Below are 56,680 nucleotides of genomic sequence, written 5' to 3'. Positions count from 1 at the left end.
TGAACAGCGGGTAGAGCCGGGCCACCGCGTACACCCCGGCGGCGACCATCGTCGCGGCGTGGATCAACGCGGAGATCGGGGTCGGGCCGGCCATCGCGTCCGGCAGCCAGGTGTGCAGCGGGAACTGCGCGCTCTTGCCGGCCACGCCGGCGAGCAGCAGCAGGCCGGCGGCGGTCAACGTGGCGCTGGAGTGTTCGTGGGCGAGCACGTCGGCGATCCGGAAGCTGCCCGTCGACACACCCAGCAGCGCGATGCCGAGCAGGAAACCGACGTCACCGACCCGGGTCACCAGGAACGCCTTCATGGCGGCGGCGGGGGCGCCGGCCAGTCGGCGGTCGTGGGCGATGAGCAGGTACGAGCAGAGGCCCATCACCTCCCAGCCGACCAACAGCATGATCAGGTCGCCGGCGACCACCACCAGCAGCATGGCACCTGTGAAGAGGCTGATCTGGGCGGCGTAGGGCGGGTAGCGGTGGTCCACGTCGACGTCGTCGTGGGGACCGCGTCGCAGGTAACCGATCGAGTAGACCTGCACGGCCAGGGCGACAGCGGTGACCGCCACCGCTACCAGCGCGGCGGCGCCGTCCAGCCGTACGCCGAGGGTCACCGCCAGGCCCCCGAAATCGACCCAGGTGGCCGACGTCTCCGTCGGCCCGTCGACGGTGAACAGCAGCGCCACGGCCAGCGCCAGCGCGCCGGCCGCACCGAGGACGCCGAGCGTCACCGCGGCCGTCCGACCCCGGTCGCCGCCGGTCGCGCCGTCCCGCCGAGGGGCCGGTGGCAGCAGCAGACCGAGCAGCCCGGCGGCCAGCGGTACGGCGGGCAGCAGCGCCCCGAGCAGCCCGGTCACCGGCCCGCCTCCGAGTCTCCGACGGCCGGCTCGCGCCCACCGACGGGATCCGGCGACTCGGTCAACGGCACGTCATCCACGGCGACTGTCGCCCGCAGCCGGTAGAGCTGAAGGACGATCGCCAGCCCCACCCCGATCTCGGCGGCGGCGAGGACGATGACGAACAGCGCGAAGACCTGCCCCGAGTGCGGGAGCACGGCGCGGGCGGTGGTGTCAGCGGTGACCAGGATCAGGTTGACAGCGTTGAGCATCAACTCGACCGACATCAGCACCAGCACCGCGTTGCGTCGGCGCAGTACGCCGTACACGCCGAGGCCGAACAGCAGCGCGGCGGTGACGTACGGGATGACCGGCCTCACCGGCGCCCCCCGGGCTCGCTGTCGACCAGGTCGGCTGCCGTGCCGTCGCGTTGCGGGGCGGCTCGGCCGATGTCCGGCCGGGACAGCACGATCGCGCCCACCAACGCGGAGAGCAGCAGCACCGAGAGCACCTCGAACGGCAGCACCCAGGATTGGAAGATCTGCTCACCCAGCCGCTCGGCGGTGCCGGCGTCAGGCAGGGTGACGGTGCTCCAGCGGTACGCGTCGACCAGCAGGGCGGTCAGCCCCAGCCCCGCGCCGCCACCGATCAGCGCGGCCGGCCAGCCGGGCCGGTCCAGATCGTCGGAGGCCCCGATCGGGGCCCGGGTCAGCATCACCGCGAACAGCAGCAGGACCACCACCGCGCCCACGTAGATCAGCACCTGCACCCAGGCCACCAGCTCGGCGCTGAGCACCAGGAAGTCACCTGCCAACGCGCCCAGGCACACCACCAGGTAGAGCCCGGCCCGGACCAGGTGTTTCGTGGTCACCACCAACACGCCGGCACCGACCGCCACCGCGCCGAGGGCGAGCAGCAGCACGTCCGCCCCGGTCACCGGGGCGCCCTTCCGGCTCGGGCGCTCACGACGCCGGGTCCTGGTCGCTGTCGGGACGTACCGCTGCCGGAGCGGGACGTGCGGCGGCTGCCTTGCGCGCGGCGGAGGTCTCCTCCTTGGCCGGCTCGCCGTTCGGGTCGTGCGCGGGCGGCGGCGGAACGGTGGCCATCCACTGACCGAGGTGGTCCTTGTCGTGCAGCAGGTCCTTGATGTCGTACTCGGCGTACTCGAACTCCGGCGACCAGTAGAGCGCGTCGAACGGGCAGACCTCGATGCAGATGCCGCAGTACATGCAGAGCGAGAAGTCGATGTCGAACTTGTCGAGCACGTTGCGCTGGCGGGGGCGGGCGGCGCCGGGCACCACCACCTCCTCCTTGTGCGAGTCGATGTAGATGCACCAGTCCGGACACTCCCGGGCGCAGAGCATGCAGACCGTGCAGTTCTCCTCGGACAGGGCGATCACGCCGCGCGAGCGGGGCGGCAGGTCGGGGGCCGTGTCCGGGTACTGCTGGGTGGTCGAACGGCTGGTCATCGTCTTGAGGGTGACCGCAAGCCCTTTCACCAGGCCCGCGCCGGGAAGGCCGCGTTCGCTGGTGTCGCCGCGCTCGCCGGGGTCGCTCATGTCGACCATCCTGCCCTGTGGCCACGGCGCGCGCGACCACCACCCACAGGTCCAGGGCGGTACCGTGGTCGCGGGGAGAACGAACGCACCTGGAAGGACCTGCCATGACCGCCGCGCTGCAGAGCGACCACCCGCCCGAGAGCGAGTGGACGACTGACGACCTGGATGCGCTGCCCGAGGATGGTCGCCGCCGGGAACTGCTCGATGGAGTGCTGCTGATGTCCCCCTCCCCCACCCGTACCCACCAGACCATCGCCGGCCGGCTGATGGTTGCGCTCGACGAAGAATGCCCCGACGGCTACGACGTGACCCAGGCGGTCGAGGTGCGGATCAACCGCACCCGGTCCTTCATCCCCGACGTGCTGGTCACCACGGCCGCCGCGGCGGCCCGCGAGCCGGCGAGGTACGAGCCGCACGAGGTGGTCGTCGCCATCGAGATCGTCTCGCCGAGCACCCGCTCGATCGACCGGGTGTTGAAGCCGGCGCTGTACGCCCAGGCCGGCATCCCCTACTACTGGCGGATCGAGACGGAGGGTGGCGCGCTGGAGGTCGTGACCTACCGGATCGACGCGGTGAACGAGGTCTACACCGAGACCGGGCGGTGGACGAAGTTCGTCGACACCGGCGAGCCCTTCCCGATCAATCTGCCCATCAGCCGGATCACGCCCCGGGCCCGTTGACCACGACCGGTGGGAGCATCTCGACGCCGAGTTGTTGCAGCAACTGGAACAGCTCGTTGCAGCTCCACACCTCGACGATCCGGCCCGCCGCGTCGAAGCGCAGGAACGTCGCCCCGGAGTAGCTGACCACCTGCCCGGTCGGCGGCACCGGCCCGAACTGGCCGGCGTGGGTGCCGGCGGCCCGCCAGTGCACTGCCACCCGCTCGCCGGCCGCGACCACGTCGACGATCTTGTAGCGGAGGTCCGGGAAGGCCGCCCGGCGCTCACGGTGCCAGGCCAACGTCGCCTCCGGCCCGGTGCCGCCCAGCCCCGGGCACTCGTCGGCGACCAGCTCGTACGCCGACTCCTCCCGGCGGGCATTCCACACGTCGGCGATGAACCGCCGTGCCGCCGCCTCCACATCCGTCATGTCGGCAGGGTATCCGGGACCACAGTGCGCCGTAGATCCGCGAGGATTGGGTAGAGACACGGACCAGACCGGGAGGGCGACGTGGGCGAGGAACAAGGCGGCAAGTACGTCGAGCCGGGCGGCGAGTTCACCCGCGACCAGCGGTACATCGCCACCCGGATCACCGAGGACGGGCGCGACGGATACCCGGTCGAGCCGGGCCGGTACCGGCTGGCGGTCAGCCGGGCCTGCCCGTGGGCCAACCGACTGATCATCGTGCGGCGGTTGCTCGGTCTGGAGGACGCCATCTCGATGGCGGTGGCCGGCCCGACCCACGACGCGCGGAGCTGGACCTTCGACCTCGACCCGGACGGCCGGGACCCGGTGCTTGGCATCGAGCGCATCCAGGAGGCGTACTTCAAGCGTTTCCCCGGCTACGAGCGCGGCATCACTGTGCCGGCGATCGTGGACGTGCCGACCGGGCAGGTGGTGACCAACGGCTACGCGCAGATGAGCCTGGACCTGTCCACGCAGTGGAGGGCCTACCACCGCGAGGGCGCCCCGCAGCTCTACCCCGAACACCTGCGGGAGCAGATCGACGAGGTCAACGCCGTGGTGTTCTCCGACGTCAACAACGGCGTCTACCGGTGCGGTTTCGCGGGCAACCAGGAGGCGTACGACAAGGCGTACCACCAGCTCTTCGACCGGCTGGACTGGCTCACCGAGCGGTTGACCGACCAGCGCTACCTGGTCGGCGACACCGTCACCGAGGCCGACGTGCGGCTGTTCACCACGCTGGTCCGCTTCGATCCGGTCTACCACGGCCACTTCAAGTGCAACAGGCAGAAGCTGAGCGAGATGCCGGTGCTGTGGGCGTACGCCCGGGACCTGTTCCAGACTCCCGGCTTCGGCGACACCATCGACTTCGACCACATCAAGCGGCACTACTACGAGGTGCACCGCGACATCAACCCGACCGGGATCGTGCCGCTCGGCCCCGACCTGTCCAACTGGCTCACCCCGCACGGCCGGGAAGCGCTGGGTGGCCGCCCCTTCGGCGACGGCACCCCGCCCCCACCCCCGGCCGAGCCGGTAGACCCCGCACACACCCCGCTGCGCTGACCCGCCCCCTTGCGCGCGTCGATCTTGCACTTTCGGACGCCGAAATGCCTCACTTGGTAGCTTTTGCCGGGACAGGAAGTGCAAGATCGACGCGCGCCAGGGAGCGGGGTTTACAGGGCTATGCGGACGGCTGCGGTCAGGACGAGTTGGGCCAGGGAGGCGGGGACCAGGACCAGCCAGCAGAGGCGTTGGAGTTGGTCCTCGCGTAGCCGGGGGTAGGACACCCGGAGCCAGATGATCACGAAGGACACCGCGGAGATCTTGAGCAGCGTCCAGAGCCAGCCCAGCTGGTCGTCGGCGAACGGGCCCTGCCAACCACCCAGGAACAGCACAGTGGTCAGCGCGGCGATCACCACGATGCCGACGTACTCGGCGAGCAGGAAGAACGCGAACCGCAGACCGGTGTACTCGGTCATGTAGCCGAAGACCAGCTCCGAGTCGGCCACCGGCATGTCGAACGGTGGCCGACGGATCTCGGCCAGCCCGGCGACGAAGAAAATGATCATCGCGGGTGCCTGCCAGAGCAGCCACCACGGCTGCCACGCCTCCACGATGCCCGACAGGCTGAGCGTGCCGGCCGCCATCGCCACCGACGCGGCGGCCAGCACCAGCGGCAGCTCGTAACCGAGCAACTGGGCCGCCCCGCGCAACCCGCCCAGCAGGCTGTACTTGTTGGCCGACGCCCACGCCGACATCAGCACCGCCACCACCCCGACGCCGACAACGGCCAGCACGAAGAAGAGGCCGATGTCCAACGGTTGCCCGACCAGGTCGTTCGGACCGAGCGGAATGACCAGCAGCACCAGCAGGTAGGGCACCAGGGCCACCGCCGGCGCCAACCGGAACACCGCCCGGTCCGCCTCGCGCGGCGTGATGTCCTCCTTCTGCACGAACTTGACCCCGTCGGCGACCAGCTGCGCCCAACCGTGGAAGCCGCCCGCGTACATCGGGCCGAGCCGGCCCTGCATGTGCGCCATCACCTTGTGCTCGGCCTGGCCGACAAGCAACGGCAGGGTGAGGAACGCGACCACCACGCCGCCGATCCGGAGCACCAACTCCACCCAGAGCGGCATCAGGTCGTACCCCCGTCGTGGTCGCCCCGGCCAGCGCGGCCCGGCGGGTCCGCGATCGGCTCGCCACCCGGTGCGGCCGAGCCCTCGCCAGGCGCGCCCGATGCGGCCGCGCCGGGCGCGGCCTGGTCGGCCGGGCCAACGCCGGGCGCGGTCTTGTCGGCCGGGCCAACGCCGGGCACGGCCTGGTCGGCCGGGCCAACGCCGGGCACGGTCTCAGCAGCCGGGCCGGCGTCGGGCTGGTCAGGTGCGGCCGCGCCGGGCACGGTCTCGGCGACCGGGGCCGGGCCGTCGGCGGTGCCGACAGGCCGGGGAGTACGCGCCGGACGGGCCCCCGGGGCGGGCCGCGCCGGACGCTCACGGGCCGGCCTGGCCGGGGTGCCGCCACGCGGGCCCTCCCCCACCCCACCGGCGCCCGCCGGGGTGGGCGTGGGCCCCCACTCGCCCGGAGCGGGGACGCCCGGCGGGCGGATCGGTCGACGCCCGCCGCCGGCCTCGGACTCGCCCGGCTCCTTCGCGCCCGGCCAGGGCTTCGCCACCCGGGAAGCCAGCACGAACTCCTTGCGCAGCGGGTGGCCCTCGAACTCCGGAGGCAGCAGCAGCGGCAGCAACTCTCCATGCCCGGCGAAGTCGATGCCGAACATCTCGTGCGTCTCCCGCTCGTGCCAGGCGGCACCGGGGTAGACGTCGACCACCGAGGCGACAGTGGGCGTGCCGCGCGGCAACCGGGTACGCACCAGCAGGCCGTGCCGTAGTCGCGTCGACCAGAGGTGCGCCACCACGTCGAAGCCCTCGGCCAACTCGTCGACGGCGGACAGCCAGTCGAAGAAGTCGCAGGCCAGCTCGGCGTCGTCACGGGCGGCGGAGACCGCTGTCAGCCAACTCGCGGGCGGCACGTCGACTGTGGCCCGGGCGAACCGTTGCCCGCCGGAAACCGACGGGGTCGCCTCAACCGGCGCGAGCAGCGCGACCAGTCGAGCGCCGAGGGCTTCGGGAGTCATGCCGCTGATCCTAGTGCCGGCCGGGCCCGCGCCTGGCCGCCGCCGATGCCCAGCGATCTGCCGGCTTTGGACGCGGCGCACGCCTCGGCGGGGAAAGATGAGGGTGTGCGCGCTGTGACGGTGAGACCTGGGGTAGCCAACTCGCTGAGCCTCGTCGAGGATCAGCCCGAGCCGACTGCCGAGGAGGGCTCTGTCCTGGTCGAGGCGCTGGCGGTGGGGATCTGCGGCACCGACCACGAGATCATCGCCGGCGAGTACGGCGAGGCGCCGCCGGGTGCCGACCGCCTGGTCATCGGGCACGAGTCACTGGGCCGGGTGATCGAGGATTCCAGCGGCACCCTGCAACCCGGTGACCTGGTGGCCGGGATCGTCCGGTACCCCGACCCGGTGCCCTGCTCGAACTGCGCGGTCGGCGAGTGGGACATGTGCCGCAACGGTCGGTACACCGAACACGGCATCAAGGGCCTGGCCGGGTTCGCCCGGGACCGCTGGCGGGTCGAGCCGCAATTCGCGGTCGGGCTCGACCCGGCGCTGGCCCAGGTGGGCGTGCTGCTGGAGCCGACGAGTGTGGTGGCGAAGGCCTGGGACCACATCGAGCGGATCGGGCACCGGGCCGAGTGGCAGCCGCAGACCGTCCTGGTGACCGGGGCCGGACCGATCGGGCTGCTGGCCGCGTTGCTCGGCACCCAACGCGGGCTCACCGTCCACGTGCTGGACCGGAACACCGAGGGACCGAAGCCGGAGCTGGTCGCCGGGCTCGGCGCCACCTACCACACGGTGCCGGTCAACGACCTGCCCTTCGAGCCGGACGTGGTGATCGAGTGCACCGGCGCTCCCACTGTGGTCCTCGACGTGATGTGCAAGGCGGCGCCGACCGGGATCGTCTGCCTGGCCGGGGTGTCCAGCGGTGGCCGGAGCATCGACTTCGACGCCGGGGCTCTCAACCGGGCGCTGGTGCTGGAGAACAACGTGGTGTTCGGGTCGGTGAACGCCAACCGGCGGCACTGGAACATGGCCGCGCAGGCACTCGCCCGCGCCGACCAGGTCTGGCTCGAGTCGCTGATCACACGGCGGGTGCCGGTGAACCGGTACACCGACGCGTACACCCCCGGGCCGGACGACATCAAGGTGGTGCTGGAGTTCGCGTCCTGAGCGACTTCGCGCCCGCTCAGATGCCCGGCAGTCGACCGTTGCGGAACAGGTCGACGAAGAGCTGGTGGTCCTGGCGGGCGCGCACCCCGTACGCGTGCGCGAAATCCACCAGGTGCGCGACGAAGCCCGCCTCGTCGGCGTCCACCGCCGCGACTATCGCCTCCTCGGTGGAGTAGTCCACCAGGTCGTGACTGGATTCGTCGTCGGCGACCGAGTGCATCCGGGCCACCGCCCGGCCGAGGTCGACGAGAACACCGGTCAGCTCCTCCGGCTCGTTCACGTCCGACCAGTCCAGATCGGCGGCGTACGGGGAGACCTCGGCGACCAGCTGACCGGTCCCGTTCAGCTCGGTGAAGCCCAGCCACGGGTCGGCGTGCGCCTGCAACGCCCGCTGCGACTCGGCGGTCCGGTGCCCCTGGTGCTGGAAGTAGCCGCGGACCGACTCGTCGGTGACGTACCGCGCGACGGCCGGCACCTGCGCCTGCTTCATGTAGATGACGACGTCGTTCTCCAGCGCCTGGGTGTGCCCCTCCAGCAGCAGGTTGTACGACGGCAGCCCGGCCGAGCCGATGCCCACGCCCTTGCGCAGCACCACGTCCTTGATCCGTGCCGCCACCGGGCGGAGCTGCGTCGAGGCGGTCGGCAGCGTGCCGAGGTAGTCCTGGAAGGCGGCGCTGACCAGGTCACGGGTGGCGTCGTCGATCTCGAAGACCCCGTCGCCGACGGAGAAGCGTCGCTCGTAGTTGTCGATGGTGGTCTGCGCGGCGAGCAGGTCGACGCGGGTGTTGAGCCGGGCCCGTTGGAGCACCCGGCGCAGCACCCCGTCGGCGTTGTCCAGGGTGATCGAACCGATCGCGTCGTCACCACCGGCGGCGATGGCCCGCAGCTCGGTCAGGTACGAACGGGCGAACCCGGCCACCAGCTCCCCGATCGCCGTGTCGGAGAGCGCCTTGCCGTAGCCGAGCAGCGCCACGCTGGCCGCGAGCCGGCGCAGGTCCCAGGTGAACGGCCCGACGTACGCCTCGTCGAAGTCGTTGACGTTGAACACCAGCTGCCCGGAGGCGTTCATGTAGGTGCCGAAGTTCTCCGCGTGCAGGTCACCGTGGATCCACACCCTGCTGGTCTGCTCGTCGGAGAACCGGTCGTCGGCGAAGTCGCCGAGCTGGTCGGCGTAGAACAGCGCGGCGCTGCCCCGGTAGAAGGCGAACGGCGACGCTGCCATCTTGCGGAACTTGCGGCGGAAGGCGGCCGGGTCGATCGCCATCGACGCGCCGAACTCCTCGGTGAGCACGTCGACGATGTGGGTGGACCGCTGGTCCGCTGAGCTGCTCATAGTGCGCAGGCTAGTGCGGCGCGTCCAGAACAGGGTGGCGAATGCCTCATCCATCGATCATGCTGTCTGGGTCACGGCGCGGGGGCCCGGACACCACTGTCAGATTGGTCGATCGCTGCGCTGCCACCAGCGGGCGAGAGGTTCCCCGCCGGGCGTCGACCATGGAGGATCAGCACCATATGTTTCGCAAAACGGGGACCCTGCTCACCGCCGCACTGCTCGGCCTGACCGCGACGATCGGCGGGGCCGGACCGGCCGCCGCCGCACCGGCGGCCACCACCAGCGCCACCGTATCGCTGGGGAAGCTGATCCTGGAGCCGACCGAGCGTGGCTACCACGGCAGCATCCCACTGACCGTCACCAACACCGGCAGCGAAACCGACTACTTCGGCATCACGCTGCGCGAACCGGTGCCGGGCTCCTTTCCGCAGGGTGTTTTCGGCTGCGACGCCGCCCGACTGACCCCCGGGGACGACCGCCGGGTGCTCGATTGCGCCCTGACGGCCAACGGGTCGCAGCTGGCCCCGGGTGAGACCGTCCAGGTGGCGCTTTCCTTCGACGTGCTGACCAACCCCCGGACGTACCCGATGAGGATGGGTGGGGGTTGGGTCGAGGTCCACTCCGGCCAGGGCGGTCTGCTGGCGCGCGAGTCGTTCAACGCCCGGTTCCGCTCCACCACGGGGTCGCTGACCAATCCCCGCCTGTACGTGCAGGACACTCAGCCGGACGCCGCCATCACGGCGTTGGGCCGGGCGACCATCAACCCGGACGGCTACGGCCACCTTCGGGTGCCGGTGACCGTGCGATACCAGGGTGACGCGCCGCACCTGGGCCTGTACCTCAAGGCCAGCCCGTTGCCCGCCGGATCGGTGATCCAGTACACGATTCCCGGCGACGGCCCGGCGATGTCGGACACGACGTCGGTGCCCGGAGGGCGGATGATGCGCGGCGAGGAGCGCAGCTTCGATGTGATCATCAGCCCGCCGACCGACCCGGCCGACGCCGAGGACCTCATCACCTTTGAGGTGTCCACCTTCTGGTACGGGGATGTGGACGCCGACCCGAGCGACAACACCGCCCAGACCACGCTGGCCGTCGCGACCAACAGCTGACGCGTGCGCGGCCGACCGTCGCCCGGATTCCGTCCGGGGCGGTCGGCCGTCGCGCGGGCTCGATCGCCGTCAGGTCGCCGCGGGTGGGCGTACCGGCTTGGCCGTGAGCGAGTCGACGGAGCGGGGGGCGGGGGCTTCGCGGGGCGGAGCGTCCAGCGGCGCGGCCAGCACGTCCCGCTGGGGCACACCGCCGATGCCGGACTGCTCGGCGGCGATCTTCTCCTGTAGGCGCAGGATGCCGTGCAGCAGGGCCTCCGGCCGGGGCGGGCAGCCGGGCACGTACACGTCGACCGGGATGAGCTGGTCGACACCCTTGGTCACCGAGTACGAGTCCCAGTAGGGGCCGCCGCAGTTGGAGCAGGCGCCGAACGAGATGACGTACTTCGGCTCGGGCATCTGGTCGTAGAGCCGCTTGATCGCCGGGGCCATCTTGTCGGTCACCGTGCCGGAGACCACCATCAGGTCGGCCTGGCGGGGGCCGTGGGCGAACGGGATCACACCGAGCCGGATGAAATCGTGCCGACCCATGCTGGTGGCGATGAACTCGATGGCACAGCAGGCCAGACCGAAGTTGAAAACCCAGAGCGAGTAGCGGCGCCCCCAGTTCAGCACGAACCGGATCGGCTCACCGAGCACTGCCGGCAGCTGCACGACCGCCTCCCTCCTGCCCCCTGCCAGACAGTCAACCACAGGGCTCAGCTGCAACTCCGAGGCCCGTTCGGGACTTCTGTCGGGGTACGGCGCGCCGAGGACGGCCGCCGGCAACGGGGACCACGACAGGACTTCGCCATGAACACACGTACCAGGCTCCGGGCAGGGGCGCGCTCACCCTGACCGGACAATCGCCCGGACGGTGCAACCGGATCGGGCTCCCCCACGTGTGAGCAGTGTCGCCCCCGGTCGGGGCGGGTGGCGCAGACGGGGAGGACTCAGGTGACGGTGAGCGCCGAATCGAGGCTCGGCAAGCCTCCGCCAGGGAACATGATCCGGCAGGCCGGGCGTACCTCAGTCGACGCCGCCGACTTCGATCAGCTTTATCATGCCCACTTCCGGTCGCTGACCATTCAGCTCGCTGCCTACTCCGGCGACCTGAACCAGGCGCAGGACCTGGTTCAGGAGGCGTTCTGCCGGGCCTTCGCGCGGTGGGCGAAGGTCTCCCGCTACGACGACCCGGTCGCCTGGGTGCGACGGGTCGCCTGGAACCTGGCCACCAGCCGCTGGCGCCGCTTACGGACCGCTCAGTCGTACCTGCAGCGTCAGCGCGAGGAATACGTGCCCGGCCCCGACCCGGACCGGGTGGCGCTGACGCGAGCGCTCGCGGCACTGCCGCCGAACCATCGCCGCGTAGTGGTGTTGCACCACCTCGCGGACCTGTCTGTCAGCGAGATAGCCCAGCAGGAGGACGTGCCGGAGGGCACCGTCAAGTCCTGGTTGCACCGGGGCCGTGCTGCGCTGGCGGCACAGTTAACTCCCCAGAACGAGGTGACCGACCATGCCTGAGTTCGACGACGCTCGGCTCGACACGGCGTTCCTCACCTACCGGGAGACGATGCTCCCGGCCGTCGCACCGGACGGCCCGACCGCGGTCCGACAGACGGTCCGTCGCCGACGGCGGCGCACGGCGGTGTCCTTGGCCGCGGCGCTGCTGATGGCGGTGACCGTACCGGTGGCCGGCCAGGCCGGGCTGCGCCGGGACCCCGGACCGCCGGCGGCGACGGCTCTACCGACACCGTCCGACTCGCCATCGCCCATCGCTTCCTCCCCGCCCCCGGTCCCGGACGGCAGGATGAGCCGGGCCGAACTGCTCGCCGCCACCGTCGACCTGCCCGCCTGGGACGATCTGCCGGACCGCCCGAACGACAAAGTCTGCCCTTCCCGTGGGGTCCGGCTCAGTGGCGACCCGGTACGCACCGACACCAATCTGCTCGTGGATCTCGATTACGGGGACGTCGATCGTGACGGTCTGACGGAAACCGTCGTCCTGGTGCGCTGTCTGTTCGGCAGCCGGGGGCCGGCGCAGGTGGTGGCCTTCGACCGGGACGCCGCAGGTCGGGTCGTCACGCTTGGCCGGGTGGCCGCCACCGCCGAACCGACCCCTGAGTGGCTGATCGGGCTGGAGGTACGGGCCGACGGGGTGACCCGGGTGGCGATGGCCGACCGGGCACCGGGGGTCGGCTGGCCGCTGGAGCAGTCGCAGCGCCAGTGGCGCGGGTACAAGTGGGACGGGCAGCGGTTCCGGCAGACCGAGGGACCGACCGCCTTCGGGCCCAACCCGTACGCCGTCGATGTGTCGGTCAGTTCCTCGAACCTTGCCCTCGCCAGAGAGCCCGGCGACAGCTTCGCGGGCACGATCGAGGTCCGGGTACGCAACGCCAGCGCAGGCGAGGTGCCCAAGGCAGTGCTGTCGTTCGACCTGCCGTGGCAGTTGCGGCCGGTCGGGGATGGCTGGAAACGGTGTCGCGAGAACATGCGCGAGGCGCTGGTGCCGTACCAGTGCACGTTGGGCCGGCTGGCCCCGCACGCGGATATCCGGCTCACCCTCCGGCTCCAGCGGGGGCAGGGGATGCCGTTGCCCTCGGGCAAGGCAACCATCGAACTGTTCGGCACCGACGCGGATGGGAACGGCTTGCGGGAACGCGAGCGGGACGACAACGTCGCCACTTTCACCCACTACTACCGCTCCTGACGAAGTGCCGTAAGCCTGCCGGCGCCTCGCCCGTGCGGGCGAGGCGCCGGCGATTCACGCGCCGTTCGACCAGGCGGGGCGCTGCAGCAGTCCGACGAACTCCACCAGCAGGCGCTCCCGCAACGCTGCCGGAGCGGCGTCCAGCAGGGTGTTCACCACGGCCATCCGGTTCGGCGTGGGCCTGTTGCCGGCACCGTCCAAGCCGAGCATCCCGGCCAGCCCGGCAACCATCTCGGGCGTGAGCGACTCCGGGGACAGCGAGGTGGCCAGCGCCCGCAGTTCGGCGGGCAGCGGGACCGGGCCGGCCGCCTGGGCCGCAGCGACAGCGTCTGTCAGGTCCGGCCCGAACTCGGCGACCCGGGGCGCGACCGCGGCGGTCACCGTGAGGTGCACGCTGGCGGGCAGACCGTCGTACGACAACTGGGGTTGGGTGTGCCAGCCCCGCGCGGTCAGCTCGTCGACCAGGACGAACAGGTCGGGGCCACCCTCGGTGGCGGTGAAGCAGACGACTGTCGACTCCGGTTCGGCCATCAGCCGCAGCCCGTCGACGGCGCGGACCGCGTCGGCCAGCCCGTTCACCGCGTCCCGGGTGATCGCGGCGAGCCGCAGGTAACCGTCGTCGCCGAGGTGCCGCACCGTGGCGTACGCGGCGGCGATCGGGCCGCCCGAGCGGGTGGACGCGATCACCGGGTTGATCATCGTGTAGCCGGGCCAGTCGGCGTACGCGAAGTACTGCGGGGCGCGCAGCGTGGCGTCGCGGTGCAGCAGCACCGACACCCCCTTCGGCGCGTACGCGTACTTGTGCAGGTCGACCGAGATGGAGGTGACCCCGGGCACCGCGAAGTCGAACGGCGGCACCGGCTCCCCGAGTCGGCGCAGGTACGGCAGGGTCCAGCCGCCGAAGCAGGCGTCCACGTGGCAGCGCACCCCGGCCTCGGCGGCGGCGGCCGCGATCTGCGTGACCGGGTCCACCACCCCGTGCGCGTACGACGGCGCGGAGCAGGCGACCAGCACCGTCTCCGGGCGGATCGCGGCGGCCATCGCGGCCGGGTCGGGACGCAGCGTCTCCGGGGAGACCGGCACGACGTCCAGCGCCACCCGCAGGTAGTGCGCCGCCTTGGCGAATGCCGCGTGCGCGCTCGACGGCACCACGATCCGGGGTGCGGCGATCTCCGGGTGGGCGTCCCGTGCGGTCTTGACGGCGAGGATCAGTGACTCGGTGCCGCCGCTGGTGACGCTGCCGACGACGTCCGGGGCGGTGGTCCCGGGGCCGGCGCCCAGCACCCGGGCGGCGGCACCGACAAGCGCGTTCTCCATGGCCAGCAGGGACGGGAACGCGGTCGGGTCCAACCCGTTGACGTGTGCGCTCTCCCGGTGGGCGGCGGCGGCCAGCTCGTCCAGCCCCGGCACCGCCGGGTCGTAGACGTACGCGAACAGCCGTCCCCCGTGGGTGGGCGCGTCACTCGCCCGCAGCTCCCGCACCTCTTCAAGAACCCGTTCCGCCGGAACCCCGGTGGCGGAAAGCGCCCCAGCCTCAACCCTGTTCTCGTCGATCATGGAGTTACGGTGCCCTTCTCGTGACGGTCAACGGCTTTCGTCCCCCACCACAACTCCATGATCGACCAGGTCGCTGTGGGCGGTGAGGGTGTACTGGCGGAGCAGGAGGATCGGAGGGGCGATCAGCAGGGCCGGGATCAGCGTGAAGCCGAGCAGCACGCCCAGCCTCGCCGTGTCGGACTGGGCCGCCGCCGAGCCGGTGTCGGAGGACACGTAGCCGGTGAGCTGAAGCACCAGTCCGTAGATTCCCGGGCCGAGCGCCAGGCCGAAGGTCTCCCCGGCGGTCCACAGCCCGGTGAAGACGCCCGCCTGTCGTCGACCGGTGCGCGCCGTCTCGTGCGCGATGCAGTCCGGCAACATCGCCAGCGCGAAGACCTGCTGCCCGGCGTACCCGACGCCGATCAACGCGACCACGAGATAGACGGCGACCGGCGGCAGCACCGGTGCGGCGACCAGGGCGAACGCACCGACGGCGAGGATCAGCGAGGCGACCACCAGCGCGGTCCGCTTGCCCAGCCGGGCACCGATCCGGCTCCAGATCGGCATCACCAGCAGCGCCGGCCCGACGAAGCAGACGAAGAGCAGTGTCGGCCCGCTCTCCTCGTCGCGCAGGATCTGCCCCGCGAAGTAGTTGACCCCGGCCAGGATCGTCGCCACCCCGGCGGACTGCACCACGAAGCAGATCAGCAGCGCCCGGAACGGGCGGTTGGCACCGGCCACGGCGAGCTGGGCGCGCAGCGTCGGCTCGCTCTCGCCCACCGTGCCGGTCGGCGCGGACCGGGTGCCCAAAAACGCGCCAAGGGCGCCGAGGGCGATCAGCACCGCCACGAACAGGCCCATCCAGCGGTGCCCGGCCACACCGTCGCCACCAGCGGTAACCACCAGCGGCGCGACAGCGCCGGAGGCCAGGATGGCGAGCGCCAGCACCGCGATCCGCCAGGTCATCAACCGGGTGCGCTCGGCGTAGTCGCCGGTCAGCTCCGCCGGCATCGCCACGTACGGCACCTGGAAGAAGGCGAACGCGGTGGCGGTGGCGAAGAAGGCGATCGCGACGTACGCCACTGCGGCCGGACCGTTACCGAAGGGCGCGGCGAAGATCGACGCGAACAGGACGGCGAGCGCGAGGCCGGCGACGAGCAGGTACGGCCGGCGGGCGCCCCACCGCGACCGGGTGCGGTCGGAGATCCGCCCGGCGACCGGGTTGACCAGCACGTCCCAAGCCTTGGGCAGCAACACCAGCAGTGCGGCCAGCCCGGCGGCCACGCCCAGCGTGTCGGTCAGGTACGGCAGCAACAGCAGGCCGGGCACTGTGCCGAACGCTCCGGTCGCCAGTGAGCCGAGCGCGTAGCCGGCATGCACCGATCGGGGCAGCGGGCCGTTGGCTGACGAGCCGGCGCCCGGCGGCGTTTTCATGGGCCCGAATGTTACTCACGTTATGTCGAAGGCTGACCAACCTGCCGGCCCTGGTGCGCACAGCCGAACAGTCAGGTTGGCGGCAGCGCTCGCCCGCAACCGCCGTCACTGTGTCGGAGTGTTACCGGTGCCCAGGGCAGACCAGCCCGGCGGCGACGGGGAGGGGCAGCGGCAGTGGCAGCAGCACGCGCAGGACCTGGCCCAGGAGGCGTTCTACCGAGCGCTGGCCCGCTGGGACCGCCTGGTCCGGTACGACGACCCGGTGGCCTGGGTCCGGCAGGTCGCCTGGAACCTGGCCCGGAGCCGCTGGCGACGGTTGCGTACCGCCCGCAACCACCTGCTGCGGCAGCGACGCGCCGAGGCGGAGGTGGCCGGGCCGACCCCGGACCGGGTGGCGATCGACGCGGCGCTGGCGCGGCTACCCGCCAACCACCGCCGAGCGGTCATCCTGCACCACCTGGCCGACCTGCCCGTCAGCCAGATCGCCGCTCAGGAAGGGGTGGCCGAGGGCACCGTGAAGTCCTGGTTGCACCGTGGGCGGACGACCCTGGCCGGACTGCTCGACGAGAACACCGAGGGGGTGTGCGATGTCTGACCTCGACCCGCGACTGCGCGAGCGGTTCACCGCGTACCGCAATGACGTGGTCACCCAGGTCAGCGGCCCCGGCCCCGACCAGGCCCGGTAGCTCCTGCGCCGACGCCGACGGATGACGGTGGCGGCCGTGGCCGCCGCGGCGGTCGTCCTGGTGGTGGCGCCCGTCGTCGCCAACGCCGCACTGCGCCATGACCAGACCAGGCCCGTGCCGGCGGAGTCCGTCCAACCCACCGCCCCGGCGACCTCCGTACCGCCGACGCCACCGCCGATCGGATCGCCGACGCCGAGCGCCGATGCCCCGGCCGGCCCGGACGGGCGAATCAGTCGGGCCCAACCGCTCGCCGCCCGGGTCGACCTGCCGAGCTGGCCGTCGGGCATGTCGGCGGGCGGCTGCGCCAGCTCGAACGTGCGGCTGCAGACCGACACGACGAAGACCGGTCGGTGAGTCGCGCCGCTACACGTTCGTCCAGTTGGTGCCCGGCCAGCCAGGGCCCGACGCGATCAACCGGAGGTTCCTCGTCGTTTACTGCGACGCACAGGACCGTTGGTGGCCCGACCTGAAGCGGACCGACAACGAGGTGCGGTCCCCACTGCCGCTCTGAACGACAGCGCGGTGCCTCGTCCCCACCCGGGGGCGGGGCACCGTCGCACGTCACGCCCGCCGGTGATCACAACCCCTCCTCCGGCGACCAGCCCGCCGCCGCGATGTCCACCCCCTCGCCGCGCAGCGGCACTCCCTCGGCCCGCAGTCGGGCCCGCGCCTCCCGCTCGTGCCCCGGCGGCAGTCGACCACTCGCGGTCACCACCCGGTGCCAGGGCACCGAGCCCCCGTGCCGGGCCATGATGTTGCCGACCAACCGGGCCGAGGCACGCCCCGAGCGCTCGGACAGTGCGTCGGCCACCCCGCCGTACGACATGACCCGGCCCTCCGGGATCCGCTCGACCAGGTCGAGCACCGCCTCGACGTACTCGTCAGGAGTCACAATCCGCCACCATATGGGAACGCCGCCGGGCGGTGCGGCCGTGACCACGCAGAATGGTCGGGTGCGCGACGCAGTCACGACGGCCCGGCGGGTCGTCGTCAAGATCGGATCCTCCTCGTTGACCACCGCCACCGGCGGGTTGGCCGACGAGCGCGTCGACACGCTGGTCGACACCCTCGGTCGGCTCACCGCCGAAGGGCGCGAGGTGGTGCTGGTCTCCTCCGGCGCCATCGCCGCCGGGCTCGCCCCACTCGGGCTGTCCCGACGCCCGCGCGACCTGGCCACCCAGCAGGCCGCCGCCAGCGTCGGGCAGGGGCTGCTGATCGGCCGGTACGCGGCCAGCTTCGCCCGGCACGGCCGCACCGTCGGACAGGTGCTGCTCACCGTCGACGACGTGACCCGGCGAGCGCACTACCGCAACGCGTACCGGACGCTGCGCAAGCTGCTCGACCTGCGGGCGGTGCCGATCGTCAACGAGAACGACACGGTGGCCACCCAGGAGATCCGGTTCGGCGACAACGATCGGTTGGCCGCCCTGGTGGCCGCGCTGGTGCACGCCGACCTGTTGGTGCTCCTCTCCGACGTGGACGCGCTCTGGACCGGCGACCCCACCAATCAGCGCTCGACCCGGATCACGGAGGTGCGCGACGACGCGGACCTCGCCGGCATCACCGTCGGCGGGGCCGGCCGGTCCGGCGTCGGCACCGGCGGCATGGTGACCAAGGTCGAGGCCGCCCGGATCGCCACCGGCTTCGGCATCCCGGTGGTGCTCACCGCCGCCGACCTGGCCACGCCCGCGCTGGCCGGCGAACCCGTCGGCACGCTCTTCCACCCGCAGCGGCAACGCCCGACGGCCCGGCTGTTCTGGCTGGCCCACGCCACCTCGCCCCGGGGGCGGTTGCACCTCGACCCGGGCGCGGTCGCCGCCGTCGTCGGGCGGCGCAAGTCGCTGCTCCCGGCCGGCATCACCGCCGTGGACGGCACGTTCACTGCCGGAGACCCGGTGGACCTGGTGGACACCGCCGGCGCATCGGTCGCCCGAGGGCTGGTCAACTACGACGCGGTGGAGCTGCCCGGGCTGCTCGGCCGTTCCACGTCCGAACTCGCCGCGGCGCTCGGCCCGGCGTACGAACGAGAGGTCGTCCACCGCGACGACCTCGTCCTGCTGTGAGGAGTGCTGGCATGAGCGAGCTTCAGCGAGCGAGTCATCGACTCAGGGCGCTGGTGCCTCAGGGCGGCGCGGAGCGCAGCGGAGTGCCGGCATGAGCGTAACCGAGCAGGCGCGACGGGCGCGGGACGCCGCCGCGGCGTTGGCAGTGGCCACGCGTACGGTCAAGGACGCCGCGCTGGTGGCGATGGCCGACGCGCTGGTGACGCGTACCCCGGAGATCCTGACCGCGAACGAGACGGACCTGGCGGCCGGCCGCGAGGCCGGGCTGAGCGCGGCCGTGCTGGACCGGCTCGCGCTCGACGCGGGTCGGGTGGCCGGCATCGCCGACGCGCTGCGGGAGATGGCCGCGTTGCCCGACCCGGTCGGTGAGGTGATCCGCGGGTCCACCCTGCCCAACGGCCTGGAGCTGCGCCAGATCCGGGTGCCGTTCGGTGTGGTCGGCATCATCTACGAGGCGCGGCCCAACGTGACGGTGGACGCCGCCGGGATCTGCCTCAAGTCCGGCAACGCGGCGCTGTTGCGCGGGTCGTCGTCGGCCGCGCACTCGAACGCCGCGCTGGTCGCGGTGCTGCGTGACGCGGTCGCCGGGGCCGGTCTGCCCGCCGACGCGGTGCAGTTGCTCGACGCCAGCTCCCGTGACTCGGTCAAGGAGCTGATGCGCGCCCGAGGGCTCGTCGACGTGCTCATCCCGCGCGGTGGCGCGTCGCTGATCCGCACCGTGGTCGAGGAGTCGACAGTGCCGGTGATCGAGACCGGGGTGGGCAACTGCCACGTCTACGTCGACGCCGCCGCAGACCTGGCGAAGGCCGTCGCGGTGACGCTGAACGCCAAGACGCAACGCCTGTCCACCTGCAACACCGCCGAGTCGCTGCTGGTGCACGCGGGCATCGCCGACGCGTTCCTGCCGCCGGTGCTGGCCGCGTTCGCCGAGGCGGGGGTGACAGTGCACGGCTCACCCGAGGTGGCCGCCCACTCCGCCGCCGTGGTGCCGGCGACCGAGGAGGACTACGCCACCGAGTACCTGTCCGCCGACATCTCGGTGGCGGTGGTCGACTCGCTGGACGCGGCGGTCGCGCACATCCGCCGCTTCGGCACCGGGCACACCGAGGCGATCGTCACCGACTCGGCGAGCGCGGCCCGCGACTTCGTCGCGAGGGTGGACGCGGCGGCGGTGATGGTGAACGCTTCGACCCGGTTCACCGACGGGGGCGAGTTCGGCTTCGGCGCGGAGATCGGCATCTCCACCCAGAAGCTGCACGCTCGCGGCCCAATGGGCCTCCCCGAGCTGACAAGCACCAAGTACGTCGTCACCGGAGACGGCCACCTGCGCTAGCCCCCGGCCCCCGCCTCCGCCCCGCCCCCGCCCCAGGCGCGGCGATCTTGCACTTACTGCGTCGACATAAGGTGCATTCAGCGCACATCGGCGACAGGAACTGCAAGATCGCCGCAGAGGGCGCGGGCGCGCGGCGCGCGGGCGCGGGGTCAGCTCGCTGGCGCGGGGCGGGCTGCGCGGATTGCGGACAGGGTGGCGTGCACGTCGAACTGGTGGCCGTCGTCGCTTTCCCAGCCGCCGTCGCTGCGCTGGGTCTCGGTCAGCCGGCGCAGCGCCCGCACCATGATCCAGTCCTGTGGGTCGATGCCGGCGCGGCGCAACGTGGCCGCCAGCCACGCCACGTCCCCGGAGGACATCTTCGGCATCCGCTCGGCGAGCACCACCTGGATCCGGGCGGACTCCTGGAACATCTCCTGCCGGTGCAGCACGGCCGCGCTCAGCCAGCCGGCGGCGAGGTACGACGGCCAGCTACCGTCCGGGCGCAGCCGCGCGGCGAGCGAGTGGGCGGCCGCCTGCACCACCCCGGCGTACGCCCCACCGACCCGATGGTCGAGCGGGCCCGAGGCCCGGGCGTCCAGGCCGGCGACGGTGAGCCAGAAGCCGGCGTTGGCCGACACGAGGAACCCGGCCTCCGGGTCGCCGGGCCGGGCCCACTCCGGTGCCGAGTCGGCCAACGACGCGTCCTCTTCCCAACCGCCGTCGGCCTGCTGTCGGGACGCCAGCCAGTCCAGCGCGCGGCGGGCGGCGGGGCGGCCGAGCGCCCCCAGGTCGTCCAGCTCGACGAGCCGGAAGCAGGTGGCGTCGATCGAGGCGACCTCGCCGCCCCAGGTGGCCGGCCAACCGCCGTCCGGTGACTGGCCGACCTCGGCCGTCTCCAGCAACTCGGCGGGCACGGCGGTGCCGTTGCGGCCAGGAGAGGCGGGCGCGTTCCACCGCATCCCCGTGCGCCACGACGAACCCGATCGCGGCTTCCAAGTCGACCACGGCGGAGACGCTACCTGCGCAGACGCGATGCCGCCTCGGAGAATCGGCCAGCCCGCAATGGCTGCGTCGCTCCGGCCGCACGGCCGCTCGGCGTCATCTGCGTCGATTTGCCGGGGCGGCCGTATGGGCCACCCCGGCGCAATCGTCAGTACGCGGGGAGCGACGGGTCGATCTGCTTGATCCAGGAGAGCACGCCACCCTGCACGTGCACGGCGTCCTTGAATCCGGCCGCCTTGAGCGCGGCGAGCGCCTCCGCCGAGCGGACGCCAGACTTGCAATGCAGCACGATCTGCCGGTCCTGCGGCAGCTTCGCGAGGGCCTCACCGGAGATGATGTCGCCCTTGGGGATCAGGGTGGCGCCGGGGATCTGGACGATCTCGTACTCGGCCGGCTCCCGTACGTCGACGAGGAAGATGTCCTTGCCGGCGTCCTGCCACTCCTTGAGCTCCAGGGCGGTGATCGTCGAGTCGAGCGTCGCCTCCTGGGCCTCCTCGGAGACCGCGCCGCAGAAGTCCTCGTAGTCTTCCAGCAGGTCGGTGACCGTCGGGTTGTCGCCGCAGAGCGCGCAGTTCGGGTCCTTGCGGACCTTGATCTTGCGGTATTCCATCTCCAGGGCGTCGTAGACCATCAGGCGGCCGACCAGCGGCTCACCGATGCCGGTGAGCAGCTTGATCGCCTCGTTCACCTGGATCGACCCGATCGACGCGCAGAGCACCCCGAGCACGCCTCCCTCTGCACAGGAGGGGACCATGCCGGGCGGCGGCGGCTCCGGGTAGAGGCAGCGGTAGCAGGGCCCGTGCTCGGCCCAGAACACCGACGCCTGGCCGTCGAAGCGGTAGATCGAGCCCCAGACGTACGGCTTGCCCAGCAGCACCGCCGCGTCGTTGACCATGTAGCGGGTGGCGAAGTTGTCGGTGCCGTCGACGATCAGGTCGTACTGGGCGAAGATCTCGCGGACGTTCTCGCGGTCCAGCGCGGTGTTGTGGATCTCCACGTTGACCAGGGGGTTGATCTCGCGGATCGACGCGGCGGCGGACTCTGCCTTGGACCGGCCGATGTCGGAGACGCCGTGGATGATCTGACGCTGGAGGTTGGACTCGTCGACGGTGTCGAAGTCGATGATGCCGAGTGTGCCGACCCCGGCCGCGGCGAGGTACATCAGGGCGGGCGACCCGAGGCCACCAGCGCCGACACAGAGCACCCGGGCGTTCTTCAGCCGCTTCTGGCCGGTCACCCCGACGTCCGGAATGATCAAGTGACGTGAGTAGCGGCGGATCTCGTCTACGGTCAGCTCGGCGGCGGGCTCGACGAGCGGGGGCAACGACACGGTGGACTCCCCGGGATCGGCGGTGTGAACCGCGCCATTGTTGCTCGCGGGAGCCCCCCTCGGCCATGAGGGACGACACGTGGTCCGGTATGCGGGAGCGGGAATAACCGACGACAGGGTCGATCAGGGGACGATGTCCCCCGCGTAGCGACGGCCGTCGAGGTAGGGCCAGGCGTTGGCGACGCAGCCGTGCAGGCCGTACGTCTGCTGCTGCATCACCGGGGCGGGCTCCCCCGGGCCGGGGCACGCCTCGTGCTCCTCGCCGAACTCGTGGCCCACCTCGTGGTTGATGACGTAGGTCCGGTAGGTGTCCAGCGAAGCGCCGTAGTCGGGGACCGCCTCCATCCAGCGGGCCAGGTTGATGATGACCTGACCGGGCAGCCGACAGGAGGTGTAGCGCTCGGTGGTCAACCCGCCCTCGGCGCACATCTGCTCGGATGTGACAGGGGTGGCCAGGTAGATGGTGAAGTCGGCAGCCCCGGCGTCGGCCACCCGTTGCACCCGCAGCTCATCGGACGCGATCCAGCTGCGCGGATCGGCCAGCACTTCGTCCACCCGGGCGGCGAACGAATCGGCGTCCTGGCCGGCGCCGCGTTCGACGACGACCCGGTACCGGTGCAGCGGCCCGTCAGTGCCGTGCACGGGCGTCTCGCCGTCGGCTGACGTGAAGCGTCCCGCTCCGACCGACGGGTAGCCGGTGGGCGCCGGGTGCGCGGCCACTCCACCGCCATGGCCCATTCCGCCCTGGGTGGTGGCCGGAGGCTCGGTTGGCGGTTCGCCGCCCCGGCTGACCGTCACGCCGATGGCGGCGGCGAGCACGAGCAGGCCGAGCAGCATGCTGCGGCGACGACGCCGGTGCATCCGAACGAACGCGGGACGCACGCCCCGTAACGCCGACCGAGGGTCGGGCGGCCGGGGCGGGCCGTAAGGGGACGACGGCGTCATGGCAGCAAGCCTGCCAGATTATTCGGGCATTTCTCCGATTTTATAGCTATTACCGCAAGACGCCTGATGGAGGGTTCAATGGTCGGCGTGTCGGGCCGATCACCTTCACAGGGCGGGCCCGGTGTATCGACGCCCGTTCAGGTACGGCCACGGGTTGACCCGGCAACCGTTGAGGAAGAGCGTCTGCTGCATCATCACCGGCGCCGGCCGGCCCGCACCGGGGCAGCGCTCGTGCCGATGCCCGAGCTGGTGACCCACCTCGTGGTTGATCACGTACGTCCGGTAGACCGCCAACGGCACGCCGGCCGAGACGAGGTGCGGCACTGACAACCGCCACCGGTCCAGGTTGATGATCACCTGGCCGGGCGCCCGACAGGACGTGTACGGGCGACCGCCGATCCGGATGTCCACCCCACCCCTCGCGCACATCCGACCCGCGGTGCGGGCGGTGGCCAGGTAGACGGTGAAGTCCCGAGGCGCGGCCCCCGGCACCTGCTGTAGGCGCAACCTGCCGCTGTCGACCCAACTGCCCGGCCCGGCCAGCGCCGTCTCAACCGCCTGGGCGAACCCGGCGGCGTCCTCGTCACTGCCCGACTCCACAGCGACTCGGTAACGCCGCAGCTCGCCCGCCCGACCCAGCACCGGGCCGGAGCGGGCGTCGTAGCCGAACCCGCCCGTGCCGGCGCTCGGGACCGCGCCGGGCACCCGCAACACCGGGGGCGGGCTGGACGGAACCGCGTCCGAGGGCGAGGGGTCGGGCGGCAGCGGCCCGGCCACCAGCGGCGGCGGCGCACCGATCTCCTCGGCGGCCAACCGGTCGGCGCCGGGATGCCCACCCGGCCCCTCGGCGATCACGGTCACCGCCGCGCCGACGGCCACGACCACCGCCACCAGTTGGGCGAACAGCGCGAAACGTCGTCGACGGCGAGCAGGATGGCGGGCTGAGCTGGGCATCCAGGTCAGCCTGCCAGATCAGACCGCTTTGCGGCGTCCTCCGTTTCGGCGAGCAGGCCGACCACCGCGCGGGCAACCAGCCGGGGAACCTCCAACTGCGCCACATGGCCGACGCCCTCGAGCATCATCAGTCGGCTGTCCGGAATGACCCGGGCGGTCTGCGGCGCGACCCGCACGTCGACCAGACGGTCCTGCAGACCGCCCACCACCAGCGTCGGTGCGCGTACCGCCTCGGCGAGGCGCCACAGCGACCCCGGCCCCGGCAGGTACGCCCGCAGGAAGCTGGAGACCAGCCCACGGAACGTCCGGACGTACGCGGCGGCGTAGTGCTCGGCCTCGTACCGCACCCGGATCTCCTCCAGCGCCTCGGCCCGACGCTGATCGCAGATCCGGCTGAGGTCGGCGACGCACGCCTCCAACACCTGCTGGGCCATCACCTCGGGCGCGAGCTGGGTGAGGTGCCGGGCGACCAGCCGCTCACCTCGGGGAATGGCGAGCACCGGCAGCATCCGCCCCTGCAACGAACGCCGGAAGTCCAGGAACGGCAGCGCCGGGGAGATCAGGGTGAGGGTGCGGACCAGATCCGGCCGGAGCCCGGCGACCTGGACCGCGACCGCGCCACCCAGCGAGTTGCCGAACAGGTGCACCGGCCCTCGACCGGAATGCTCGATCCAGCGGACGACCAGATCCGCGAAGGCCGGAATCGTGTAGCTCGGACCCGGCTCGCTACGGCCGAAGCCGGGCAGGTCGATGGCCTGACCGTCCAGCCGGTCGGCGAGCAGCCCGGCCAGGTCGGTCCAGTTCTGCGACGACCCGCCCAACCCGTGCACATACAGCGCCGGCTGCGCGCCAGCGGCGGTGGCCGGGGTGTCCCGCACGTACGTGGCCCGTCCGTCGAGGCGGACTTCCCGGCCCGGCCAGGGCGGCGGAATGCTGTCGTCGGGGAGCAGGTGGTCCGGCCAGAGGGTGGCGCGTCTCATTGCTCCAGTCTGCCTCGAACCACTCAGGACAGCAGCGCCTCCAGCCGACGGTTGACCGCCGCCAGAGTCGCCCGGACCACCGCCTGACGCGGATCACCGGCGACCAGGGCCGACCCGGCGAGATGCTCGACCCAGCCCTCACAGACCAGCAGCGCCACCACTGTGGCCACCTCGCAGTTGCCGAACGGCACCACCGCCGCGTGTTCGACGAAACAGCGTCCCCGCTCGGCGTTCTCGGTCCCCCGCAGCAACTCGTCCACGGCGGCGGCCGCCGCCACCGCACAGAGCCGCAACACGTAGCCGTCCACCGCCGGCCCGGTGGCGTACCCGGAGGCGCTGTCGCCCCCGGCCAGCAGCCGGACCTCCACGTTGGCGTCCAGGCCGAAGGTGCTGACCTGCACGTGGTCGATCACCACCCGGGGCCCCGGCGTACCGCCGGTCTCCAGCGGCCGGGACGGCGCCGACTCCGTCGTGGTCACCTGACCACCGGAGTACGACGTGCCCAGCGTCGCCGGGCTACCGGTCGCGGCGCCGGCCGGCGCGGCCGAGACCGACCCGGGTTCCTCCACCGTGGCGCGCCCCCGGTGCGGGGCGTTCGACCGGCGGCGGCGCGTCGGGTCCGTGCTGGTCCGCTGCTCCGGGGCGGCCGGCGGGGCGTCGGCCCGACCACCTGGCGGACGGACGACCGTCGGCGGTTCGGCCGCCCGCACCTCGCCGGGATCGCGCAAAGCCGCGTTTCGAGTGTCCGGGGTACGGGGCTCGGCCGCGCGACGGCGAACCGGCGGAGGCGGCGTGCTGGGCAGGCCGGGCACGTTCTGCGGGGCCGCGGCCAACCCCATCCGCTCCTGGAGCAGCCGGGCCACCTGCCGGCTCACCTCGGCCGGGTCGGCGCCGTCGGCCAGGTCCAGTCGCAGACTGTGCGCCCCCGCCGGCGTACGGCGCAGGGCCGCGTCGCGGACGCCGGCCACCTCCCGGACGGCGTCCAGAATGGCGTTGACATCGAACCCCTCGGGGCGCTCCCGCAGTGGGGCTGGCTCGTCGTCCCGACGCAGGTGGGTGGCGATGCGGGCGAGTTCCGGGGTTTCGGCAGGTGGCTCCACGGCTGGCGGCTCCGGCACGACGGGCACGTCCGGTTCCGCGGGGACGCGCTGCGGCAGCACCACCGCGCTCGGGGCCGGTTGCAGGCCATCGTCGGCCGGCGACGTCGGGTCGGGAGCGGATCGGCGCGCCGCGTAGGCGGAGGCGGACGCCGGTGCGGGCTGATCGCGGCGGCCGGAACCCTTCGTGGCGGCGGGCGGGACCGCTGCGGTGGAGGACGGGGTGGCATCAGTCGGAGGCAGGTCGTTGACCGGCGCGGCCGGTTGGGGCGACCCGACGGGTGACGGCCCGGGCTCGGGTGTCGCCGGACGGAGCCGGAACGGCGCGGTCGGCCGGACGTCGGGCCGGGACCGACCGGGCGTCTCGCCACCGTCGCCCCCACCGGCGCTGGCCGACCGGCTGGCCGGCCACGACGGGCGCTCGGCCGGGGTGGCCGGGAGCCGACCCTCGGACCAGTCCGGCCGCTCGCCCCGGGAACTGCTCGCCGTCGGCGAACCGCCGGTCCAGGACGAGCGCTCCGCGACCAGCGACGGGCCTGCCGGTGCCGGTGGCGCGTCGGTCAACGTGGGAGGTGGTCCGGCCGGTGCCGGAGGTGGCCCGGCGGGTGCCGGCGGTATCGCCTCGGCCGGTGCCGCCGGATCGGCCGATGCGGGGCTGGAGGCCCAGGAGGGTCGCGTCGGCGGAAAGCTGGCCGGTGCCGCCGGATCGGCACCGCCAGCCCAGGACGGCAGTGTCGACGCCGCGGTGGTCGCGGGCGGTTCGGACCCGCCGGCCCAGGACGGTCGGACCGGCGGCACGCTGGTGGCCGCCTCGGACCCGCCGGCCCAGGACGGTCGGACCGGCGGCACGCTGGTGGCCGCCTCGGACCCGCCGGCCCAGGACGGCCGCGCCAGCGGCACGCTGGTTGGCGTCGGATCGGACCCCCCGGCCCAGGACGGCCGCGCAGGCGACGCGCTGGTGGGGTCGGGGTCGCCCCCGCCGGCCCAGGACGGACGGTCGGCCCGGGGTCCGCCGGTCGCCCCGGACGCAGCCCAGGACGGACGGTCTGCGGGCGGACCACTGGTCGGCGACGCACCGCCAGCCCAGGACGGACGATCTGCGGGCGGACCACTGGTCGGCGACGCACCGCCAGCCCAGGACGGACGGTCGGCCGGTGGTGCGCTGGTCGGTTCGGCGGGGCGCTCCGGCGTGGACCCGGCTTCGCCCCGGCCGGGTTCGTACGCCCGGGGCGGATCGGCGCGCACCGGCTCGTACGGGCGGGGCACCTCGGCGCGCACCGGCTCGTACGGCTGGTGGGGCTCGGCGACCCAGCCCGGCGCCGACTCGTCAGGTGCTGCCGGGCCAGCCGGCTCGTCGTCCTGGCGGGACCACGGCGGGGCCCATCCGCCACCCCAGCTCGGACGGTTCCAGCTCGGCCCCGACCAGTCGGGCTCGATGGCCGACGACTCCCCAACCCGGTGCGTCTCGCCGGGACGCTGCGCGTCCCCGGTGCGGTGCGCGTCCCCGGTGTTATGCGCGTCCGTGGCGCGGTGTGTCTCTGCCGGCCGGGAACCCTCGGCAGCGCGACCGGGCTCGCCTTCGTCGGCGGGCCCGGCCGGGCCCGGGGTGCGTCCCGAGGTCGCCGCGTGCTCGGGTGCGAGCGGGTCCCGCCAGTCGCGGGGCGCTGTCGGACTCTCGTCGGCGGCCAGCCGCTCGCCGGTCGGCGCGTGGAAGCCGGGCGGCACCTCGAAACCCGACGCCGCGGTGCCGACGGGCGGCACCTGGACGGCCGGCGGGGCCGAGGTGGGCAACCCGGGCTCGGCCCAGCGGGCACGGTGCGCGGCGGCGGGATCGACGGTGGAGTGCGGGGCGGGGCCCTGGTCGGGCTCGACGGCACCCTGCTCCGCCGGCGGTGCGGGACGTTGGGCGGGCACCACGAGCCGGTCGCCGGCCGCCCCGGGGCGACCCTCTGCGGGCAGCCCGGGCGGTGCGCTCACCGGCGTGGGGCGTCCCGCGGGCGGTTCGAGGCCGGGGTGGTGGACGCCGTTGACGTCGTCCGGGTGGTGCGCGCCGTTGACGTGATGGCCGTTGGTGCGGGCCGGCGACTCCGGGTCGCCCGACCGCCCGACCAGCGGCGATGGCAGGTCGCCGTGCCGTGTCGAGGACGTCCGCCAGCCCGACGCGGGGTCGGGCTGCCAACGCGGCGCCTCGTCCCGGGCGTCCTCGGGGTCGGCGGCTCGGGGCCACCCACCCGCCGGAGGCGCCCACCCACTGACGGAACGGCTCGGGTCGTCGTGCTGACCCGCTCCGTCACCGTGCTCTCCCGGGGTGGCGGCTCCGGGTTGCCCTGTTTCACTCACCGCGCGCTCCTTGGTCGCCCCCGCTGAGGCTACCGTGTGCCGAGAGTGGCGATAAGTTACAGCGGCGGGCCATTTCCCCGACCGAGGTCACGGGCCTCGCCCGGTCTGGGGGGAAAATGCCGGCTCGTACGGAGAACTCGGAGGATCCCATGACCGCTGCGGGGAACGGTGCACAGACCGCTGGCCGGCCCACCCGCCTGCCCCGCTCCGCGCGTCGTAAGCAGCTTCTCGCTGCGGCGCAGGAGGTGTTCGTGGCGCAGGGCTACCACGCCGCCGCGATGGACGACATCGCCGAGCGGGCCGGGGTCTCGAAGCCGGTGCTCTACCAACACTTTCCCGGAAAGATGGATCTCTACCTGGCGTTGCTCGACACGCACTGTGACGCCATCGTCGCTCAGGTGCAGGATGCGATGCGCGGCACCAGCGACAACAAAGAGCGGGTAAGCGCGTCGGTACGGGCGTACTTCGACTTCGTCGACCACGAGAGCGAGGCGTTCCGGCTCGTCTTCGAGTCGGATCTGCGCAACGACCCGGCGGTGCGGCAGCGGGTGGAGCGGGTCGAGCAGGGCTGCATCGCGGCGATCACCGACACCATCATCTCCGACACCGGAGTGAGCCGGGCGCACGCCGAGCTGCTCGCCTCCGGGCTGGTCGGCGCGGCGGAGACGGCCGCGCAGTTCTGGCTGGCCGGCGGCCGGCAGGTGCCGAAGGCCGAGGCCGAGGCGTTGGTGGCAGCGCTGTCGTGGCGGGGCATCGCGAGCTTCCCGCTGCAAGGTGAGTCAGCCTGACCGCCGACCCCGTGATCGGATAGCCTTCGCAGGGCGGTTCTTTAGCCCCAGTTGAGGAGGCACAGTGGAGGTCAAGATCGGCGTGCAGTACGCGCCGCGCGAGCTGGTAGTGGACAGCGCGCAGTCGCCGGCCGAGATCGAGCAGATCGTGACCGACGCCTTCGCCGGTAACGGCGGCACGCTCTCCCTGACCGACGAGAAGGGCCGGCGGGTCATCGTTCCGATCGAGAAGGTCGCCTACGTCGAGATCGCTGAGGCGTCGTCCCGGGCGGTCGGGTTCACCGTCCGCTGACCGGTCCGGCCATCGCGGCAGGTCGGCGCTCGGCCCGCCTGCCGCAGGCCGGCACCGGCCGACCGGGCCGGGTGGTCAGTTGTTCAGCCCGGCGGCGGCCATCCGCGCGGTGTGCGCGGTGGTGAGCCTGCCGAACAGCCCCGGCACGTCGACCCGGCCGTCGCGCGCGATCAGCGCGGTGAGGGTGGCCCGCTCGGCGGCGACGCGGCCGGCCTGGGACAACGCCTCGCCGACCAGCCGGCGGGCCCACATCGAGAGTCGGCCAGCCACCCGGGGGTCGTCGGCGACGGCCACCCGGATCTCCGCCGCGGCGAAGTCCGCGTACCGGGAGTCGTGCAGGACGTCCAGCACCAGCGCCCGGTCCGGTTCCTCCAGCGCATCGGCGATCTCGCGAACGAAGTCGTCGGTGATCGCGTCGCCCACGTACGCCTTGGTGACCACTTCCGCCCAGTCCCGGGGCTCGGTCGAGTCGTGGTACGCCTGCAACGGCTCGACATAGGGCGCCATCGCGTCCTCCGGCGCTACGCCCAGCGCGGTGAGCCGGTCGGCGAGACGCCGGTAGTTGGCGATCTCGGCCGCGGCCATCTCGTTCAGCGCGGCCCTGCGGCGCAGGTCAGGAGCGGGCATCGCCCGCCATCCGCTCGAAGGCGAGCAGCTCGCCGAAGGCGACGAGACCCAACAGGTCAGCGACGGCGAAAGCAGACACGAGCGGCAGGCTACCGCGCGCCGGCCGTCGCGCGCGTCCCGCGCACTTCGCACCCCAGCACCATTCGGCAGATCTAACGAATGTGGCATGGGTCACATTTACTTGCCCCGCGTGGCGAGTGGCCGACTGGGTATCGGGACGGGGGCATGCCTGTTCAGGTAACATGGAGCAGTTGCCGTGGGCGCCGATCTGATCGAAGCTCAGCCCGCGGCGCGCGTGCGGCCCGGTCCGGCTCGGCAATCTGCCGCCGACCGTGTGGCCCGCGTCATACCGAACGCGCCCTGAGGACATGACGGGCGCACCCACGAGAGGGCACCCCCACATCCACATGAGCGACCTGACTGAAGATTTGCTGGACGGCCAGGAACTGGCCCCCACCGCCCCGGTTCGACCGGAGGCCCCCACGTTCGCCGCACTCGGCGCCCGCGCCGAGACCGTCGAGGCCCTGGCCTCGGCCGGCATCACCCGCGCATTTGCCATCCAGGAGTACGCGATCCCGATCGCGCTGCGCGGCGTCGACCTGATCGGTCAGGCGCCGACCGGCACCGGCAAGACCCTCGGTTTCGGCGTACCGCTGCTCGACCGGGTCTTCGCCCCGGGTGAGGGCAGCGACGGTGTTCCCCAGGCGCTGGTCGTCGTCCCCACCCGTGAGCTGGGCATCCAGGTCGCCAAGGATCTGGCCGCCGCCGGCCGGACGCGTGGCGTCCGGGTGCTGCCGATCTACGGTGGCGTGGCGTACGAGCCGCAGATCGACGCGCTGCGCAAGGGCGTCGAGATCCTGGTCGGCACGCCCGGCCGACTGATGGACCTGCAGAAGCAGAAGCACCTTCGTCTGGACCGGGTGCACGCACTCGTCCTCGACGAGGCCGACCGGATGCTCGACCTGGGCTTCCTCGACGACGTCGAGAAGATCCTGGCGATGCTTCCGGAAGACCGGCAGACGATGCTCTTCTCGGCCACCATGCCGGACCCGATCGTCACCCTGTCGCGGCGCTTCCTACGCCAGCCGATGACGATCCACGCCGGCCACACCGCCGAGACCGGCCCGTCGCCGCAGACCCAGCAACTGGTCTACCGCACCCACTCGATGAACAAGGTCGAGGTGGTGGCGCGCATCCTCCAGGCGGAGGGGCGTGGGCTGACCATGATCTTCACGCGTACCAAGCGGGCCGCCGACCGGGTCGCCGAGGATCTCGACTTCCGCGGGTTCGCGGTCGCCGCAGTGCATGGTGACCTCGGCCAGGGTGCCCGTGAGCGGGCGCTGCGAGCCTTCCGGGCCGGCAAGATCGACATCCTGGTGGCCACCGACGTGGCGGCCCGTGGGCTGGACGTCACCGGCGTCACCCACGTCATCAACTACGACTGCCCGGAAGACCAGGACACCTACACCCACCGGATCGGTCGTACCGGCCGGGCCGGCGCGACGGGTGTCGCGGTGACCTTCGTCGACTGGGACGACATGCCGCGCTGGCGGATCATCGACAAGACCCTCGGTCTGGAGATGCCCGAGCCGCCGGAGACGTACCACACGTCGCCGCACCTCTACACCGACCTGCACATCTCCACCGAGGTCAGCGGCACCCTGCCCACGGCCGAGCGCACCCGGGCCGGGCTGTCCGCCGAGATCGAAGAGGATCTGGGTGGGACCACCCGCTCCCGTCGGGGCGACAGCGGTGGTCGGGGCCCCCGACGCGGCGAGAGCCGTGGCGAGGGTCGCGGCGAGGGTCGCGGCGAGCGCCGTGGTCGGGGCGATGGTCGCCGCGACCGCTCCGAGGCCGGCACGCCGGCCGTCGCCGAGGCACCTGCGGCCGACGCCGGCGACGCCGCCGACGAAGGCACCCGTACCCCCCGCCATCGGCGTCGCCGCCGGGCCGGCGAGGTGGTCGCGGGCGAGGCGACCGCGGTGATCTCCGCCGACGCCGGCCCCGCCGAGCCGGCCGACGCATCCGCCGACGGCGAGGCGTCCAAGCCGCGCCGCCGACGCCGCCGCCGTGGTGGCGGTTCCGGTGCGGGTACGCCGGCCGAGGCGACCGCAGACTGACCACCAGCCACACCTGACATCCCCCGCACCGCCTCGCGCGGTGCGGGGGATGTTCCCTTCTCCCACCCCACCTGCCGAAGATGGAACGATGCCGCAACCACTGGACGCCGCCCTGACCGAGGTTCGGGCGCTGCTGCTCGACCCCGCGCTGACCCGGGCGGTTGCCGCCGGACGTCGACGCGGCCGCCGCCCCACCGTTGAGCGGGCCGAACTGCGGCCGGTGCGGCTCAAGGCCGGGCCCCGGATGCAGATCACCACGTCCGACGGCGCTCGCCCGTACACTCGCAACCTCGCCTCCGGGCCCGAGGCCGCCGCGGCGATCGACGAACTGCTCGCCGAGCCGTTCGGCAACTGGCACGTCGAGACGGCCGACGCGACCCTCCAACTGCGGGTGACCAAGTCCGGCGAGGCACAGGTGCATCGGGCCGCGACGTCCCGTCCGGCGGCGACGCCCACCGGGAACGACCGGACGAAGGAATACCTGCTCGACCCCGGTGACCCGATCTTCGCGGAGATCGGCGGCTCGGCGGCCAAGCGCCGCCAGGTGGACGCGTTTCTGCGGGCCCTGGCCGCGACCCTGCCCGACGACCTGACCGGTCCGCTACGGGTGGTCGATCTGGGCTGCGGCAACGCCTACCTGACGTTCGCCGCGTACCGCTATCTGACGAGTCGGGGGCTCGACGTCCAGTTGGTCGGCGTGGACGTCCGGGAGGACCAGCGGCGGCGCAACACCGAGTTGGCGCAGCGGCTGGGCTGGGCCGACCAGGTCAGCTTCGTGGCCGGGACGATCGCCGACGCCGTCGTCGACCCCGCCCCCGACCTGGTGCTGGCGCTGCACGCCTGCGACACCGCCACCGACGAGGCGCTGGCCCGCGCGGTGCGCTGGGAGGCCCGCTGGGTGCTGGCCGCGCCGTGCTGCCACCACGATCTGGCGAAGCAGCTCCGCGCCCACCCCGCCCCGGCTCCGTACGAGCTGCTGACCCGGCAGGGCATCCTGCGCGAGCGCTTCGCCGACGTACTCACCGACGCGCTGCGCGCCGGGCTGCTGCGGGTGCACGGCTACCGGACCGAGGTGGTGGAGTTCGTGGACTCGCAGCACACCCCGCGTAACCTGCTGATCCGCGCCCGTCGTACCGGTGCCGAGGCGACCGGGCCGCAGCGCGCGGAGTACCGCGAGCTGGTGGACCAGTGGCAGGTCACGCCCCGGTTGGAGACCCTGCTGGCCGCCGGAGAGACGCCCTAGCTCCTGGGCTGGCGTCGGCGGTCCCGGCCACCGTTGCGCTCGCTGGCACCACGGTCGAGGACCGACACCCGGTCGGCGGCGGGCCGCTGGGCGGCCCAGTCACCGTCGCCCGGGGCGGTCGGGAATGGCACTACCTTGCCCTCGTTCTCGGCGTTGCCGGCTGCCGCGAAGGCGTTCCAGGAGATGTCGACCAGCAGCTTCTTCACCTCGGCGTGCCGGATGGCGGCGTTGTGTTGCAACGCCATCCGGGCACCGAGCAGGACCGCGACGAGCGTGGTGGTGATGGTGCCGGTGGCGGCCAGCACCTGGAGACCTGTCGCGGAGTCGGTGCGGAGCACCAGGACCAGCAACCAGATCCAGAACGCGGCGGCGAAGACGCCGGCCTTGGCGACGAAGAAGAGGCTCACCGCACCGGGCTGGTACGGCTGGGGGCGGCTCGATTCGGCCATGGTGCTCCTCGGCGGTGGTCCGGTCGGAGGCGGAAGGCGACAGACGCCTTGTCGGGACGGGCACCGAGCCTAATGGAAGAACGATGAAGATCGCTCGATGCAATTTTCGTTCTGCACACACGGTTCCAGAGAAAAGTCTCGCCCACGGGACAGTTTGTGCGGTCAGTCAATTGTTTCCGGCTCCCGGCGTACTACCCTCGGAAGGCGCATCGTCCCGGTGCTCCGGCAGGGGGGAAGACACAGGGATGGGATCGGCCGACGTATCACCGCAGATGGCCTTCGCCCGCTTCGTCCGGCGGGCCATCGATGACGCTCGCGACGAACGTGGCTGGACCGTGACTGATCTTGCCTCGCACACGGGCGTGGGTCGCTCCACAGTGTTCCGCTGGCTGGCCGGTGACTGGCAGGACTATCCCGAGTTGGCCAAGGTGCGCGGCTTCTGCTCCGCGCTGGATCTGCCGGTCGCCGCCGCGTTCCGCGCGCTCGGGCTGCCCGACGCCGGCCCCGCGCCCCGCCGACGCCACGACGACGGCCCGGTCGACGCCGACGTCCGGGCCATCCTGGACCGGCTGGCCGACCCGACGGTTCCCGCGGAGGAGAAGCACCACATCCGCGACCTGCTCCGCTACCTGGCCCGCCGCCCCATCCGCCGAGCCAGCTGACCCCACCCCGCCCCGACCCCCGCAGCCGTTGATCATGAAGTTGTTGCCACGACACCCCGCTGCGAGAGGCAACAACTTCATGATCACCGGGCCAGGGTGAGGGCCGAGGCCTAGGGGACGGTCAGTGTGAACTCGGCGGTTCGGACTTCGGCCTTCACCTGGAAGTCGAGGTAGAGGCGGTAGCGGCCCGGGCCGGGGGTGGTCAACCAGAACTTGATCTGACCGTCCACCAGCTCGGTCTCCGGGTGCACGTGCAGATAGCCGAGGTCGCCCTCGCGCAACGCCACCAGGTGCCCGTACGCCCCGAGGTACCGCTCCAGCGGGGCCGCGCCGCCAGCACCGTCGACCCGGAACGTCAGCGGCACTGTCGCCTCCGCCTGCGGAGTGCCCTGGTAGCCGACGGTGAAGCCGTCCACGGTCGTCGAGGTGGCCGACCCCGGCAGTGGACGAGGCCGGTAGTCGCCGGGCGCCACCAGGTCCGTGCCGAGGGTCACAGCGGTCTGCGCGCCGTTGTCGGCGACCACCGTGAAGTCGGCGTACGCGCGCCAGAGGCCGGGCTGCGCGAGGGTCAACGGCACCGACCAGGTGCCGTCCGCGGCCATGGTCGGGTGCAGGTGCTGGTAACCGGTCAGGTCCCGTCGGACGACGACGAGGTGCATCGGCTTGTCGTGCACGATGGCGAACCGGGTCACCGGCCGGCGCTGCGCGTCGCGCACCTGGAAGCGGAGCTGACCGGGACGACCCGCTGCGAACTCGGTGGCCAGGGGGGTCAGTGTGTACCCGGCCGAGCTGACCGCCAGACCGCCCGGCTCGGTCGCCGCGCCCTGATCGGTGGCCGTGGCGCTGCCGTGGTTGTGCGGCGCGACGCCCGGTGGGTCGGTGTGCTCGGCGGCCAACGACGGGCTGCCGGTGGCGGCGGCACCGTTGGCGTTCAGCCGCCCGAGGCCGAAGCCGAGCAGCACCGCCAGCACCAGCCCGCCGACCACCAGCGCCAGCCGGAGAGTGCTCCGGTCCGGCCCGGCGGGACCCTGGTCAGCCACGATCGACGCCCCGCGCCCGGTCGGCCCCGCCGCCGGCGGTCCTGCCCGCAACGGTGCGCGCACGGGGGACGGGCTGCTGGTCGGTCATGCCGCCCACGGTACCGCCGCGTCCGGCCGCGCCAGACCGACGCCCGGACAGCGTGGCGACTGTCGCACTCGACGCCGCCCGGGAACTTTCCCAACCCGACCGGCGCAGCCGCGCCGCAGCGCCGGGCAACACCCCGACCAGGCACGGACGGCGGCGCACAGCCGAGCACGTCCCGACCGGCGCAGCCGCGCCGCAGCGCCGGGCAACACCCCGACCAGGCACGGACGGCGGCGCACAGCCGAGCAGGTCCCGACCGGCGCAGCCGCGCCGCAGCGCCGGATCATGCCCTGACCGGGCACGGTCGGCGGCACAGATCCGAGCAGTGCCGAGGACCGGCCTCGCGGCAGCGGGTCAGCCGGCCACGGCGAGGGCGAGCGGGAGCACGTCGGGCGCGCCGGCCCGGCGCAGCGCCCGGGTCACCAGCGTCATCGTCCAGCCCGAGTCGATCAGGTCGTCGACGAGCAACACCGGGCCGTCCAGCCCGGCCAGGGCGTCGGCCAGGTCGGTCGGCACGGTGAAGGCGTCGTGCAGCGCGCGTACCCGTTGGGCGCTGTTGCCGCGCGGCCCGGCCGGGCCGTCGGGGCCGGCCACTGTGACCTCGCCGAGCAGCGGCAGCCGGCCCACTGTGGCGATCCGCTCCGCGAGCGAGCCGAGCAGCCGGGGCCGCCGCCGGGAACCGACAGCCACCACCGCCACCGGTCGGCGCGGCCACGGGTCGTCGCCGTGCGCCCACGCCTTCAGCACCTCCACGACCGCGCCGGCGACGTCGTCGGGCACCGGCGCGTCCGGCGCTTCCGGGCCGACGAGAGCACGCAGCCGCCCACCCCAACCAAGGTCGGAGAGGCGCCCGACGGCCCGGCCCGGCAGCGCCTGCTCCGCGGGGGAGATCCGGCCCTTGAGGGGTACGCCCACCGCGTCGAGCCCGGTCGGCCAGAGCTTCTTCGGCGCGATCTCCACGCCGGGTCGGCCCAGGAAGGTCTGCGCGGCGGCGAGCGCGGCCGTCGACACGTCCGCGGCGAAGAGTGGGTCGGCGCACCTGTCACATCGGCCGCAGTCAGCCGCCTCGGTGTCGTCCAGGCGTTCCCGTAGATACCGCATCCGGCAGTCGGACGTGGTCGCGTACTCCCGCATGGCCTGTTGCTCGACGGTGCGTGCCTCGGCGACGCGGCGCAACCGGGCCTCGTCGTAGACCCACTGCTCGCCGGTGGCGAGCCAACCACCGCGCACCCGGCGGACCGCGCCGTCCACGTCGAGCACCTTGAGCATCAGCTCCAGCCGGGCCCGGCGCAGGTCGACGAGGGGTTCGAGCGCCTGGGTGGAGAGCGGGCGGTCGGTGTGCAGGGCGGCCAGCACGGCGCGGACCTGCTGCTCCGGTGGGAACGCCAGCGAGGCGAAGTAACGCCAGATCGCGGCGTCCTCGACGCCGGGCAGCAGGAGCACCTCGGCGTGCTCGACGGCGCGGCCGGCGCGGCCGACCTGCTGGTAGTACGCGATCGGTGAGGGTGGCGCGCCGAGGTGCACGACGAAGCCCAGGTCGGGTTTGTCGAAGCCCATGCCGAGGGCGCTGGTGGCGACCAACGCCTTGATCTTGTTGTCGAGCAGGTCCTGTTCGGCGGCGCGCCGGTCGGCGTCGTCGGACTGCCCGCTGTACGAGGCGACCGGGTAGCCCCGGGAGCGCAGGAACTCGGCCGTCTCCCCCGCAGCCGCCACGGTCAGCGTGTAGACGATGCCCGAGCCGGGCAGCTGGTCCAGGTGGTCGGCGAGCCAGGCCAGCCGGTGCGCCGGGCTGGGCAGGTCGAGCACCCCGAGGCGCAGCGACTCGCGGTCCAGGGTGCCGCGCAGGATGAGGGCGTCACCCAGTTGCTCGGCGACGTCCTGGGTGACCCGGGCGTTGGCGGTGGCGGTCGTCGCCAGCACCGGGGTGCGCTCGGGCAGCTCGGCGAGGAACGTCCTCAGCCGCCGGTAGTCCGGCCGGAAGTCGTGCCCCCAGTCGGAGACGCAGTGCGCCTCGTCGACCACCAGCAGGCCGGTGGTCGCGGCCAACTTCGGCAGGACGCCGTCGCGGAAGTCCGGGTTGTTGAGCCGTTCCGGGCTGATCAGCAGCACGTCCACCGCGCCGGTCTGGATCTCGGCGGTGACCTCGTCCCACTCGTCGAGGTTCGCCGAGTTGATCGTGCGGGCCCGGATGCCGGCCCGAGCGGCGGCCTCGACCTGGTTGCGCATCAACGCCAGCAGCGGCGAGACGATGACGGTCGGCCCGGCCTGGTGGCCCTGCTCGCGGTCCCGGAGCAGGGCGGTGGCCACGAAGTAGACAGCCGACTTGCCCCAACCGGTGCGCTGGACGCAGAGCACCCGCCGCCGGTCGACGACCAGCGCCTCGATGGCGCGCCACTGATCCTCGCGCAGCCGGGCGTGGTCACCGGCCAGCCGGCGCAGCACCGCCTCGGCCCGCTCCCGTACCGCAACCCGCTCGACTGTCTCCACCCGGCATTTCTACCAGCGCCGTCCGTCATCCCCCTGTTGATCAAGAGGTTTGCGTCACCAATCGGCCCGATTCTGACGCAAACCCCTTGATCAACAGGCATGGCCGGGGTCAGCGGCGTGGGGTGCGGAGGGAGCGGGTTAGGTGGGACAGGCGGGGGGCCAGGCTGGTCAGGCCTCCTGGGAAGAAGTAGACGGCCAGGATGAAGACAGTGCCCAGGACGAACAGCGGCTGACTCAGCGGACGGCTGAGGACGGCCGGCAGGTCGTCCACCGCATCGCTCGTGCCGAAGGCGGTGAGCCGGTGATCGAGGTACATGTAGAGGACACCGCCGAGCACCGGACCCCACCGGGTGCCCGGCCCACCGAGCACCACCATGACCAGCAGCGACAGGGTCAGCTCGGAGGACGTGATGTGCGGCGACGCGCCGCCGACGATCAGGACGTAGACCACCCCGCCCGCCGACGCCAAGCCACCGGCCAGGGTGAACGCGACCAGCTTGTAGCGGTACGGGTCCAACCCGAGCACACCGATCCGCCGCTCGTCGTCGCGCAGCCCGGCGAGCACCCGACCGGTCGGTGACCCGCTCACCCGATGCACCACGAAGACCACCAGCGTCAGGTACGCCAGCGCCAACCAGTAGAGGTTGACAGTGTTCGTCACCCCCACCAGCCCGGCGGGCAGCCCCGACACGTCCAGCGGCAGGCCCTCCTCGCCGCCGGTGAGCCCGCCGAAGTCCCGGGCCACCAGGATCGCCCCGACCTGGGCGAAGGCCAACGTGACCATGGCGAAAGCGATGCCCACCGTCCGCAGCGCCACCGCGCCGAGCAGCGCGGCGAGGATGGTGCCGCCGGTGATCGTCAGCAGCGCCGCCTGCCACAGCGGCAGACCGGCACGGGTGACCAGGACGTCGGTGCCGTAGACACCGGCGGCGAAGTACAGCGCGTGCCCGAAGGAGAGCATCCCGGTCCGGCCGAAGAGCAGGTCGTACCCGGCCGCCAACCCGCCGAAGATCAGGCAGATGGCGAGCAGTTGCAGGGTGCCGGGTGAGTTGACCGGCCCCTCGAAGATCCCCGGCAGGGAGATCGTCGAGTACGGCAGGATCACCAGCACGGCCAGCGCGACCAGGGGCAGGAACGGGCGGACCCGGTGCCACCGCCCCCGCTGCGGACTCAGTTCGTCGGGCACCTGCGCGCGTGGCGCGTCGATCACCGTCATGCCGTTGCCACCTTTCCGGCGATGCCCTGCGGGCGCAGCAGCAGCACCACGGCCAGCAGCCCGACCACGCAGATGTCGCCCAGCCCGGACGTGCCGTAGTAGTTGACGAACTGCTGCACCAGCCCGACCACGACCGCCGCGTACGCGGAGCCGACCACCGAGCCCATCCCGCCGATCACCACCACGATGAACGCGAAGATCAGCAACGAGCCGCCCTGCCCGGGCGAGACGGTGCCGAAGTAGACCCCGCCGAGCGCACCGGCGAGGGCCGCAGCCGCCCCACCGATCGCGAAGACCAGCGTGAACGCCTTGCGGACGTCGATGCCCAGCGCGGTCACCATCTCCCGGTTCTCCACCCCGGCCCGGATCACCAGGCCGTACCGGGTCCACCGCAGGAACGCCAGGATCGCGCCGAGCACCAGCACCGCCGCGATGATCAGCAGCAGGCCACCGTTGGGCACCTGCGCGCCGAGGATCCCGGTCACCTGCCGGGTCCAGTCCGGACGCGGGAACGGCCGGGCGTCAGCACCCCAGGTGGCCTGGAGCAACGCCACCCCGGCCAGCGACAGCCCGACGGTAACCAGCACCTGCTCGATGGTGCGGGAGTACAGCGGGCGGATCAGCACCAGTTCGACCAGGATCGCGACCAGCGTGCCGGCGGCCACCCCGAAGGCGACAGCGAACACGAAGCCGAACCCGTCCGGGCCGGCGCCCGGCAGGTTGCCCGCCGCCCACCAGGTGCCGTACGCGCCGACGCCGAGGAACAGCCCGTGCGCGAAGTTGAGCACGTCGGCCAGGCCGAAGACCAGGGACAGGCCGGAGGCGACCAGGAAGTACAGCGCCGCCAGGCCGAGCCCGGTCAGCGCCAACAGGATCACGGTGCCCATCAGTGTTTCACCTCCGCCGAGCCGACACCCAGCAGCGACTTCGTCAACGCGGTCTCCAACAGCAACTCGTGGGCGTCGCCGGTCCAGGCCACCTTGCCGGCGGCCAACACGACCGCATCGCGGGCCAGTCGGCGTACGACGGCGAGGTTCTGCTCGACCAGCAGCACCGGCACCGACTCCGCGACCCGTTCCAACACCTCGGCCACCTCGGTCACCACCTTCGGCGCCAACCCCTTTGTCGGCTCGTCGACGAGCAGCAACCGGTTGTCGTTGAGCAGCACCCGACCGATGGCGAGCATCTGCTGCTGCCCGCCGGAGAGCGACCCGGCCCGTTGCCGTCCGCGCCGGTCCAGCTCCGGAAAGAGCGCGAAGACCTTGTCGTACGCCGGGGTGGTGCCGCGCCGCTCGGCGAGCCGCAGGTTCTCGGCGACGGTGAGCCCGGCGAACACGCAACGGTCCTCCGGCACGTAGCCGAGCCCGCCACGGACCAGCCGGTGTGTCGGTCGGGCCAGCAGGCTCTGCGCGCCCATCCGGATGGTGCCGCGGACCTCCCCGGCGGGCGGGGTGAGGCCGACGATGGCGCGCAGCGTGGTGGTCTTGCCGACGCCGTTGCGACCGAGCAGGACTGTCACGCCGGTCGGAGCGACAGTGAAGGACACCCCCTGGAGGATGTGCAGCCCGGAGATCCGGACCGACAAGTCCTCCACACTGAGGATCGGTTCCATCAGAGCGACTCCCCCAGGTAGGCCTCTTGCACAGTGGGGTTGGCCATCACCGTCTCCGGGGTGTCGCAGGCCAGCAGCGCGCCGTGGTGCATGACGGCGATGCGGTCGGCCAGTTCCAGGATGACGTCCATGTGGTGTTCGACCATCAGCACCGCCCGGCCGCTGTCGCCGGTCAACGACTTGATGACGGCGACCAGCTCCGGCACGTCCTCGGCGCTGACCCCGGCCATCGGCTCGTCCAGCAGCATCACCCGCGGTTCGCCGGCGAGCAGCAGGGCGATCTCCAGCTTGCGCTTCTCGCCGTGGGCCAGGGTGCCGGCGAGGGCCGTACCCCGGTGGGCGAGGCCGACCCGGTCGAGCGCCGCGTCGGCGGCGGCGGCGACCTCCCGGTCGGCCGCCGCCCGCCGCCACAGTGCCATCGAGCCCCCGCGGTGCGCCTGAACGGCGAGCCGGACGTTCTCCCGCACGCTCAGCGAGCCGAAGACCGAGGACGCCTGGAAGGTACGGCCCAGACCGAGGCGGGCCCGCCGGTGCGGCGGGAGCGCCCCGATGTCCTGCCCGTCCAGAACGACCCGGCCCTCGGTGGCCCGGCGCAGGCCGGTGATCAGGTTGAACAGTGAGGTCTTACCGGCGCCGTTCGGCCCGATGACACCCAGGAACTCCCCGGGTGCGAGGTCGAGGTAGACGCTGTCGACGATGGCGACCTCACCGATCCGCCAGGTCAGACCGCGGGTGGCGAGCATTGTCAGCCCTTCATGGCCACGGCCGGCGGCGCGGTCTCGTCACCGGTGAGGCTCTTCTGGGCGGTAGCGGTGAACGCGGTGCCGCTGCCGGCCAACTTGGCCTGGAACATCGGCTGGAGCAGCGCGTGGTCGGCGGCCCGGATGGTCATCTTGCCCTTGACCCCGTCGAAGCTCCAGCCCTCCAACGCGGTGACCATCTTGTCGACGTCGTCCCCGCCCTCCTGCGCGGCACGGACCACCATCTGCGCGGCGGCGAAGCCGTCCGGGTGGAACAGGTCGATGGTGTTCACCTTGGCCTTCAGCGCCTTGCTGGCCTCGGTGTCGCTGGCACCGTCGAAGTAGTGCGACAGGAAGGAGATCTTCGCGCCGGCGGCGCCGAAGGTCGGCCACGAGGCGCGGATGTCCAGGCCGGTGACGACAGTGGTGGTCGAGAGGACGCCCTGCTGGTCGAGGCTCTGCCACATGGCTGGGGCGGTCGTGCCCGCCCACGCCACGAAGAGCAGATCCGGCTTGGCCGCCTTGATCTGGCTGGCGAACGGGGTGAACTCGGTGGCACTGGCCGGGGCCCGGACACTGCTCACCGTCGCGCCCGCGCCACCGATGACGGTCTTGACGGCCGCCTCGTTGGCGTCGCCGAACGCGCCGTCCTGGGCGAAGACCACTACCTTCTTGCCGGCCGGGTCACCGATGAACGACTTGGCGGTCACCACGTCCTGGTAGGACTGCCGACCGGAGCGGAAGGTGTACTTGTTCGCGCCGGTCACCGCGTCCGTGGCGGCCGGGCCGGAGATGAACAGCACCTTGTTCTGCGCCGCGATCGGCGCCACCTGGAGCGCCACACCGGAGGCGGTGGAGCCGGCGATGATCTTCGTGCCCTTACCGATCAGGTCCTTCGCCGCGGAGACCGCCTTGGCCGGGTCGCCAGCGTCGTCGACCTCGGTCAGCTCGATCTTCCGGTCACCGACCTTGCCGGTGCCCTTGGTGGCGAAGTCCAGCCCCGCCTTGAACCCCTCGATGTACTGCTTTCCGTAGCTGGCCAGGGCTCCCGACTGGGAGTACACCAGGCCGACCTTGACCGGCGCGGCACTGTCGCCGCCGCCGGTGGCGGTGTCCTGCGGGCTGCCACAGGCCGTGGCGGCCAGCGCCGCGGCCATCATCGTGGCGGCGGAGAGGAACGCCCGCCGCGTCGTCCGGACCGTCATTACGACTCCACATGAGGACTCAGAGGGAGAGAACTTCTTCGTGACGGCTCACGCTAGAAGTGACGTCACCCACGAGCTATGTGGCGGAAACACACAAGTAACAGGATTGAGGTGGCCGGAGGTTACAACGGATCGCACTGCCAGCCGGAAGCCCACGCCCTCGATGGCCCGAACCCCCACGGACCGCCCGAGCCGTGTGTCTCTCCGCGCCATTCGCCCGGTTCGGTCAGCCGCAGGGCCCGTCGTGGGCCGCCGCACGCGGGCAGCGCTGGCGACCGTCGAGCAGGCTGTCGCAGAAGACCCGATGACGTACGCACTGAGCATCCTCCTCGGACACCGTCGTCTCGGGCCGATCGACGTCGGCGAGGAAACCCAGCGCTCGGGTGATCACCCGAGCAACCCGCAGCGCCCCCGGCAGGTCTACCGCGACCACCGGCAGGTGCACCACGAAACGCTCTCTTTCTATGCGCACAGCCATCACCCTCGACTCGTCGACCTGGTGGGCGGTCCGGTGTGCAGGTAGGGGACGCCCACCGGACCGCCCGGCCCCACGCCCGCAGCCCTCATCGTCGGCGGCACGAACGCTGAGCCCACCTCACGCCCGCGCCCCGAGGGTTTGCCGAACCAACCGGAGCCGGACATCAGCAACCTACCCCAAATACTTGTGTAGGTCGACCCTGCGAAGCAGCGACACCACAGCCTGTTGCAGTAACTGGTGTAGGCCGGCATGATCGAAGACGCCGAACCGACCGGAGTCCTCACCATGCCCACAGCAGAAGCCCCATATCGTCGCATCGCCAACGAGATCGCCGCGAAGATCGAGAGCGGCGAGCTGAAGCCGGGCGACAAGCTGCCCTCCACTCGGGAACTCGCCGAGACCTACGCCGTGCACATGAACACCGCCTCACGGGCACTCTCGCTGCTGCACGACCGCGAGCTGATTACCGGTCAGCCCGGCCGGGGCACCTACGTCGCCGAACAAGCCGCCCGCTGATGCTCCCTCCCTCCGCCCCTCCCCCCTCCGCACTCTTCCGCCGTCACCCCTCCCGCCCACCACGTCGCCGAAGCCGCAGTCGAGGCCGGCGGGGTCGAGTGCCGCGCAACTTCCCTGCTGTTGCTGCTTCCGCCGGCCCTGAGCCAGCAACAACAGGGAAGTTGCTGCCGCCTGCTGCCTCAACCGGCACCGGCACCTCTGCCCGCCTGCGTCTACGCCGGGGACGCCGCTGGTGATCCTGCATTACCGAGAACTGATCATCGGCCAGCAGGGCCGGGGCACCTACGTGGCTGAACGACCCGACCGGTAGGCACCGCCGACCACTTGACCAATGAAGGCTCCAGCGCACCGAATCCCGAGTCAGCGCTACGTCTGTGTCAGATCATGGACTGAGGACCGCGCGACGGCCAATCACTAGGGAGCCATCGGCGCTGCTCGCTGGGCGCCCCCCTAGCAAGTCCGCTCTGAAAGGCCCTTCCGTGGGGCAGCAAGCTCACGAACACAGCGCTACCTTCCCATGACCGCAAGTGAGTGTCACGGGGAGGGCCGTTGTCCAACAACGACGAATTTTTCCGGTCGAAGAAGGCAGCGGCCGTACTGAAGCACGGCATCCTCAAGCGCTATCCCGTGGTCTTCGCCTCCAAAACAGGGCAGGGCAACCCGATCGTCTTCCTCGACGGCTACGCCGGCCGAGGCGAGTACGACGGCGGAGAGCCAGGATCCCCGCTGCTGTTGTCCCGGTGCGCCGAGTTCGTTCAAGGCTTCCGCGACGTGCTCGCGTTCTTCGTCGAGCAGGATCCGGACAGCTACGCGAACCTGGAGCAGGTGCTCCGCGACAAAGGCGGGGTGGTTCGACGTGAACTTCGCCAGGGCACCCTTGACCAGCATCTGCCCGAGGTGCTGGCCTTAGCCAAGGGTGCCTCGCTCTTCGCCTTCCTCGATCCCTTCGGGCCGGCTCTTGACTTCGATCTGATCCGGACGCGGCTGCTCGGGCGCCCCAACTGGCCGCCAACCGAATTGCTACTGCACTTCAGCGTTTCCACCGTGGCTCGGATGGGACGGGCAGTCCACGTTGCTGAGAGTCGATCGGGTGGGTTGTCGGAGAGCGACCGGAGGACGGCCGCGCGATTGGATCGATTCCTGGGTGGCGGCTGGTGGCGCAGCTATTTCGCCAAGGTGTCGGATGCGGGCGATGACCAGCGCGCCACGGACGTCGCACTCCGGGTTGCGGACAGGTACGCCCGAGATCTCACCCAGGGGTCCAACTACCAGGCGGTGCAGATGCCGGTGCGCCCACGCCCCGGTCTGGCCCCGAAATACGTCCTCGCCCTGTTCACCACCCATGGCGAAGGTGCCTGGCATTTCGCCGACACCCTCGGCAAGGCTGGCGTCGAATGGGAGGAGGCGTGGGTCCGGGAGCAGATCCGCCGGGGCGACCACGTAGCGGAGACGCTGTTCGGCGACGGTCCCGTCTTCGACGCCGAGCAGTACAAGGCCGAGAACGCTCCTCGCTGGTCAGGTGCGATCGAGCGGAACATCATCAAATTGCTCGAACAGACTTCTACGATCAAGATCGTCGATCATGTGCCAGAGATCTACGGTGACGTACTTGGGCACGCCTGGGCACCACACGTACGACAGGCCGTCAAGTCGCTGCATCGACAGGGCCGGATCAGCAGCCCCGGCACGGGTGACTTCTGGAAGGAAGTCCTCTGGCGGCCTTGAGTCGGGGCCCACCCGCGGCGGCCCTTATGCCTGCACAAGTAGGCGCGGGGCCGGCATCTCGTCCCAGGTCCGACCGTCGAGGTGCCGGCCGCCAAGTTTCGGCGTACGCCCGCCCCACTGCTTGAAGAAGAAGGCGGTGCCAGCACACACGCACTGATCACGGAGGTCACGCACCCACGTCGGCTCCATCGAGCGGCAGCCCTGCCCCGACTCGCCCCCCGCGATCAGCCAGTCGATGCCGTCGAGATCCAGGTCGACCAGTGGCCCCAGCAGCGGCTCAGCTGAGATGAAACGTACCGCAGCCGGCACCTCGCGGAGCTGGGCGACCCGTTCCCGCTGAGCGTGATCCTCGACGCTCACGCCCATCCAGACGTTCGCCGGCCAGTCGATTTGATGGGCGACCTTCGCCAGCCTGGCGGCGCGCTTGGTGAGCACCTGGAAGGTATGCCTGGGGGTTTCGCGCATGACAGTGAAAACCTGTTGCACGTAGGTGAGTGGAACCCGGGCGTGGAACAGATCCGACATGGAGTTGACGAAGACGGTCCGTGGGTCACGCCAGCGACGAGGAATATCGAGGGCATCAGGGTGCAGGGCGACGCCAAAACCGGGGCCGGAGGTGCGTGGGTCTCCATCGGTCTGATATTTGGCCGAGCGCATGGCTTTCAAGCGCTTAGCGAGAGTCATCGCATAGCAGTTGTCGCAGCCCGACGAGATGCGGTCACAACCAGTGGTGGGATTCCAGGTTGCTTCCGTCCACTCGATGGCGCTTTTGTCTGCCATGCGCCTCTCCTTCCGCTCGACGGGCCAATACTGTCGAACAACCGTACGCATGGGAAGGGTTGCGCGGCGTGTCGGCCCGCCGTCATCGCTGGCAACGAAGCCGCCAGTCAGAGGCCGGCAAAGCACGCAGGCCAACTGCGGGGCCAGGCCAATTGACCTGCACAGAGGTGTCCCTAGACGTTGGTGGCCACTACATCCACGCTCGATGCGATCTTCGGAGCAAGTGCGATTCGTTTGCGGCATCAACTCCATAGCGTCCGCGAGGTGCTGCCCGCGTCCGCGAGGCCGCCTGGCCGCGGGCCCACCTGGCCGGACCTCTGGATGGGCAGACGCGCCGCTGGCCCGCCGTCCGGGTGGCGGACGACGGGCCAGCGCGTGGGACCGAGCCAGGTCGGCCCCGTGGCCGGCCGGGAGCGGGTCAGCTCCGGGCCGAGGCTCGGAGTGGTCAGTGGCCGGGGCGGGTGGAGAGGCCGGCGAGGGCGGCGACAGCAGTGTCCGGGTGGTCGCTGAAGACACCGTCGAGGCCCAGGCCGAGGAAGAGTTCGTACTCGGCGGTGATGTCGCCGCGCGCGTTCGGGTCGGCGCCGATCCGAAAGTCCACCGGAAGGAACTGGTTCTCGGCGCGGAACGTCCAGGAGTGCACGAGCAGGTGCTCCCGGTGCGCGTCGCGTACCACGTTGGTTGGGGCGAGCAGGGCGCCGGCGGCGTTCCGGGGGACGATCAGGTTCTTGTTCGCGCCGATGCCGTCGGCGTACCGGGCGATCCACTTCAGCCCGGCCGGCGTGACCAGATCCTGGTAGGTGCGGGTGTCACCGGCGGCGGTGAAGTCGTACGGGCGGCCGGCCGCGTCGAGCAGTTGGACCAGCTTCACGTCGGTCAGCCGGCTCAAGCGGCGCAGGTTGGCCGTCTCGAACGACTGGATGAAGACCGGTGAGTTCTTCCGGTCCAGCTTGTTCTGCCGCAGCACCCGCAGCAGCGGCTCCTCCAACGGCAGTTTGATCGAGGCGAAGTAGCTCGGGTGCTTGGTCTCCGGGTAGATACCGATGGTGCGGCCCCGTGCCCGCCCCTCGGTCCGCGCCAGGTCGATGACCTCCTGGAGGGTGGGCACCTCGAAGCGGCCGTCGAAGGCGGTGTTCGCCACGCGCACCTGCGGCAGCCGCTCCTTGGCCCGCAGCGTCTTCATCTCGGCGACTGTGAAGTCCTCGGTGAACCACCCGGTCACCGCGACACCGTCGATGGTCTTCGTCGCCTTGCGGGCCGCGAACTCCGGGCGGGTCGATACGTCGGTGGTGCCGGAGATCTCGTTCTCGTGCCGGGCCACCAGCACGCCGTCGGAGGTGGAGACCAGGTCCGGCTCGATGTAGTCGGCACCCATCCGGATCGCCAACCGGTACGCCTCGAGGGTGTGCTCCGGCCGGTAGCCGCTGGCGCCACGGTGACCGATCACGATCGGTCGGTCGTCGGCCCGGGAGCGGTCCGCGTTGGCCGTTGGTTCGGCCGCGGCCATGGTCGGCAGGGCCACGGCGGCGGCTAGCAGAGCGCTGGCCACGCCGAGGGTCGAGAGGGTACGTCGCAACGCCGTCTCCTGTCATCGATGGTCCGGGTAAGCAGACCGCTCGTGATTTGCCAGGAGTTGGTCGATGGCTGGACGGCAGATGAATCTCCGGAATGCCCGTTCCCACTCCAGGGTCGCGGGCGGACAGGAAGATTGTCTGGTGCGCCGGTTTTTCCGCAATCCCGTGCGGCTGGTGCCGTTCGCGTTCCTGGTGCCGATCCTGCTCGGCACGGGGTTGCTCATGGCGCGCTGGGCGACCGCCGAACACGTACGCCCACCCGTGGTCACCGCGCTCTTCACCGCCACCTCGGCCGTGTCGGTCACCGGCATGGCCATCACCGACACGCCGAACTACTGGTCCGGCTGGGGACTGCTGGTGATCACCCTGCTCACCCAGCTCGGCGGCCTCGGCATCCTCACCGTCGCGGCGTTGGTCATCCTGGTGGTCTCCAGTCAGCTCGGGCTGCGCAACCGGTTGCTGGTGCAGGCCGAGACGGCGGAGTTCGGCATCGGCGACGTGGGCCGGTTGCTCCGCCGGATCGCGCTGACCGTCTTCGCCTGCGAGGCGGTGATGACCGTGCTGGTCGCCGGTCGGCTCTGGCTGTCCTACGACTATCCCTTCGGGCAGGCCCTCTGGTCGGGCGTCTTCCACGCCGTACAGGCGTTCAACAACGGTGGCTTCGCGCTCTACACCGATGGTCTGCTGGCCTTCAGCCGTGACCCGTGGGTGTCGCTGCCCCTGGCGATCGGCGCGATCGTCGGCGGTCTCGGGTTTCCCGCGCTCTTCGAGGCGGTCCGCGAGTGGCGGCAGCCCGCCCGCTGGGCGGTGGCGACGAAGTTGACCATCTGGGGCAGCGTGGTGCTGCTGCTGGTCGGCTTCGCCGGCCTGCTCGCCGCCGAGTGGACCAACGCGAGCACGATCGGCCAGTACGACGTACCCGGGAAGATCCTCGCGTCGTTCACCCAGATCGCGCTGAGCCGCACCGGCGGCTTCAGCGTCCTGAACATCGCCGCTCTCCAGGAGGAGAGCTATCCCCTGCTGATCGTTCTGATGTTCATCGGCGGCGGCAGTGCCAGCACGGCCGGTGGCATCAAGGTCTCCACGTTCTTCCTGCTGGCGTTCACCATCTGGGCGGAGTTGCGGGGTGAGCCCGACGTGACGATCGGGCACCGCCGGGTGGCCACCGCGAGCCAACGGCAGGCGATCACCGTGGCGCTGCTCAGCGTCGCACTGGTGATGGCCGGAACGATGCTGTTGCTGCTGCTCACCGAGGGCGTCCGCTTCGTCGCGGCCCTGTTCGAGATCACCTCGGCGTTCAGCACCACCGGTCTGACCATCGGTCTGGCCGCCGAACTGCCGGCCGGCGGCCAACTGGCGCTGACCGTGCTCATGTTCATTGGCCGGGTCGGGACGCTCACCCTGGGGTCGGCGATCGCCCTGAACACCCGACGCCGGCTCTACCGCTATCCCCAGGAGCAACCCATTGTCGGCTAGGGCGTGTTTCGGAAGTGTCGGCCGGCCCGCGCGTCGGGAACGCGCCAGTGCAAGCAGGGAGGGCCGAGGTGTCGGCTAGACGGGCGGACAGCGGCGGCATCGTGGTGATCGGGCTGGGTCGATTCGGTTGCCACCTGGCCGGGTCGCTGACCCGGATGAACCGCGAGGTGTTGGCCATCGACCGCAACCCGGCCAAGGTGCAGCGCTGGTCGGCGCAGCTCGACCGGGTGGTTCAGGCCGACGCGACCGAGGAGGGTGCGCTGCGGCAGTTGGGCATCACCAGTTTCGGGCGGGCGGTGGTGGCCATCGGGGCCTCGGTGGAGGCGAGTGTGCTCACCGTGTTGGCGCTGGTCGAGTTGGGTGTGCCCCAGATCTGGGCGCGGGCCACCTCGCAGAAGCACGCCAAGATCCTGTCGTCGGTGGGCGCGCACCACGTGATCTTCCCGGAGGCGGAGACCGGGGACCGGGTCGCGCACCTGATCGTCAGCCGCTTGCTCGACTTCATCGAGTTCGACGACGACTTCGCCATCGCCACCGTCCGGGTGCCGGAGTCCCTGGTCGGGCGCACCCTGCTCGACCTGGAACCGGAGGAGCGCTTCGGGGTACGAGTGGTCGGCGCCAAGCTGCCGGGCGAACGCTTCCGGTACACCTCCGACGACACCACGCTTCCCCAGGGCGGGGTGCTCATCGTCGAGGGCGGGCTCGACCAGGTGCAGCGATTCGCGGGAATGCGCTGACCTGCTGCGCGCCGGCAGAACGACGTGGCCTGCCTACTTCTTCCGGTGACCACCCGGCCCCTTGGTCACCTTTCCGCTTTTCCCGGACCACCACCCGCGGCCTTAGCGGGCTTCGCCGGGGCCTTCGCGGGCTTCGCCGGGGCCTTCGCAGGCTTCGGTGGCTTGGCCTTCGTCGCGCCGCCGCCCGAGCCGGAGCCGCTGCCCACCTTCGCGGTCCTGGGCGGAGCCTTCGTCGTGGCGGCCTTGCTCGGCGGAGCCGTGGACGGCGCACTGCCGGCGACCCCGGACACCCGAACCCCGCAGGTCGCCTCGCCGAGCCGGAACTCCACAGGCAACTGGTTCGCCCCGCTGTACCTACCCGTGAGGGTCATCTTCTCGGCCGCACCGGGGGCCAGCGTGGCGCGCTGGGCCGCCGGCCGGATCAGCACAGTGCTCCCCTGCTGGTGCACCGGCGCGGGCTCCGCCTTCGTCACCTTCTGCTGCCCGGGGAAGGTGAAGCTCATCGTCCAGTCCCGCAGCTCACGGCCGCCGGTGTTGGTCAGGGTCAGCTCGGCGGCGAACTCGGTGCCCGAGTCGGCGCGCAACGCGTACGCCACCTCGCAGGGCGCCGCCGCCGGCAGACCCATCCGAGCCTCGGTCGTCGGCCGGTCCCCGCCGCTGGCCGGGCTACGCGAGGTGAACCCCCACATCGCCCCGGTGACAGCGATCAGCCCGACGGCGGCCACCCCGGCCTCCACCCGCCGACGCCGGGTCACCCGCTGCCGCGTCCGCCGGTCCCGGTTGCGGGTCCGCGACAACGGCAACGCGTCGGTCGCCGCCGACCAGGGCAGGATCGTGGTACGCGCACTGCCGAGCATGGCCGCGTCCAACGGCCCGGCGGCCGGGGAGACCGGCACCGCCGCGAGCATGCCGGCCGCCTCGGCGAGCGTCCGGGTCAGCTCGGCGGTGGCCGGCCGATCGGCGGGTCGCTTGGCCAGGCAGCGTCCGACCAGGTCGGCCACCCCGTCGGGCAGCCCCGGGACGGCGGGCATCGGCTCCGGGTCGCTGTACATGTGGGCGCGCAGCATCTGGGTGGTGGTGCTGGCCCGCCACGGCAGTCGGCCGGTGAGCATCCGGTAGAGCAGCAGCCCCACGGCGTACACGTCGGTGGCCGGGGAGACCTGGCCGTTGTCCAGCCGCTCCGGGGCGAGGTACGCGGGAGTGCCCAACAGCGCGCCGTCCGGGCCCTTCTCGCTCTCCCCGACGAGCGCGGAGATGCCGAAGTCGACCACCTTGACCCCGGTCGAGGTGAGCATGACGTTGCCCGGGGTGACGTCGCGGTGCACCACCCCACGGGCGTGCGCGGTGGCCAGCGCGGAGCTGACCTCGGCGCTGATGGTCACCGCCTCCCGCCACGGCAGTTGGCTCTCCCGACCCAACCGGCTGGCCAGCGAAGCGCCGTCGACCAGCTCCATCACCACGTACGGCACTGTCAGACCGACCTGCTCGGACTCGCCGTAGTCGTACACGTTGGTGATGTTGGGGTGGCAGAGCCGCGCGGCGGCCTGCGCCTCGATGCGGATGCGGTGGCGGAAGGCCCGGTCGCTGGCCAGCCGCGAGGCCAGCACCTTCACCGCGACCTGGCGGCCGAGCACCTCGTCGTAGCCACGCCAGACCACCGACATGCCGCCCGCGCCGAGCTGCTCGATCAGCCGGTACCGCTCATCGAGCAGATGCGCGCCGTTTCGGTCCCCACCACCCATGGTGAGCGATGTTGCCCAGGAACGGCCCGCCTACACCTGGAGTATCGGAATCGGTCAGGATTATCACCCGATCAGGCGGTGGCCAGCAGTTGGTCCACCGGGGCGTAGTCGTCGGTCAATACCATCGCCCCGTCGACGAAGTCCGTCAGCGCCGCACCGGACAGCAGGCTGACCTTCGGGTCCACCTCCGCCAGCCGGGCCTGGACGGCTTCCAGCGGCAACGGCGCGTCGGAGCCGACGATGAGGAAGTTGGAGCCCTGCTCCTGGGCGAGCGCCTCCGGCGGCGCGATCAGCGCGACGTGCCGGAACTCGGCGGCCACCGTGGCCAACTCGGCGCGGATGAACCGCAGCGGCGGGTAGTCGATGACGTTCTGCACGTACACCCCGCCGGGGCGGGTCACCCGCCGGACGTCGGCGGCCATCTCCCGGGTGGCCAGGTGCCAGGGCACCACCAGGTGCCCGAACGCGTCACCGACCACCAGGTCACGGCTGTCGGTCGGCTCACCGGCGACCAGCATCCGCGCGTCGCCCACCACCGCCCGCAGCTCGGGCCCCGGCCGTACGCCCAGCTCCTTCTCGCCCAGCTCGACCAGGCCGCCGTCGATCTCGAACACCAGGTTGTCGGTGCCCGGACGGGTGGCGGTCAGGTAGCGCGGCACTGTGAACCCGCCGCCGCCCAGGTGCAGCGCGTCCACCCGCTGACCGGCCGGCGCGGCGACGTCGGCGACCGCGCCGATCCACTTCGTGTACGCGTACTCCAGGTGTTTCGGGTCGGCGAGGTCCACGTACGAGTGCTGGGCGGAGTTGAGCAGCAGCGTCCGCCCGCTGGGCCGGGAGGGGTCCGCGGTGACCCGGGCGCAGTGGTACGCCGTCTCGATGTCGCACGGGTTGGGCGCCACGGTGGTCAGCCCCGCCCCGGCCAGGCCGAGGACGGCCAGCGCGGCTCGGGCCCGGGCCGGACCGGGCAGCTCGGTGGGCTCCTGCCGGCGCAGGTACCAGCCGAGACCGATACCGACCAGCCCGAGCGCGAGCGCCAGGGCCAGCAGGATGACGGTGCTGCGCAGCGCGGCGACCAGCACGAACCCGGTGAGCAGGGTCGCGGTGATGCCGCCCAGGGTGCCGATCCCGGAGAGTCGACCAACCACCTGGCCGGTGCGGCGCAGGTCGGCGAGCTGGAGTTTCACGACCAGCGGGGTGACAGCGGCCAGCAGCGCGGCCGGCACGAACACCGCCAACGCGACCAGCAGCAGGATGCCGCTGGCCGCACCACCGCGCAGCACCTCGCCGGCGTAGCGGACGACGGGCAGGGTGACAGCTGTGGCGATGCCGGCCAGCACCAACGCCGGCGCCAGCAGGCCCCGGGGGTTGCGCCGGTCGGCCAGCCAGCCGCCGGTCCACGCCCCGTACGCGATCGCGGCCAGCGCGATGCCGATCACCGAGCTGGTCACCTGGAGGGTCACCCCCACGTACGGGCCGACCAGGCGCAGCGCGACGGTCTCCAGCACCAGCACGGCACCGCTGGAGAAGAAGACCAGGAAGGCGGCCAGGCCGTTGGGCAACGCCCGGCCGGTGACCGGCACGGGCGGGGCCGGCGGTGCCGGCAGGGCCGCTACGTCGGACGGTGGGGAGCTCATCGTCGCGATGGTACGCAGCGAAGCTGGTGCAACGGGTCAGTACATCGAGAGATGAACATGGTTCGTGTGGGACGCGGCCGGTGAGCCGCTTCCACTGTACGACCGCCAACCGGTGCCGGGGTGCCAGATCTGCCGGTACCAGATCACGTAGAGCACGCCCAGTCGGTCGGCGTTGCGCACGTGCCAGGCGGCCAGGCTGTCCCCGTACGCCTTGTCGCCGCCGGTTGCGTTCTTGTCCTCGAAGCCGTTCGTGGCGGCCGCGAAATCGCAGGCCCGGCCCTTCGGATGCTCGCCGCCGCCACCACTGCGCTTGCAGGAGACGTGCCGCTTGTAGCCGGCCGCCTGGGTCTGCTTCAGCGCGTTGAGGGTGCGCGGGGTGATGCACCCGGAGGTGGTCGGGTCCTTCACCGAGCAGGACTCCGACGGCCAGGACCCGTCGGAGTTACGCGGCGCCGGCTTCGCCGAGGTGGAGCTGCCACCGCTGAAACCGTTGCTGCCGCCGGAGCTGACCTCGGCGAGCGCCTCCTCGGCTTCCTTCTTCTTCTTCGCCATCACGGCGAGCTGCTTCTGCTGCTCGCGGACCTCGCCGTCGATGGCAACCTTGGCCTGCTGCGCCTGCTGCCGGGCCTCGGTGAGGTCACGCAGCCGCTTGCTGTCCCGCTGGGCCATCAGGTCGAGGTCGCCGGCGCGTTGCAGGAACGCCTCCGGCGTGGCGGTGTTGAGCAGCATCGAGACGGCGCTCAGCCGACCCACCCGGTACGACTGGGCGGCCACCTCGCCCACCTGGCTGGTGAGCCCGACCAGCCGACCCTCCAGCGACGTCAGCTCGCCGGTCAGCGCCGTCTGGCGACGCTTGGAGTTGTCCAGCTTGGCCTTGGCCTCGATGTGGCCCTTGGCGGTCAGCTCCAGCGCGTCCTGCAACTTCTTGCTGCCGCCCTCGCCAGGCTCCGCGTACGCGGGCACGGCGGCACCGCCGAGCACCAGCGCGACGGCGGCGAGCACTACGAACAGAGCGCGGCGACCGAGCCGCGGGCGAAGCCTGGTCCTGGGCACGAAAGCGTCCTTCCGTCGACCGCCGGCCCCCGATGAACACTGCACGGCGGCGCCGGTCGGCGGCATGCTGGCGGAGACCGCCGGTCACGATACCGGATCGTGGGCCGGTGACCAGCCCGCTGACCCTCGGGCTGTCTCGATGTCGACGGAGCGTCCTGATGTCGTCGCGCAGCGCGCGGATCAGGTGCTGAGGAGCGCGTCGCGTACCTCGGCCCAGACCTGCTCGTTGGCAGCGACGAGCAGACCGCGGCCGTCGTCGGCGGGGTGGTAGTCGACCCCGTCGAAGCGGCGGGCGACACCCCCGGCGGCACGGACCAGCACGGTGCCCGGGGCATGGTCCCAGGGCAGGGTGCGCCAGAAGAGGGCGAACTGCTGCTCGCCGGTGAGGATGTCCAGGTACTCCCGACCGGCGCAGTGCTGGCCGGGCAGCAGCTCACCGAGCCGCCGACCTCCGGCGCGGACCCGGTCGCGGGTCTCCGGGGGCAGGAACTTGGTCATCGCCGCGCCACGCAGCTCACCGAGCGGCGGCACCGAGCCGCTGCCGTCCACCGGTCGACCGTTGAGCACTGTGCCCTCGTCCGCCGAGCCGACGGCGAGAGTGTCGGCGAGCGGGTCGAGGATCCAGCCGGCGGTCGGCCGCCCATCGGTCAGCAGCGACACCATCAGGGCGAACGGCCGGCGACCGGCGGCGAAGTTGGCGGTCCCGTCGACCGGGTCGACCAGCCAGACGTCCCCGCTGTCGCGCAGGTGCCGCAGCAACCCCGGATCGTCGGCGACACCCTCCTCGCCAACCACCATCGAGCCCGGCCGCAGCCGGCGCAACCCCGCCGAGAGCAGCTCCTCGGCCCGGCGGTCGGCGACGGTGACCACCTCGCCGGGCGCCTTCTCCGACACGTCATCGTCGTCGAGTTTGCGGAACAGGGGCAGCACGACCTGGTCGGCGGCCTCCCAGAGCAGGCCGCCGACGTCGTCCAGCAGGGTGTCAGCCACGCGGCGGCAGCTTGACCACGCTGACGAAGAACTCGTCGATCTGACGGACCACCGAGATGAAGCGCTCGAAGTCCACCGGCTTGGTCACGTAGGCGTTGGCGTGCAACTGGTAGCTGCGCAGAATGTCCTCGTCGGCCTGCGAGGTGGTGAGCACCACCACCGGGATCCGGCGCAGGTTCTCGTCCTTCTTGATCTCTTCCAGCACCTCCCGGCCGTCGCGCCGGGGCAGGTTGAGGTCGAGCAGGATCAGGTCGGGCGCCACCGCGTCGGCGTACTGGCCCTCCTGCCGCAGGTAGGCGAGGGCCTCGGCCCCGTCGGAGACGACGGTCAGCCGGTTACGCAGCTTGTGTTCCTCGAACGCCTCCTGGGTCATCAGCACGTCACCCGGGTCGTCCTCGACGAGCAGGACCTCGATCGGGCTCTTGCCATCCGCCGGCGCGGTCATCCCACCGTCTCCCTCATGTCACCCGTTCTACCGCTTTCCAGCGTCTCGTCGGCCCGGTCCGGCTGGTCCGGCCCGCCGGCCTGCTCCGTCAGCGCCGCCGGAGCCTCGGTCGAGGGCGTCGCGTCGCCCACGGTCGGGGCGTTCGGCTCCCCCGCGGAATCGGCAGCGGCAGCCGCCGCAACGTCCTCGGGTAGTGCCGGCAGGGTGAACCGGATCGCGGTGCCCTCCGGCACGTCGGTGTCCACCCAGACGCGGCCGCCGTGGTACTCGACGATCTTCTTGACGATCGCCAGCCCGATGCCGGTGCCCGGGTACGCGTCCTTGGAGTGCAGCCGCTGGAAGATCACAAAGAT

53 protein-coding genes and 3 pseudogenes (1 of these 56 cut by a window edge) are annotated in these 56,680 nt (G+C 71.8%); 19 read left to right on the top strand and 37 right to left on the bottom strand.

Annotation, left to right across the window (positions count from 1 at the left end; genetic code table 11):
• The 4 genes in view from ABZS40_RS28225 to ABZS40_RS28210 are tightly spaced (at most 25 nt apart) and all read right to left on the bottom strand, a layout consistent with a single transcriptional unit that may run on beyond the window.
• Positions 1-850 carry the start of an NADH-quinone oxidoreductase subunit L gene (locus ABZS40_RS28225; RefSeq protein WP_354946512.1) on the bottom strand. It extends 1,082 nt beyond the left edge of the window, so 850 of the gene's 1,932 nt are visible here — the first part of the coding sequence; it begins with the start codon at positions 848-850; its stop codon lies off the left edge, out of view.
• On the bottom strand, positions 847-1,209 hold the full coding sequence (nuoK, locus tag ABZS40_RS28220; RefSeq protein WP_354946511.1) for an NADH-quinone oxidoreductase subunit NuoK: 363 nt from the start codon (positions 1,207-1,209) through the stop codon (positions 847-849). Before nuoK ends, ABZS40_RS28225 begins: the two co-directional genes overlap by 4 nt.
• Positions 1,206-1,766 (bottom strand): NADH-quinone oxidoreductase subunit J, encoded by a 561-nt coding sequence (locus ABZS40_RS28215; RefSeq protein ID WP_354946510.1) that lies wholly within the window; start codon positions 1,764-1,766, stop codon positions 1,206-1,208. The genes nuoK and ABZS40_RS28215 overlap by 4 nt, the downstream gene beginning before the upstream one ends.
• Positions 1,767-1,791: 25 nt before the next feature.
• On the bottom strand, positions 1,792-2,388 hold the full coding sequence (locus ABZS40_RS28210; protein WP_354946509.1) for an NADH-quinone oxidoreductase subunit I: 597 nt from the start codon (positions 2,386-2,388) through the stop codon (positions 1,792-1,794).
• A 104-nt stretch (positions 2,389-2,492) separates the two neighbouring features.
• Here ABZS40_RS28210 and ABZS40_RS28205 point away from each other — a divergent pair, with 104 nt between their 5' ends.
• A complete protein-coding gene (locus tag ABZS40_RS28205; RefSeq protein ID WP_354946508.1) occupies positions 2,493-3,068 on the top strand; it encodes a Uma2 family endonuclease in 576 nt (191 codons plus the stop codon).
• Here ABZS40_RS28205 and ABZS40_RS28200 read toward each other — a convergent pair.
• Complete coding sequence (locus ABZS40_RS28200; RefSeq protein WP_354946507.1) at positions 3,049-3,477, bottom strand: ester cyclase; 429 nt, start codon at positions 3,475-3,477, stop codon at positions 3,049-3,051. The two genes, ABZS40_RS28205 and ABZS40_RS28200, sit on opposite strands and share 20 nt — an antisense overlap.
• An 81-nt stretch (positions 3,478-3,558) precedes the next feature.
• On the opposite strand from ABZS40_RS28200, the gene ABZS40_RS28195 reads away from it, so the two are divergent.
• Positions 3,559-4,578, top strand: a complete 1,020-nt coding sequence (locus tag ABZS40_RS28195; RefSeq protein WP_354946506.1) for a glutathione S-transferase C-terminal domain-containing protein — start codon at positions 3,559-3,561, stop codon at positions 4,576-4,578.
• 110 nt (positions 4,579-4,688) lie between these two features.
• Here the strand turns inward: ABZS40_RS28195 and ABZS40_RS28190 are convergent, their stop codons facing one another.
• Both ABZS40_RS28190 and ABZS40_RS28185 read right to left on the bottom strand, forming a co-directional pair.
• Positions 4,689-5,651 carry a complex I subunit 1 family protein gene (locus ABZS40_RS28190; RefSeq protein WP_354946505.1) on the bottom strand — a complete coding sequence of 321 codons (963 nt, stop codon included), beginning with the start codon at positions 5,649-5,651 and terminating at the stop codon, positions 4,689-4,691.
• A gap of 419 nt (positions 5,652-6,070) precedes the next feature.
• A pseudogene (locus tag ABZS40_RS28185) lies at positions 6,071-6,649 on the bottom strand (NADH-quinone oxidoreductase subunit C); the annotation flags it as partial.
• Positions 6,650-6,754: 105 nt separating this feature from the next.
• On the opposite strand from ABZS40_RS28185, the gene ABZS40_RS28180 reads away from it, so the two are divergent.
• A complete protein-coding gene (locus ABZS40_RS28180; RefSeq protein ID WP_354946504.1) occupies positions 6,755-7,801 on the top strand; it encodes a glucose 1-dehydrogenase in 1,047 nt (348 codons plus the stop codon).
• 16 nt (positions 7,802-7,817) lie between these two features.
• On the opposite strand, the gene ABZS40_RS28175 is transcribed toward ABZS40_RS28180, so the two are convergent.
• On the bottom strand, positions 7,818-9,134 hold the full coding sequence (locus ABZS40_RS28175; RefSeq protein ID WP_354946503.1) for a DUF2252 domain-containing protein: 1,317 nt from the start codon (positions 9,132-9,134) through the stop codon (positions 7,818-7,820).
• Positions 9,135-9,313: 179 nt separating this feature from the next.
• Here ABZS40_RS28175 and ABZS40_RS28170 point away from each other — a divergent pair, with 179 nt between their 5' ends.
• A complete protein-coding gene (locus tag ABZS40_RS28170) occupies positions 9,314-10,246 on the top strand; it encodes a hypothetical protein (RefSeq protein ID WP_354946502.1) in 933 nt (310 codons plus the stop codon).
• A gap of 69 nt (positions 10,247-10,315) precedes the next feature.
• On the opposite strand, the gene ABZS40_RS28165 is transcribed toward ABZS40_RS28170, so the two are convergent.
• Positions 10,316-10,897: an NADH-quinone oxidoreductase subunit B family protein gene (locus ABZS40_RS28165; RefSeq protein ID WP_354946501.1), complete on the bottom strand. Its 582-nt coding sequence runs from the start codon at positions 10,895-10,897 to the stop codon at positions 10,316-10,318.
• A 282-nt stretch (positions 10,898-11,179) separates the two neighbouring features.
• On the opposite strand from ABZS40_RS28165, the gene ABZS40_RS28160 reads away from it, so the two are divergent.
• Together ABZS40_RS28160 and ABZS40_RS28155 are read left to right on the top strand one after the other, a co-directional pair.
• A complete protein-coding gene (locus tag ABZS40_RS28160) occupies positions 11,180-11,746 on the top strand; it encodes a SigE family RNA polymerase sigma factor (RefSeq protein ID WP_354946500.1) in 567 nt (188 codons plus the stop codon).
• Positions 11,739-12,932 (top strand): hypothetical protein, encoded by a 1,194-nt coding sequence (locus tag ABZS40_RS28155; protein ID WP_354946499.1) that lies wholly within the window; start codon positions 11,739-11,741, stop codon positions 12,930-12,932. The genes ABZS40_RS28160 and ABZS40_RS28155 overlap by 8 nt, the downstream gene beginning before the upstream one ends.
• 54 nt (positions 12,933-12,986) lie before the next feature.
• Here ABZS40_RS28155 and ABZS40_RS28150 read toward each other — a convergent pair whose 3' ends face one another.
• Together ABZS40_RS28150 and ABZS40_RS28145 are read right to left on the bottom strand one after the other, a co-directional pair.
• Positions 12,987-14,489 carry an aminotransferase class V-fold PLP-dependent enzyme gene (locus ABZS40_RS28150; RefSeq protein WP_354946498.1) on the bottom strand — a complete coding sequence of 501 codons (1,503 nt, stop codon included), beginning with the start codon at positions 14,487-14,489 and terminating at the stop codon, positions 12,987-12,989.
• A 27-nt stretch (positions 14,490-14,516) separates the two neighbouring features.
• Positions 14,517-15,902: an MFS transporter gene (locus tag ABZS40_RS28145; RefSeq protein ID WP_354946497.1), complete on the bottom strand. Its 1,386-nt coding sequence runs from the start codon at positions 15,900-15,902 to the stop codon at positions 14,517-14,519.
• Between the two features lie 127 nt (positions 15,903-16,029).
• Here ABZS40_RS28145 and ABZS40_RS28140 point away from each other — a divergent pair, with 127 nt between their 5' ends.
• Together ABZS40_RS28140 and ABZS40_RS28135 are read left to right on the top strand one after the other, a co-directional pair.
• The gene (locus ABZS40_RS28140; protein WP_354946496.1) at positions 16,030-16,497 is read left to right on the top strand and encodes a sigma-70 family RNA polymerase sigma factor; all 468 of its coding nucleotides are present in this window, start codon (positions 16,030-16,032) and stop codon (positions 16,495-16,497) included.
• A gap of 127 nt (positions 16,498-16,624) precedes the next feature.
• Positions 16,625-16,942: a hypothetical protein gene (locus ABZS40_RS28135; protein WP_354946495.1), complete on the top strand. Its 318-nt coding sequence runs from the start codon at positions 16,625-16,627 to the stop codon at positions 16,940-16,942.
• A 223-nt stretch (positions 16,943-17,165) separates the two neighbouring features.
• Here the strand turns inward: ABZS40_RS28135 and ABZS40_RS28130 are convergent, their stop codons facing one another.
• Positions 17,166-17,480: an MGMT family protein gene (locus ABZS40_RS28130; RefSeq protein WP_354946494.1), complete on the bottom strand. Its 315-nt coding sequence runs from the start codon at positions 17,478-17,480 to the stop codon at positions 17,166-17,168.
• A 13-nt stretch (positions 17,481-17,493) separates the two neighbouring features.
• Between ABZS40_RS28130 and proB the strand changes: the two genes are divergently transcribed.
• Positions 17,494-18,651 carry a glutamate 5-kinase gene (gene proB / locus ABZS40_RS28125; RefSeq protein ID WP_354946493.1) on the top strand — a complete coding sequence of 386 codons (1,158 nt, stop codon included), beginning with the start codon at positions 17,494-17,496 and terminating at the stop codon, positions 18,649-18,651.
• Between the two features lie 91 nt (positions 18,652-18,742).
• Positions 18,743-19,984, top strand: coding sequence for a glutamate-5-semialdehyde dehydrogenase (locus ABZS40_RS28120; RefSeq protein ID WP_354946492.1), 1,242 nt, complete (start codon positions 18,743-18,745; stop codon positions 19,982-19,984).
• Between the two features lie 149 nt (positions 19,985-20,133).
• On the opposite strand, the pseudogene ABZS40_RS28115 reads toward ABZS40_RS28120, so the two are convergent.
• The 6 genes and pseudogenes from ABZS40_RS28115 to ABZS40_RS28090 form a co-directional block, all read right to left on the bottom strand.
• Positions 20,134-21,019 (bottom strand): annotated as a pseudogene (locus tag ABZS40_RS28115) (prenyltransferase/squalene oxidase repeat-containing protein).
• 94 nt (positions 21,020-21,113) lie between these two features.
• Positions 21,114-22,362, bottom strand: a pseudogene (gene moeZ, locus ABZS40_RS28110) (adenylyltransferase/sulfurtransferase MoeZ).
• 56 nt (positions 22,363-22,418) lie between these two features.
• Positions 22,419-23,177: a DUF3152 domain-containing protein gene (locus ABZS40_RS28105; protein WP_354946491.1), complete on the bottom strand. Its 759-nt coding sequence runs from the start codon at positions 23,175-23,177 to the stop codon at positions 22,419-22,421.
• A 168-nt stretch (positions 23,178-23,345) separates the two neighbouring features.
• Positions 23,346-24,194, bottom strand: coding sequence for a DUF3152 domain-containing protein (locus ABZS40_RS28100; protein ID WP_354946490.1), 849 nt, complete (start codon positions 24,192-24,194; stop codon positions 23,346-23,348).
• Between the two features lie 5 nt (positions 24,195-24,199).
• Positions 24,200-25,174, bottom strand: coding sequence for an alpha/beta hydrolase (locus ABZS40_RS28095; protein WP_354946489.1), 975 nt, complete (start codon positions 25,172-25,174; stop codon positions 24,200-24,202).
• Positions 25,175-25,197: 23 nt separating this feature from the next.
• Positions 25,198-27,171 (bottom strand): hypothetical protein, encoded by a 1,974-nt coding sequence (locus ABZS40_RS28090; protein ID WP_354946529.1) that lies wholly within the window; start codon positions 27,169-27,171, stop codon positions 25,198-25,200.
• A gap of 1,589 nt (positions 27,172-28,760) precedes the next feature.
• Between ABZS40_RS28090 and ABZS40_RS28085 the strand changes: the two genes are divergently transcribed.
• Positions 28,761-29,399, top strand: a complete 639-nt coding sequence (locus tag ABZS40_RS28085; RefSeq protein WP_030489514.1) for a TetR/AcrR family transcriptional regulator — start codon at positions 28,761-28,763, stop codon at positions 29,397-29,399.
• 64 nt (positions 29,400-29,463) lie between these two features.
• Positions 29,464-29,691 (top strand): DUF3107 domain-containing protein, encoded by a 228-nt coding sequence (locus ABZS40_RS28080; protein WP_124822399.1) that lies wholly within the window; start codon positions 29,464-29,466, stop codon positions 29,689-29,691.
• 75 nt (positions 29,692-29,766) lie between these two features.
• On the opposite strand, the gene ABZS40_RS28075 is transcribed toward ABZS40_RS28080, so the two are convergent.
• Both ABZS40_RS28075 and ABZS40_RS28070 read right to left on the bottom strand, forming a co-directional pair.
• A complete protein-coding gene (locus ABZS40_RS28075; protein ID WP_354946488.1) occupies positions 29,767-30,318 on the bottom strand; it encodes a ferritin-like fold-containing protein in 552 nt (183 codons plus the stop codon).
• A complete protein-coding gene (locus ABZS40_RS28070; RefSeq protein ID WP_354946487.1) occupies positions 30,305-30,397 on the bottom strand; it encodes a ferritin-like fold-containing protein in 93 nt (30 codons plus the stop codon). The genes ABZS40_RS28075 and ABZS40_RS28070 overlap by 14 nt, the downstream gene beginning before the upstream one ends.
• Before the next feature lie 328 nt (positions 30,398-30,725).
• On the opposite strand from ABZS40_RS28070, the gene ABZS40_RS28065 reads away from it, so the two are divergent.
• Both ABZS40_RS28065 and ABZS40_RS28060 read left to right on the top strand, forming a co-directional pair.
• Complete coding sequence (locus ABZS40_RS28065) at positions 30,726-32,438, top strand: DEAD/DEAH box helicase (protein WP_354946486.1); 1,713 nt, start codon at positions 30,726-30,728, stop codon at positions 32,436-32,438.
• A gap of 88 nt (positions 32,439-32,526) precedes the next feature.
• Positions 32,527-33,681, top strand: a complete 1,155-nt coding sequence (locus tag ABZS40_RS28060; protein ID WP_354946485.1) for an SAM-dependent methyltransferase — start codon at positions 32,527-32,529, stop codon at positions 33,679-33,681.
• Here the strand turns inward: ABZS40_RS28060 and ABZS40_RS28055 are convergent.
• Positions 33,678-34,130 (bottom strand): hypothetical protein, encoded by a 453-nt coding sequence (locus tag ABZS40_RS28055; RefSeq protein WP_354946484.1) that lies wholly within the window; start codon positions 34,128-34,130, stop codon positions 33,678-33,680. The two genes, ABZS40_RS28060 and ABZS40_RS28055, sit on opposite strands and share 4 nt — an antisense overlap.
• Positions 34,131-34,375: 245 nt before the next feature.
• Between ABZS40_RS28055 and ABZS40_RS28050 the strand changes: the two genes are divergently transcribed.
• The gene (locus ABZS40_RS28050) at positions 34,376-34,792 is read left to right on the top strand and encodes a helix-turn-helix domain-containing protein (protein ID WP_354946483.1); all 417 of its coding nucleotides are present in this window, start codon (positions 34,376-34,378) and stop codon (positions 34,790-34,792) included.
• 110 nt (positions 34,793-34,902) lie between these two features.
• Here the strand turns inward: ABZS40_RS28050 and ABZS40_RS28045 are convergent, their stop codons facing one another.
• The 8 genes from ABZS40_RS28045 to ABZS40_RS28010 all read right to left on the bottom strand — a co-directional run bounded on the left by ABZS40_RS28045 (position 34,903) and on the right by ABZS40_RS28010 (position 43,643).
• Positions 34,903-35,832, bottom strand: a complete 930-nt coding sequence (locus tag ABZS40_RS28045) for a hypothetical protein (protein ID WP_354946482.1) — start codon at positions 35,830-35,832, stop codon at positions 34,903-34,905.
• A 439-nt stretch (positions 35,833-36,271) separates the two neighbouring features.
• A complete protein-coding gene (locus tag ABZS40_RS28040; protein ID WP_354946481.1) occupies positions 36,272-38,404 on the bottom strand; it encodes a DEAD/DEAH box helicase in 2,133 nt (710 codons plus the stop codon).
• A gap of 109 nt (positions 38,405-38,513) precedes the next feature.
• Positions 38,514-39,620 (bottom strand): branched-chain amino acid ABC transporter permease, encoded by a 1,107-nt coding sequence (locus ABZS40_RS28035; protein WP_354946480.1) that lies wholly within the window; start codon positions 39,618-39,620, stop codon positions 38,514-38,516.
• Positions 39,617-40,507, bottom strand: a complete 891-nt coding sequence (locus tag ABZS40_RS28030) for a branched-chain amino acid ABC transporter permease (RefSeq protein ID WP_124815814.1) — start codon at positions 40,505-40,507, stop codon at positions 39,617-39,619. Before ABZS40_RS28030 ends, ABZS40_RS28035 begins: the two co-directional genes overlap by 4 nt.
• On the bottom strand, positions 40,507-41,232 hold the full coding sequence (locus ABZS40_RS28025) for an ABC transporter ATP-binding protein (protein WP_354946479.1): 726 nt from the start codon (positions 41,230-41,232) through the stop codon (positions 40,507-40,509). The genes ABZS40_RS28030 and ABZS40_RS28025 overlap by 1 nt, the downstream gene beginning before the upstream one ends.
• Positions 41,232-41,975, bottom strand: a complete 744-nt coding sequence (locus ABZS40_RS28020) for an ABC transporter ATP-binding protein (RefSeq protein WP_238678101.1) — start codon at positions 41,973-41,975, stop codon at positions 41,232-41,234. The genes ABZS40_RS28025 and ABZS40_RS28020 overlap by 1 nt, the downstream gene beginning before the upstream one ends.
• A 2-nt stretch (positions 41,976-41,977) precedes the next feature.
• The gene (locus tag ABZS40_RS28015) at positions 41,978-43,177 is read right to left on the bottom strand and encodes a substrate-binding domain-containing protein (RefSeq protein ID WP_354946478.1); all 1,200 of its coding nucleotides are present in this window, start codon (positions 43,175-43,177) and stop codon (positions 41,978-41,980) included.
• A 226-nt stretch (positions 43,178-43,403) separates the two neighbouring features.
• Entirely contained in the window at positions 43,404-43,643 is a 240-nt protein-coding gene (locus ABZS40_RS28010) for a hypothetical protein (RefSeq protein WP_354946528.1), read from the bottom strand.
• A gap of 297 nt (positions 43,644-43,940) precedes the next feature.
• Between ABZS40_RS28010 and ABZS40_RS28005 the strand changes: the two genes are divergently transcribed.
• Positions 43,941-44,171 (top strand): winged helix-turn-helix domain-containing protein, encoded by a 231-nt coding sequence (locus ABZS40_RS28005; protein ID WP_354946527.1) that lies wholly within the window; start codon positions 43,941-43,943, stop codon positions 44,169-44,171.
• 549 nt (positions 44,172-44,720) lie between these two features.
• A complete protein-coding gene (gene tcmP, locus ABZS40_RS28000; RefSeq protein ID WP_354946477.1) occupies positions 44,721-45,896 on the top strand; it encodes a three-Cys-motif partner protein TcmP in 1,176 nt (391 codons plus the stop codon).
• 24 nt (positions 45,897-45,920) lie between these two features.
• Here the strand turns inward: tcmP and ABZS40_RS27995 are convergent, their stop codons facing one another.
• On the bottom strand, positions 45,921-46,676 hold the full coding sequence (locus ABZS40_RS27995) for a phage Gp37/Gp68 family protein (protein ID WP_354946476.1): 756 nt from the start codon (positions 46,674-46,676) through the stop codon (positions 45,921-45,923).
• Between the two features lie 445 nt (positions 46,677-47,121).
• Positions 47,122-48,252, bottom strand: coding sequence for a glycerophosphodiester phosphodiesterase (locus ABZS40_RS27990; protein WP_354946475.1), 1,131 nt, complete (start codon positions 48,250-48,252; stop codon positions 47,122-47,124).
• 139 nt (positions 48,253-48,391) lie between these two features.
• Here ABZS40_RS27990 and ABZS40_RS27985 point away from each other — a divergent pair, with 139 nt between their 5' ends.
• Positions 48,392-49,726 carry a potassium transporter TrkG gene (locus ABZS40_RS27985; RefSeq protein ID WP_354946474.1) on the top strand — a complete coding sequence of 445 codons (1,335 nt, stop codon included), beginning with the start codon at positions 48,392-48,394 and terminating at the stop codon, positions 49,724-49,726.
• A gap of 68 nt (positions 49,727-49,794) precedes the next feature.
• Positions 49,795-50,463, top strand: a complete 669-nt coding sequence (locus tag ABZS40_RS27980; RefSeq protein ID WP_354946473.1) for a TrkA family potassium uptake protein — start codon at positions 49,795-49,797, stop codon at positions 50,461-50,463.
• A gap of 65 nt (positions 50,464-50,528) precedes the next feature.
• Here the strand turns inward: ABZS40_RS27980 and ABZS40_RS27975 are convergent, their stop codons facing one another.
• The 6 genes from ABZS40_RS27975 to ABZS40_RS27950 form a co-directional block, all read right to left on the bottom strand.
• Entirely contained in the window at positions 50,529-52,205 is a 1,677-nt protein-coding gene (locus ABZS40_RS27975) for a serine/threonine-protein kinase (RefSeq protein ID WP_354946472.1), read from the bottom strand.
• Between the two features lie 71 nt (positions 52,206-52,276).
• Complete coding sequence (locus ABZS40_RS27970) at positions 52,277-53,839, bottom strand: fused MFS/spermidine synthase (RefSeq protein ID WP_354946471.1); 1,563 nt, start codon at positions 53,837-53,839, stop codon at positions 52,277-52,279.
• A 36-nt stretch (positions 53,840-53,875) separates the two neighbouring features.
• Positions 53,876-54,892 carry a hypothetical protein gene (locus tag ABZS40_RS27965; protein ID WP_354946470.1) on the bottom strand — a complete coding sequence of 339 codons (1,017 nt, stop codon included), beginning with the start codon at positions 54,890-54,892 and terminating at the stop codon, positions 53,876-53,878.
• Positions 54,893-55,072: 180 nt separating this feature from the next.
• On the bottom strand, positions 55,073-55,882 hold the full coding sequence (locus ABZS40_RS27960; RefSeq protein WP_354946469.1) for an inositol monophosphatase: 810 nt from the start codon (positions 55,880-55,882) through the stop codon (positions 55,073-55,075).
• Positions 55,875-56,327 (bottom strand): response regulator, encoded by a 453-nt coding sequence (locus ABZS40_RS27955; RefSeq protein WP_196929407.1) that lies wholly within the window; start codon positions 56,325-56,327, stop codon positions 55,875-55,877. The genes ABZS40_RS27960 and ABZS40_RS27955 overlap by 8 nt, the downstream gene beginning before the upstream one ends.
• Positions 56,324-56,680 (bottom strand): ATP-binding protein (locus ABZS40_RS27950; protein ID WP_354946468.1); only part of this gene is annotated, 357 nt, incomplete at its 5' end. The genes ABZS40_RS27955 and ABZS40_RS27950, both read right to left, overlap by 4 nt.

The sequence above is a fragment of the Micromonospora sp. NPDC005324 genome (assembly GCF_040607155.1).
Taxonomy (GTDB): Bacteria; Actinomycetota; Actinomycetes; order Mycobacteriales; family Micromonosporaceae; genus Micromonospora; species Micromonospora trifolii.
Note: the sequence above shows the minus strand (reverse complement) of the source record. Positions and strands in the feature narration are given on the sequence as shown.

Bases quoted from the DNA above. Each gene is read 5' to 3' on its own strand.
- ABZS40_RS28210 (WP_354946509.1), bottom strand. From the start codon at position 2,388: ATGAGCGACCCCGGCGAGCGCGGCGACACCAGCGAACGCGGCCTTCCC.
- ABZS40_RS28205 (WP_354946508.1), top strand. From the start codon at position 2,493: ATGACCGCCGCGCTGCAGAGCGACCACCCGCCCGAGAGCGAGTGGACG.
- ABZS40_RS28200 (WP_354946507.1), bottom strand. From the start codon at position 3,477: ATGACGGATGTGGAGGCGGCGGCACGGCGGTTCATCGCCGACGTGTGG.
- ABZS40_RS28190 (WP_354946505.1), bottom strand. From the start codon at position 5,651: ATGCCGCTCTGGGTGGAGTTGGTGCTCCGGATCGGCGGCGTGGTGGTC.
- ABZS40_RS28175 (WP_354946503.1), bottom strand. From the start codon at position 9,134: ATGAGCAGCTCAGCGGACCAGCGGTCCACCCACATCGTCGACGTGCTC.
- ABZS40_RS28170 (WP_354946502.1), top strand. From the start codon at position 9,314: ATGTTTCGCAAAACGGGGACCCTGCTCACCGCCGCACTGCTCGGCCTG.
- ABZS40_RS28155 (WP_354946499.1), top strand. From the start codon at position 11,739: ATGCCTGAGTTCGACGACGCTCGGCTCGACACGGCGTTCCTCACCTAC.
- ABZS40_RS28150 (WP_354946498.1), bottom strand. From the start codon at position 14,489: ATGATCGACGAGAACAGGGTTGAGGCTGGGGCGCTTTCCGCCACCGGG.
- ABZS40_RS28145 (WP_354946497.1), bottom strand. From the start codon at position 15,902: ATGAAAACGCCGCCGGGCGCCGGCTCGTCAGCCAACGGCCCGCTGCCC.
- proB (WP_354946493.1), top strand. From the start codon at position 17,494: ATGGGAACGCCGCCGGGCGGTGCGGCCGTGACCACGCAGAATGGTCGG.
- ABZS40_RS28120 (WP_354946492.1), top strand. From the start codon at position 18,743: ATGAGCGTAACCGAGCAGGCGCGACGGGCGCGGGACGCCGCCGCGGCG.
- ABZS40_RS28100 (WP_354946490.1), bottom strand. From the start codon at position 24,194: ATGCCCAGCTCAGCCCGCCATCCTGCTCGCCGTCGACGACGTTTCGCG.
- ABZS40_RS28095 (WP_354946489.1), bottom strand. From the start codon at position 25,174: ATGAGACGCGCCACCCTCTGGCCGGACCACCTGCTCCCCGACGACAGC.
- ABZS40_RS28085 (WP_030489514.1), top strand. From the start codon at position 28,761: ATGACCGCTGCGGGGAACGGTGCACAGACCGCTGGCCGGCCCACCCGC.
- ABZS40_RS28075 (WP_354946488.1), bottom strand. From the start codon at position 30,318: ATGCCCGCTCCTGACCTGCGCCGCAGGGCCGCGCTGAACGAGATGGCC.
- ABZS40_RS28065 (WP_354946486.1), top strand. From the start codon at position 30,726: ATGAGCGACCTGACTGAAGATTTGCTGGACGGCCAGGAACTGGCCCCC.
- ABZS40_RS28060 (WP_354946485.1), top strand. From the start codon at position 32,527: ATGCCGCAACCACTGGACGCCGCCCTGACCGAGGTTCGGGCGCTGCTG.
- ABZS40_RS28055 (WP_354946484.1), bottom strand. From the start codon at position 34,130: ATGGCCGAATCGAGCCGCCCCCAGCCGTACCAGCCCGGTGCGGTGAGC.
- ABZS40_RS28050 (WP_354946483.1), top strand. From the start codon at position 34,376: ATGGGATCGGCCGACGTATCACCGCAGATGGCCTTCGCCCGCTTCGTC.
- ABZS40_RS28035 (WP_354946480.1), bottom strand. From the start codon at position 39,620: ATGACGGTGATCGACGCGCCACGCGCGCAGGTGCCCGACGAACTGAGT.
- ABZS40_RS28030 (WP_124815814.1), bottom strand. From the start codon at position 40,507: ATGGGCACCGTGATCCTGTTGGCGCTGACCGGGCTCGGCCTGGCGGCG.
- ABZS40_RS28025 (WP_354946479.1), bottom strand. From the start codon at position 41,232: ATGGAACCGATCCTCAGTGTGGAGGACTTGTCGGTCCGGATCTCCGGG.
- ABZS40_RS28020 (WP_238678101.1), bottom strand. From the start codon at position 41,975: ATGCTCGCCACCCGCGGTCTGACCTGGCGGATCGGTGAGGTCGCCATC.
- ABZS40_RS28015 (WP_354946478.1), bottom strand. From the start codon at position 43,177: ATGACGGTCCGGACGACGCGGCGGGCGTTCCTCTCCGCCGCCACGATG.
- ABZS40_RS28005 (WP_354946527.1), top strand. From the start codon at position 43,941: ATGCCCACAGCAGAAGCCCCATATCGTCGCATCGCCAACGAGATCGCC.
- ABZS40_RS27995 (WP_354946476.1), bottom strand. From the start codon at position 46,676: ATGGCAGACAAAAGCGCCATCGAGTGGACGGAAGCAACCTGGAATCCC.
- ABZS40_RS27975 (WP_354946472.1), bottom strand. From the start codon at position 52,205: ATGGGTGGTGGGGACCGAAACGGCGCGCATCTGCTCGATGAGCGGTAC.
- ABZS40_RS27970 (WP_354946471.1), bottom strand. From the start codon at position 53,839: ATGAGCTCCCCACCGTCCGACGTAGCGGCCCTGCCGGCACCGCCGGCC.
- ABZS40_RS27955 (WP_196929407.1), bottom strand. From the start codon at position 56,327: ATGACCGCGCCGGCGGATGGCAAGAGCCCGATCGAGGTCCTGCTCGTC.